This is a genomic window from Streptomyces sp. NPDC058470, from assembly GCF_042721055.1.
Classification (GTDB): domain Bacteria; phylum Actinomycetota; class Actinomycetes; order Streptomycetales; family Streptomycetaceae; genus Streptomyces.
Genome location: NZ_JBHXMF010000007.1, coordinates 153,762 through 200,257 on the forward strand (window position 1 = coordinate 153,762; position 46,496 = coordinate 200,257).

The following is a 46,496-nucleotide window of genomic DNA, read 5'->3' on the forward strand; positions in this document are numbered from 1 at the left end:
CGGTACGGCGGTGGCGGAGCGGCTGTCTGGAGGTACGGGTGGCGCAGCCAGCGCCTGGAGGTCGGCGGTGAGATAGCCGCCGGCTATCTCGGCATAGCAACGTTCGCTTTGACCTGCGGATTCGACCCCGAGGATGGTGAAGAGCACCTTCACACAACGGAGTTGAGGAGAGCCGCGACATGGCCAAGGTGCTCTGCGTTCTGTACGACGACCCGACCGACGGATACCCGAAGACGTACGCCCGGGACGATCTGCCCGTCATCGACCACTACCCGGGCGGCCAGACCACGCCCACCCCGAAGGCGACCGACTTCACCCCCGGCCATCTGCTCGGCAGCGTGACCGGCGAGCTGGGCCTGCGCCGCTTCCTGGAGGAGCGCGGGCACACCCTCGTCGTCACCTCCGACAAGGACGACAACGACGGGAGCGGCTCGGTCTTCGACCGTGAGCTGCCCGACGCGGACATCGTGATCTCGCAGCCGTTCTGGCCGGCGTATCTGACCCCCGAGCGCATCGCCGCCGCCAAGAACCTGAAGCTGGCGGTCACGGCGGGCATCGGCTCCGATCACGTCGACCTCGACTCGGCCATCGCGCGCGGCGTGACGGTCGCCGAGGTGACGTACTGCAACAGCATCAGCGTCGCCGAGCACGTGGTGATGATGACGCTCTCGCTCGTACGGAACTACCTCCCCTCGCACCAGGTGGTCCTGGACGGCGGCTGGAACATCGCCGACTGCGTGGAACGGTCGTACGACCTCGAAGGCATGCACGTCGGCACGGTCGCCGCCGGGCGGATCGGGCTCGCGGTGCTGCGCCGCCTGGCGCCCTTCGACGTGAAGCTGCACTACACCGACCGCCACCGGCTGCCGCGCGAGACCGAGGAGGAGCTGGGTCTGACCTGGCACGAGAGCTCGCAGGACATGGCCCCGCACTGCGACGTCGTCACCATCAACGCGCCGCTGCACCCGGAGACGGAAGGCCTGTTCGGGGACGAGCTGCTCGGTGCGATGAAGCGCGGCGCCTATCTGATCAACACGGCCAGGGCGAAGATCGTGGACCGGGACGCGGTCGACCGCGCCCTGCGGAGCGGTCAGCTGGCGGGCTACGCGGGTGACGTCTGGTATCCGCAGCCCGCCCCGGCGGACCACCCCTGGCGCACCATGCCGCACCACGGTATGACCCCGCACATCTCCGGTTCCTCGCTCTCCGCGCAGGCCCGTTACGCGGCGGGCACCCGGGAGATCCTGGAGTCGTTCTTCGACGGCACCCCGATCCGGGACGAGTACCTGATCGTCGACGGGGGCGCGCTGGCGGGCACGGGGGCGCACTCGTACTCGACGTCGACGACGACCTGACGACGACCTGACAGCGACCTGAAGGCGATGACGTCGATCTGACGGAGGCGTGGCCTAGGTGCGGTCGATGTGCACGCTGGTCGACTTCACCCTCGCGGTGGCCTCCATGCCGACCTCCAGGCCCAGTTCCTCGACAGCCTCCCGGGTGAGGAGGGAGACCAGCCGGTGCGGCCCGGCCTGGATCTCCACCTGGGCGGCGACGTCACCGAGTTTGACGGCGGTGACGATGCCCGCGAACGCGTTCCGGACGGAGGTGTAGGAGGAGACGTCCTCCTCGCCGCCGGTCTTCGCCAACTCCACGGAGAACGCGGCCAGATCCCGGCCGTCGATGAGCCGCCGCCCGCCGTCGTCCCGGTGGGTGGCCACCCGCCCGGCGTCCGCCCACCGCCGGGCGGTGTCCGGGCTCACGCCGAGCAGCCGGGCGGCCTGGCCGATTGTGTAGGACTGCATACGCGTCACGATACGGGGAGCCGGCTGCCCGCCTCGCGGAGCGGTCGGGCAACTTGCCGAGACGGTCCCGCAACCTTTGCCGGTTATGGTGTCGACGCGAATCGAACACCACAAAGCAGAGAGAACGTAGAACACCGCACAAAGCACAAAGCACAAAGCACGTGGCGCAAAGCACGTGGCAGGTGGCACGGAGAGAGTCGGCGGGGGCGCGTTGTGTCGGACGAGGGGCGGCTGATCGCCGGGCGGTACCGGTTGGCCGAGCAGATCGGGCGCGGTGGCATGGGCACCGTGTGGCGGGCCCAGGACGAGGTTCTCAGCCGGGACGTCGCGCTGAAGCGGCTGCATGTCCAGCGGCACCTCACCGACGACGAGCTCGCCACGCTCTACGAACGCACCCGCCGTGAGGCGCGCAGCGCCGCCCGTATCGCCCACCCCAACGTGGTCGTCGTCCATGACGTCGTCGACGACGAGGGGCTGCCCTGCATCGTCATGGAGTACGTGCCCTCGACGACTCTCGGCGCGCTGCTCAAGGGCGGCGGGACCGTCCCGCCCGGCGAGGCCGCCCGGATCGGGCTCGGCATGGTCGCCGCGCTGCGGGCCGCCCACGCGGCCGGGGTCCTGCACCGTGACGTCAAGCCCGGCAACGTACTCCTGGGCGCCGGGGGCCGTGTCGTTCTCACCGACTTCGGTATCGCCCTGGCGAGCGGCACCTCGACGCTGACGAGGACCGGCGAGATCGTCGGGTCGATCGACTACATCGCGCCCGAGCGGATGCGGGGCCAGAAGCCGGGGCCCGCCGCCGACCTCTGGGCGCTGGGAGCGACCCTGTTCCAGGCTGTCGAGGGGCGGCCGCCGTTCCGTAAGGACACGGCGGTGGAGACGGCGTACGCCGTCGTCGCCGACCCCCTTGAGCCCATGAAGCAGGCCGGACCACTGGAACCCCTCATCGAAGCGCTGCTGGCCAAGGACCCGGACGCACGGCCGTCCGCGGAGGAGACGGAACGGGCGCTGAGGGCGGTGCCGGTGGTGGCGCCGACGCCGTTCCCGGCCGGTGCGCAGGCACCGGCTCAGGCGCTGCCCGCGCCCACCCGGCGGGAGCCTTCACCGGCGCCGATCCCGGCCCCGGCCCCGGCCCCGGCGGGGAGGAAACGGCGCGCGTTGGGCTGGAGCGCGGTGGCCGTGACGGTGGCCGCCGCCGTCGTGGCGGGCGGGTTCTACGTCGTGTCGCGCCACGACGAGGACGGCGGTACGGGCGGCACCGCCCACGGCACCGGCACGGCGACCGCGTCCGCCCCTCCCCCCGTCCCCGCGGACTTCCACCTGGTCACGGAGAAGACGCTGGGCATCGCCTTTCCCGTCCCGGACAGCTGGAAGCGCGGCAAGGCGACGAGCGAAGAGGTCAACTACGCCGACACTTCAGGCCTCGCCGGTCTCACGATCGACCTCGTGGACCCCGCGGGCCCCAACCCCGTGTCGCACTTCACGAACATCGAGGCGAACACCAAGGTCAACTACCCCACGTACCGGAAACTGCGTATGCAGCGCACCACCTTCCAGGGACAGCCCGCGGCCGTATGGGAGTTCACCTTCGAGGGACGGGTCCGGGCGTTCCGTGCCATCGACTTCGGCTTCGGGCGGGAGGGCGACAGGGAGTACGACATCTATCTCTCGGCGCCCGACAAGCAGTGGGACACTTTCCGACCGGTCTTCGACAAGGTCAAGGCCGGCTTCCGCACGCTCCGTTGAGGGTTCCCCGCCGAGGACGCGCGTCCTCGGCGCCGGGCGCTCGCGTCTCCCGGCGAAGGCGTCGTCCACCGAGGTGTTCCAGCGCTCCGCCAGTACGCCCTTGACCTGTTCGACCGTGGTTCCTCGCTTCGGTATGCGTCGAGTGCACGTCCGAAGAGCCATCTCCCGGCCGGTTACCGATGGTTCGGAGGCGGAAGCTGCACACGAGGCGGCCCGCGGATGCCGACCCATGGACGCCGAGCTGTGGACGCCGGCCCGCGGATGCCGACCGCGGACGCCGAGCTGTGGACGCCCGCCCGCGGATGCCGACCGCGGACGCCGACCCGCGACGCCGACCCGCGGACGGCTGCCGTGGTCACCGACGGTTGGCCGAGCTGAACGATCCGCGTTGCCGAAACGGCAACATCACTCGTCGCGGGCCTGTCATCATCCGCATGATCGAATCGCAGACCGAAACCTCTGGAGGACTGATGCCGCACCCGGTCATGGACGTAACGCACCGGCTGGTTCCCGCCCCCGCGGGCCGGATCCACCTGGTGGAGCAGGGCACGGGCCCGCTGGTGCTGCTCGTGCACGGCTTCCCGGAGTCCTGGTACTCCTGGCGCCACCAGCTCCCGGCGCTCGCGGCGGCCGGGTACCGGGCGGTCGCCATCGACGTCCGGGGCTACGGCCGCTCCTCCAGGCCCGCCGCCACGGAGGCGTACCGCATGCGCGAACTGGTGGAGGACAACGCGGCGGTGGTGCACGCCCTCGGCGAGCCGTCCGCGGTGATCGTCGGCCACGACTGGGGGTCGCCGATCGCCGCCAACTCCGCCCTGGTCAGGCCGGACGTCTTCCGCGCGGTGGGGCTGTTGAGCGTCCCGTACGCGCCGCGTGGCGGCCCCCGGCCCACGGAGATCTTCGCGGGGATGGGCGGCGGGGACGAGGAGTTCTACGTCTCCTACTTCCAGCGGCCCGGTCGCGCCGAGGCCGAGATCGAGCCCGACGTACGCGGCTGGCTCGCGCGTTTCTACGCCGGTCTGTCCGCCGACACCATGCCCGAACCCGGCGCGCCCGACCTGCACTTCGTCGGCCCGGGCGGGGAACTGCTGGACCGGTTTCCCGTCGACGGCCGACTGCCCGGCTGGCTCGGTGAGGACGATCTCGACTTCTACGCCGGGGAGTTCGAGCGAACCGGCTTCAGCGGAGCGCTGCACCGCTACCGGAACATGGACCGTGACTGGGAGGACCTCGCCGACTTCGACGGCGCCCCGATCACCCAGCCCTCCCTGTTCATCGGCGGCGGCCTGGACGCCTCGACCACCTGGCGGGCCGACGCGATCAAGGCCTACTCCACCACCCTGCCCGGCCTGTTCTCCTCCGACATCCTCGACGGCTGCGGCCACTGGCTCCAGCAGGAACGCCCCGACGAGACCAACCGGCTCCTCATCGACTGGCTGGCCTCACTGCCCGCCGCCTGAGGTCACCAGCGGCCGGGCTCGGTCCCCACGATCGGTTCGGAGGGCCTGCCGTCCACGCCGACCGGGATGTCACCGGTGAGCATGACCCGGTGCATCACGCGCGGGAAGTCGAGATGGGCCAGGTCGTTCGGGGCCAGGTGGATGGTGGCGCGGTTGTCCCAGAAGGCCACGCTGCCCGGCTCCCACCGGAAACGGACCGTGTACTCGGGCCTGGTCGCCTGTTCGAGCAGCATCTCCAGGAGCAGCCGGCTCTCCGCGCGGGACACGCCCTGGATCTGCTCCACGTAGTAGCCGTTGACGAACAGCACCCGCTCGCGCGTCTCCGGGTGCACCCGGACCAGGGGATGGCCGGAGGCGACCTGCCGGCCCAGCAGATGACGTACGTACGCGTCGTCGCCCGGCCGCGGCTGATACCCGACGCCGAGCCGGTGCTCGGCGCGCAACCCGTCCACGAAGTCCCGCACCGGCTCCGACAGTCCCGCGTACGCGGCCGCCAGGTTGGACCACGTGGTGTCACCGCCGTACGGGGGTACGGTCTCGGCGCGCAGGATGGTCGCGGCCGGCGGGTCGATCCGGGCGCCGTGGTCGCAGTGCCAGCCCCTCAGCAGGGTGTGCCGGCGCCGCTCCAGCCACTCGGCCTGGTCCATGCCGTACCGTCCGCCCAGCTCCAGCCGGTCGGCCGTCGTCTCCACCTGGGGAAAGCCCTCCGGCGACGCGCTCCCGCGCTTGCCCGGCGTCACCGGCTCACCGAACCGCCGGGCGAACGCGATGTGTGCCGCGTGGTCCAGCGGCTGGTCCCGGAAGAACACCACCTTCCAGCGCAGCACCGCCGCCCGGATCGCCGCGACCACCGCGTCGTCCAGCGGCCCGGCCGCCAGATCGACGCCCGTGATCTCCGCGCCGATCAGCCCCGCGACCGGCTTCACCTGGACACTCTCAGCTGTTGTCATCTGCGCTCCGTCGACCGTGATTTCGACCCTGCTTCCGACCCTGATTTTGTCTGCGTCGAAAGAATCATGGACGGTCCTCGGCTCGTTGGGGCGTACGTCGTGGGTCATAGTCTCGATGAGACGAAGCGAGCGGTCAGGAGATGTCCATGGAGATCCTCAAGCAGCAGCCCACCGTCAAGGCCCCGGCGGACTGGTTCACCGGCGATGTCTGGTTCGACGTCATCTACGCGGGCCAGGAACCCTCCCGGATGCGCGCCAACATGGTGCGCTTCTCCCCCTGCGCCCGCACCGCCTGGCACGCGCACGCCGTCGGCCAGACCCTGCACATCGTCTCCGGGACCGCGCTGATCGGCACGCGCGACGGCACGGTCATCGAGGCCCACCCCGGCGACACCATCCACACCCCGGCCGGGCAGGAGCACTGGCACGGCGCCGCTCCGGACCGCTTCATGGAGCACCTCGCGCTGTGGGAGGGCCTCGGCGACGGCACCCCCGAGACCGAGTGGCTGGAGAAGGTCAGCGACGAGGTGTACACCGCCCCGCGCAGCAGCACGCGCTAAGCCGGGCGCGGCCCCGGACGAGTACGGGGGGGACGGTCCTGCCGGGATGCGCGCCGGGCCGGCAGTCGGGATGCTCGTTGAGGGCCCCTGTGCAGGTGCCCCTGCCCGCCCCGCCGCCCCGTTCCCAAGGAAGCCCCACTCATGACCACCATCGCCATCATCGGAGCGGGACCCGGACTGGGCGCCGCCGTCGCACGGCGGTTCGGCCGGGAGGGCCATGACGTCGCCCTCATCTCGCGCAGCCGTGAACGCGCCGAGGCCCTCGCCGCCGGCCTGGCCGACGCCGGCGTCACAGCGCGCGGCTTCGCCGCCGACGTACGCGATCCGGAGGCCCTCGAAGCGGCGCTGGCCGCCGCGGCCGCGACGCTGGGCCCGATCGAGGTCCTGCAGTACAGCCCGATCCCGCATCGGGACTACATGCGGCCGGTGCTGGAAACCGCCGCCGCCGATCTGGTGGGCCCGATCGAGTTCTCCCTGTACGGGGCCGCCACCGCCGTCCGTGAGGCGCTGCCCTCGATGCGGTCGTTGGGGCGCGGCACCATCCTCTTCGTGAACGGGGGTACCGCCGTCGTTCCCCACCCCGACCGGGCCGGCACCTCCATCGCCTTCGCCGCCGAGAGCGCGTACGGCCACCTGCTGCACGACACGCTCGCCGCCGACGGAATTCACGTCGCGCAGCTCGTCATCCCCGGCGCGATCATCAAGGGCCACGACCGAAAGGACCCCTCGGCGCTCGCCGACACCCTGTGGGGCATCCACCGGGAACGGCACGGGTTCCGGCACTACGCGGACGACCTCGACAGCTGATCCGTCTCCGGCGATCCGTCTCGGGCACGGCCCGCGTCCCGGCGCTCGGTCAGCTGGAACTGTCAGTCGTTTCCTTCGCGGCGCGGCGGTACTCGGCGTTGATGCGCTGAGCCTCCTCGAGCTGGTCCTCGAGGATGACGATGCGGCAGGCGGCCTCGACCGGGGTTCCCTTGTCGACCAGCTCGCGGGCGCGGGCGGCGATCCGCAGCTGGTAGCGGGAGTACCGCCGGTGGCCGCCCTCCGAGCGGAGTGGAGTGATCAGGCGGGCCTCGCCGATGGCCCGGAGGAAGCCGGGCGTGGTGCCGAGCATCTCGGCGGCCCGGCCCATCGTGTAGGCGGGGTAGTCGTCGTCGTCCAGATGGCCACTGAGCGGAGTATCTGCAGTCATTTCACCTCGATGTGCAACGCGTCGAGGGGCCCTGGCGCCGTACGGCACCAGGGCCCCGAAGGAAATTCAACACCATCGGTCGGCCTTACCGTTGCGCCGACCTTCTGTTTCCGCTGCCCGGTCTGAGACAAGGACGGGACTGCGGGGATCGCGGATGCGTGACCGGGGACCACCTTCCAATCCAGGGGTCTTGCGGTACCCGGGCCGGATACATCTCGGTCCGGGCGATCCAGATGGCGTCTGCTCCTCCGTCCTTCCTCTGGTTCGGTCTGTCCGTTCGTGCTTGCCGGGTCTCGCTCGACCGCGGCTACGAGAGAAACCTTAGCCACGGCGCGAGCCAATGTCTACTCTTGTCAGAGTAGATTTCGGCGCGCAGGGAAGGTCAATATTCTGCTCCTTCGACCGGTGGGAAGCGGTGGGGAACTCGTTGGGGACCCGTGAGGAACCCGGTGGAACGCGAAGAGGGCCCTGCCGACGCGCGTCGGCAGGGCCCTCTTGGCTGTATCGCTGTACGTACAGCTCGTTGAACTGGTGTGGCGTGTGGCGGGGCGCGGGTTCCGCTCCCGCCCGTCCTCAGACTTCCAGCGGAGCCGGGCTGCCGAGCAGCGCCGACGCGTTCTGGAGCGGAGTCAGGGGGCGCGGGGCGGGTGCGGCGGGTGCGACCGCCTCCTGGCCGCCGCGGCAAGTGAAGCCGAGGCGGGCCATGGCCCGGGTGACCTCGCCGCTGGTGAAGTCGCGGCGGTCCTGCCGGGTGATGACCTCGCCGACCTGCTTGGCGGGGTAGTGGCAGCGGCCGATGATCACGGACTCACCCGTGATCGGCTCGGGCTTGACACCCTTCATCGTTTCCAGAACCCCGCTCTTGGTGAGGTCGAACGGGAAGCGGGCGATGACACAGCGCATGATGCCTCACATGGGAGGGGGAGGAAGGGGACGAGCTGCTGACCGGGGCCAGGGCCGGGGTGGGTGGAATGGTCCACCGGCGTCGCTAGGCCGCCGGGTTGGCGGCGGGCCGCCGCTGCCCGGTGCGGCCGCGACGACCACGGGAGGACGGGGACGACGAGGAGGAACCGCCGCGTCGGCTCCGCTCCACGACCGGCGCCTTGATGACGACCGGGATGCCCGAGGGGGCCTGGGAGCCCGTGATGCGGTTCAACTCCGCCTCACCTGAACGCACTTGCGTGTTCTGCGGGGTGATGCCGGCGGCGGCCATCAGCCGGGTCATCTCGCGGCGCTGGTTGGGCGTCACCAGCGTGACGACGCTGCCGGACTCGCCGGCACGGGCCGTACGACCACCGCGGTGCAGGTAATCCTTGGGGTCGGTCGGCGGATCGACGTTGACGACGAGGTCGAGGTTGTCGACGTGGATGCCGCGCGCCGCGACGTTCGTCGCCACCAGCACCGTCACATGCCCGGTCTTGAACTGGTCCAGGGTCCGCGTGCGCTGCGGCTGGGACTTGCCGCCGTGCAGGGCGGCGGCACGGACGCCGCTGCTCAGCAGGTGCTCGGTCAGCCGGTCCACCGCGTGCTTGGTGTCCAGGAACATCAGCACCCGGCCCTCGCGCGCCGCGATCTCGGTGGTCGTCCGGTTCTTGTCCGCGCCGTGCACGTGCAGGACGTGGTGCTCCATGGTGGTGACCGCGCCCGCTGACGGGTCGACGGAGTGGACCACCGGGTCGGTCAGGTAACGCCGGACCAGCAGGTCGACGTTCCGGTCCAGGGTGGCCGAGAAGAGCATCCGCTGGCCCTCGGGACGCACCTGGTCGAGCAGCGCGGTGACCTGGGGCATGAAGCCCATGTCGGCCATCTGGTCGGCCTCGTCGAGGACGGTGATGGCGACCTGGTTCAGCCGGCAGTCGCCACGGTCGATGAGGTCCTTGAGCCGGCCCGGGGTCGCGACGACGACCTCGGCCCCGGCGCGCAGCGCACCGGCCTGCCTGCCGAGCGACATCCCGCCCACCACGGTGGTCAGTCGCAGCCGCACCGAGCGGGCGTACGGGGTGAGGGCGTCGGTGACCTGCTGGGCGAGCTCGCGGGTGGGGACGAGGACAAGAGCCAGCGGCTGGCGCGGCTCGGCACGCTGACCGGCCGTACGGGCGAGCAGCGCGAGCCCGAAGGCGAGGGTCTTGCCCGAACCGGTGCGGCCACGGCCGAGTACGTCACGACCCGCGAGGGAGTTCGGCAGGGTCGCCGCCTGGATCGGGAAGGGCACGCTCACGCCTTCGTTTCCGAGCGCGGCCAGCAGCGGCGCCGGCATGTCGAGATCGGCGAACGCCTCGACGGCGGGGAGACCAGGTGTGATCGTCTTCGGCAGTGCGAACTCGCCCTGCAGCGCGGCCGGCCGGCGTCCGTAGCTTCCCCCGCGGCTCGGAGCACCGGAGCGGCCGCCGCCGCTCCTTCCGGAACCGGAGCCACCGGAGCTACCGGAACCGGAGCCGCCGGAGCCGTATCCCCCGGAGCCGGAGCCTCCGGAGCGGGTGCGTGCGAAGCGATCATTTGTGCGGGTACGTGTGCGGTCGCGATTCAATGCGGAACCTTCCTTGATATGGCACGTATCAAGGAATTCCCGCAGCGAATGAGCAGCGCAGAGAATCGCAAGAACGAGCCGAAGACAATGCGAGACCGAAATCGGTCGGCAGTAAGTACTCACCGGATACGGCACCGAATTGAATGGCGTGATCCTGGTGGTGGGACCGGGTATTGCGTGCGGGCGGGTCCAACTGAACTCGTGGATCCCGCGGATCCGACGGATATCAATCCGGTTCGACAGCAGGTCTGGCAGGCGGATTGAAATCCGATGCCTGTCCGTCATGGTGTCCGGATGGCATCCGGAGCGGGTCCGTGTACGGAAACGCAGCGAGCTGGGGCCCGCACCCCAAGGTGCGGGCCCCAGCTGCGAAGTAAGCGTCAGCGTCAGGCGGGAACGATGTTCTCGGCCGTCGGGCCCTTCTGGCCCTGCGCGATGTCGAAGGTCACCTTCTGACCTTCCTGGAGCTCGCGGAAGCCCTGGGCGGCAATGTTCGAGTAGTGGGCGAAGACGTCGGCGCCGCCGCCGTCCTGCTCGATGAAGCCGAAGCCCTTTTCCGCGTTGAACCACTTCACGGTACCAGCAGCCATGTTGAAATCTCCTTCGGGGCGGTGCTCGGACTGCACACTGTGCGCACTCCGTGTCGCCGTGATGATTACCCTCAGGATTTTCTGGGGACCACAACTGCAACTGAGATCAACAGTAGCACGCTGCGACCGGCGATGTGTGATAGGTAAATCTGTTCCGCCGGTCGACGGAAAAACCCTCATCGTGCCTCGCGGTAAATTCTCACTTTGCTGTCACAGATATTGCCTCCCTCGGGCTCCAATGTTTCTGTCGGGGTGTGGGCCGGCGGCGGAGGCGGGGTGCCGGGCAACTTTGCGATCCCTTTACACTGGACGGGACCTACGACCACGAGTCCGACCGAGGAGCGACGGTTCCGCGATGGGTGAACCTCCCAGTACCAGCCGTGCCACATCCCGCCCGCCCGGCATGTGCAGGGGATCGGGGGTGGCACGGTGACCGAGATCCTGCTGTTGCTCCTCGCCCTGCTGCTCACGCTCACCTGCGCGCTGTTCGTGGCGGCCGAGTTCTCCCTCACCACCGTCGAGCGCGGTGATCTGGAGAGCGCCGCCGAGGCGGGTGAGCGCGGCGCGGACAGCGCGCTGAAGGCGGTGCGCCGGCTGACCCTCCAGCTGTCCGGCGCACAGCTCGGCATCACCGTCACCTCGCTGGTGATCGGCATGCTCGCCGAGCCGTCGTTCGCCACGCTGCTGCGCGGTCCGCTGGAGGCGGTCGGCCTCGGTGGCGCGGCCTCAACCGTCGCGACCCTGCTCGGCGTGGTCATCTCCACCGTCGTGCTGATGGTGGTGGGCGAGCTGGTGCCGAAGAACTGGGCGATCTCGCGTCCGCTGGCCGTCGCGAAGGTGGTCGCGGGCCCGCAGCGGGGGTTCACGGCCGCGTTCGGGCCGTTCATCCACCACCTCAACAACACGGCGAACCGTTTCGTACGCCGAATCGGTCTCGAACCCGCCGAGGAACTGGCCACCGCCCGGGGACCCGAGGAACTGGTCGCGCTCGCCCAGCACTCGGCCGCCGCGGGCGCGCTGGAGGCGGACTCCGCGGAACTCTTCGTCCGCACCCTGCACCTGAGCGAGCTGACCGCGGAGAACGTGATGACCCCGCGGGTGGACGTGCGCGCACTGGAGGCGCGCGCCACGGCCGCCGACGCCGCCAACCTCACCCACGCCACCGGACTGTCCCGCTTCCCCGTCTACGCCGACAGCCTCGACGAGGTCATCGGCACCGTCCACATCCGCGACGTCCTGGCCCTGGAGCCCGCCGAGCGGGCCGTCACGCCGGTCACCGCGCTGGCCACCGCCGCGCTCCTGGTACCCGACAGCCTGCCCGCCGACCGATTGCTCGAGCGGCTGCGCGAGAGCCGCACCATGGCCGTCGTCATCGACGAGTACGGCGGTACGGCGGGCGTGGCGACGGTGGAGGACATCGTCGAGGAGGTCGTGGGCGAGGTCCGCGACGAGCACGACCCGATCGAGGCCCCCGACCTGCTGCCCGCCACCGCCACCGAGGACGGCCGCGCGGTGTGGGAGGCGGACGGCAGCGTACGGATCGACGAGCTGACCGGCATGGGGCTGACCGCGCCCGAGGGGCCGTACGAGACCGTGGCCGGACTCATCGCCACCCGCCTGGCCCGTATCCCCGCCGAGGGAGACACCGTCGACCTCGACGGCTGGCGGCTGACCGTGCTGGACGTCGAGCACCACCGGGCCGACCGGGTCCGCATCACCGAACCGGCGGCGGCAGCGCGGCGGATCACGGAGGAAGCCCAATGACCGTCGTCCAGCTCGCCATCGGCGCCCTGACCCTGCTGACCAACGCGTTCTTCGTCGGGGCGGAGTTCGCGCTGATCTCGGTGCGCCGCGGCCAGATCGAACCCCGCGCCCAGGAGGGCGACAAGCGGGCCCGGATGACCCTGTGGGGGCTGCGGCACATCTCCGCGATGATGGCCACCGCCCAGCTCGGCATCACCGTCTCCTCGCTGGTGCTCGGTGCGGTCGCCGAGCCCGCGATCGCGCATCTGCTGGAGCCCGCATTCCGGGCGGCGCACATCCCGCACGGCCTGGTGTACCCGATCGCCTTCGTCATCGCGCTGACCGTGGCGACGTATCTGCACATGCTGATCGGCGAGATGGTGCCGAAGAACATCGCGCTCGCCGCCCCCGTGACCACGGCGCTTTACCTCGGCCCGCCCCTGGTGGCCCTCACCCGGGCCCTGAAGCCGGTGGTCTTCGGGATCAACGCCTTCGCCAACGTGCTGCTGAAGCTGTTGCGGGTGGAGCCGAAGGACGAGGTGGAGTCGGTGTTCACCGACGACCAGCTCGCCCGCATGGTCGTCGACTCCAGCGCGGCCGGACTGCTCACGGCCGCCGACGGCGAGCGGCTGCGCGACGCGCTGGAGCTGGGCACCCGCCCGGTCGGCGAGATCCTCGTGCCGGTGCCGAAGATGCGCACGGTCGACCACACGGTGACCCCGGCGCGCCTGGAACGGGCGGCCGCCGACGCGGGCTTCTCGCGCTTTCCGGTCACCGGCGAGGACGGCACCCTGCTCGGCTACCTGCACATCAAGGACACCCTGGGCGTCGCCGACCGCGACCGCCCCTTCCCGCCCGCCACCCTGCACCCCGTCACCCGGGTCCGTATCGACACCCCGCTCGACGACACCCTCACCGCCCTGCGCGCCATGGGCAGTCACCTGGCCGCCGTCACCGGCGAGAAGGGCGCGGTACTCGGCTTCGTCACGATGGAGGACGTGCTGTCGGAACTGGTCGGCCCGGCCCCGGCCACGCGCACGTGACCGGAACCGGGCCGTCAAGAACCCTTGCGGGGCGGGCTAGTTGGAGAAGTAGAGGTACTTCCAGGAGCCGTACGTCGTCGAGTTCACGGTGTCGCCGGACGAGCCGTTGATGTACGCCGACCGCATCCGCGCCCGGATGCCGGACTCGCCGGGCGCTCCGAGGCTGACCGCCGACTTGCCGTTCGTGGCGAGGGCGAAGTACTCCGAGCCGGACTTGTACCAGGAGCCCTGGTAGTAGACCTCGAGTTCGAGGCGCTGCTTGCGGCCGGGGTAGTACGACATGGTCGTCGTCAGCACCGGGTCGGTGTTCTTGTGGAACCAGTAGTACGACGTCGAGCCGATCTTGGCCGTCTTGTAGTGCTTGGAGACGGAGGTCGAGACCTTGACCCGGGCGAACGCCGTCACCTTCACGGTCCTGGGCGCGTAACGCGCGTCGCCCTTGAAGACCGCGGTGATGTCGGTGTCCCGCGTCATGTCGACCCAGGCACCGATGTCGCCCTTGGAGTTGACCTTCCCGGTCTTGAGCAGCTTGTTGGGCTTGTCGCTGCCGAAGGGGTTCGCCCAGATCTCGACCGTGCGGTTCTTGTACGTCGAGCCGAGGTGCGCGGTGAAGGCGACGTCGGTGCCGTAGTTGTAGACCTTGCCGTTCTTGTTCAGGCTCAGCGCCGGCTTCGCACGGGAGACCGTGACCTTGTCGGACGCCGTGGCCGTGATGTGCTCGGCGTCGCCCGCGTAGGTCACCTTGTATGTGACCGTGCCGCCGGCCGGCGGGGTGTCATTGAAGCTGTACGTGCCGTTCGACTTCACCGTGACGGCGGGCAGCGCCTTGCCGTTGGGGCTGTCCAGGTCGGTGCGGGTGACGGCCAGCTTGGCACCGGCCGGGAGCGGCACGGTCGCCGAGAGCTTGCCGGTGACGGTGAGCTTCTTGGCGCGGGTGGCTGTCGCGGGGGCGCTCACCGTCAGGGTGGGGTTGTTCATCGTCGGCTGGGTCAGGATCTTGACCGTGTAGCCGTTGCTGCCCAACACCAGGGCGAAGATCCGCGAGGAGTCCGGCGACCACGTCACCGTGGACGCGACCTGCGTGCCGGTGCTGTAGGTGCGGACCGGCTGGGTGGCGTTCGGCCGGTAGACCGCCACCTTGGTGCCGTTGACCTGGGCGACCAGGCCGTTCGCCGCGACATCGGCCTCCTGCCCGGACGGGTAGGAACCGGACTCGGTGAACTTCCCGCCCGCGTAGGCGTCCCGGACCGCGCCGTTGACCAGCACCTCGTCGGCGCCGGCGACGAGGTCGATGTCCCCGATGCCGTCGTTCAGCGTGTAGTCGCCGTTGTACCAGGCGGTGAGCCGCGCCGTGCCGTCCGAAACGTCGACGACGGCCATCGAGTCCGTGGAGATGCCGGTCTCGCCGATGGCCAGCACGCCGGGCCGGCCCGGGTCGGTGTCCAGCAGCGCCTGGCCCCAGATCCCGGACGAGGTTCCCTCGGTCGGGAACTGCGTCATCGTCACCGGGTCGGTCTCCCCGGCCGGGTCCACCGCCGGGTCGACCGAGCCCAGGTCGCCGTCCCACTGGTCGCCATACGTGAACCACACCTTGCCGCCGGCGAAGGCGAGCGAGCGCGGGCCGGTGTCGGTGGGGACGGTGTAGCGGGTCTCGACGTCGAGGGTGGCCGCGTCGATCGCCACGATCTCGTGGCTGTTGGGCAGGGCCGCGTAGAGGGTGGCGCCGTCGTCGGACACCGTCAGGCCGGCGACCGTACCGAGGCCGCTGACGGTGTCCAGAAGGGTGCCGGAATAGTTGGCGGCGTGGATCCTGCCGTACGTGCTGTCGGCGACGAAGACCCGCTGGAGGGGGCCGTCGGCGACCAGCGCGCCGGGCGAGGAGGTGGTGACCGGGACGGCCGCCGAGGCCGCGCCGGTCGTGGCGACGCTCAGCGCCGCCGAACTGAAGAGAACCGCGAGCGCCGTCGCGGTCGAAATGCTGCGCCTGCGCACAGTGATGTACCCCCACAAGAAAACCCGGTGGATGGCCGGGAGTTGAGAACGCCGCGCAACACCCGGACATGACCGCCGAAATGCGGTGACGCCGGGGCGCGGCTGCTGTCAGCAGCGTATGGCATGCCTGTGACAGATGAGGAGGGAGTTTCCGGTGAACAGATTCGAGCCGGGGTCGGGAGCGCCGCGACCGTCGCATTCCCGGCGATGTGCCGACGCGGCTGAACCGCACGGCCGTCTCTCCCGTCTGACAGGCCAACACGTGGGCGGCGTACGGCTGTTCACTCACCAGGCACCGCGCAACCGCTGGAGGCACCCCATGGCCATGGTCGGCCTGTTCTGGATCACCGAGGACGCCGTGTACGTGGGAGCCGAACCCGTCGGGACGGCGTCCGGGGTGCGGCTGACGGAGGGCGGGGTCGAGACTCTGGGAGAGGGCAACGGCGCGTTCTGGAGATGGGACGAGGTACAGGGGATCGCGGTAGGCGACCTCGTCGTACGGTCCGCGGGCCGGCGGCTCGTCTCCATGGCCATCGACTCGCTGGTCGTGCTGGTGACCGGCGACGGCGAGTTCCCGCCCGCCTTCACCGTGCACGTGGAGGCGGCCGACGACATCGTCGCGGTGAGCGCTCTCCCGGCTGTCTCCGGTGGGATCTACCTCCAGGTCGAGCGCGAACTCTCGGGCATCGTGCTCGACCGCCTCGCCGACGGCGGCGCGTCCGTCGGCGACCTCCTCTCCTGGCGGCGCGAGCAGGCCGACGACAGCACCCCGCGCCGCGAGGAACGCGAGGCGCTGCTGCGGAAGTGGTCGGGGGAGTAGCTCCGGCCGGAGCTTCCGTGGTCGCTCTCCAGGTGGAGCCTGAGCGGGTCCACGCCGTAGGCACCAGCGTTCGGGGCCTTGCTGAGCAGCGCGTGGCCGAGGTTCGCGCTCCTTCTCCGTGCCACCGCGGTGCGCGGATCATGTCGTACCGGGCACGAATCGGTTGCGGCCCGGACTTCCCGCCGCGGTCCCCGTCGGCAGTGCGGCAACATCACGACGTATGAGCAGAGACCGCTACGTCGACTTCCTGCGCGCGTGGGCGATCGTGCTGGTGGTGCTCGGCCACTGGCTGATCACCGCGCTGGTCCGGGAGCCCGGCGGGGAGATCGCCGCCCCGGAGCTGCTGGCGACGATTCCCTGGACCCAGTGGCTGACCCTCGGGTTCCAGGTCATGCCGCTGTTCTTCCTGGCCGGCGGCCATGCGGCGGGCGGCTCCTGGGCGCGGACCCGGGCGGCGGGCGGCACCGCCTCCGGATGGGTGGGAGGACGGGCGCTGCGGCTGCTGCTTCCGACGGCCGCCTACAGCGCGTTGGTGCTCTCGGCCGTCGGGATCTGCTCGGCGGTGGGCGTGGACCGGGACACCCTCGCGCTGGTGGGCTGGGCGATGGCGATGCAGTTCTGGTTCCTTCCGGTGTATCTGCTGCTCAGCGCCCTGACCCCGGCGCTGCACGCGGCACACCGCCGCCGGGGGCTCGCCGTCCCCGTGGCGCTGGGCGTGGTCGCGCTGGTGGCCGACGTACTGGTCGTGAAGGCCCACACGCCGTACGTCGGACTCCTCAACTACGTGCTCGTGTGGGGTGTCGCCTACCAGCTGGGCTTCTGCTGGCGGGACGGACTGCTGACGGCGGGGCGCGGGCGCACGTCGGTCGTGATGGCGGCGGGCGGTGGGCTTGCCTTCGCCGCGCTGATCACGCTCGGGCCGTTCCCGGTCAGCCTCATCCTGGTGACGGGGCAGACCCCCAGCAACACCAATCCGCCGTCGGCCGCGATGCTGGCGTGGGTGGTGGCCCAGGCCGGGCTGTGCCTGCTCGCCGCACCGGCCCTGCGTCGGCTCCTTGTCCGCGAGCGGGTCTGGCGGTCGGTGCGGCCCGTGGGCGGCGCCAGCATGACGCTGTACCTGTGGCACATGCTGCCGGTGCTGGTCGCGGCCGCCGCCTTCTACCTGACGGGGCTCGCACCCCGGCCCGAGTTCGGCTCGGTGGCCTGGTGGGGGCTGCGGGTGCCATGGCTGCTGGTGCTCGGCGTGATCCTGGCCGGTGTGGTGACGGCACTGCGGCCGCTGGAGCGCGGGCTGACACTCCTGTACGAGCGGACCAGGCCGGACGCCGGCCCGCACCGCCCCTGGCCGCTGTGGCTCGGCCTGGCGGCGAGCATCGCCGCGCTGACCCGCTTCGCCGTGCGGGGGTTCGCGTACGACGGCCGGTTCCCCGTCCTGCCCGCGCTCGGCCTGGCACTCGGCACGGCGCTGGTGATGGCCTCCGGACGGGCGGCGGTGCGCCGAAGCCCGGGCAGGCCCAGGAGCCCCGAGGACGTGCTGGAAGAAGCCGCCTGACGTCGGGCCGCCGGTCACCGACCGCCGAGGCCCGGCTCCTTTCGGGCACCCAGGAGTACGGTTGAGTCGCGAGGACCGTTCGTATGCCGGTGCTCAGGCCGGTGTCGGCCTCGCGGTTCTCCCGCATCGACCACCCGGGGTGCTTCGCGCTCGGGGCAGCTTCCGCCCTGCGACCACCGAAGCCCTTCCCTTCCCCGACCGGCGTGGCTCCGCCGGCTCTTCGCCTGTGACGAAGGCCCGGCCCTCAGCCACCCGGCCGCCGCACATCACCTGTCGTTTCACCGGAGCAGCCCGTGACCCCGGCCGCACCACTTCCACCGAGGTCAAGGAGTTCCGATGTCGCTCAGTTCCACCACGTCGAACACGCCCCAGCCTGTCCAGGAACAGGAACCGGGTCAGGAACACGAACAGCAATTCGCGTACGACGGGCACGTCCCCTTCCCCGACGATGTTCCGGCGCCGCCCCGCGACAGGGGTGCGCGGATGTACGTCAGCGTGACCGCGGCGATCGTCGTCCTGCCGTTCGTGGTGCTCGGCCTGGCCGGCTGGCTGCTGTGGGGCAGGCTCATCCACCCCGTCGACATCGTCGTCGCGGTGGTCTTCTACACGGTCACATGTCTCGGCGTCACGGTCGGCTTCCACCGTGGCCTCACCCATGGCGGCTACCGGGCCGTCCGCCCCCTGCGCATAGCGCTCGCGATAGCCGGTTCGATGAGCTTCCAGGGTGACGTCATCGGCTGGGTCGCCACCCACCGTCGCCACCACGCCTTCACCGACCGGCCCGGCGACCCGCACTCCCCGTACCGCTACGGCACCCATCTCTCCGGCCAGCTGCGCGGACTGCTGCACGCGCATGTCGGCTGGCTGTTCCGCAACGACGTGACACCCGCCGAGCGGTACGCCCCCGACCTGCTGGCCGACCGCGACATCCAGGCCGTCTCCCGCGCCTTCCCGCTGCTGTGCCTTCTCACCCTCGCCCTGCCGTTCGGCCTTGGCTGGGCCATCGGCGGCAGTTGGCTGTACGGCGTAACGGCCTTGCTGTGGGCGGGACTTGTCCGCATCGCGGTGCTCCACCACGTCACCTGGAGCGTCAACTCGCTATGCCACATGATCGGCGAGCGCCCGTTCAAGACCCGGCGCCACGACCGGGCCACCAACCTGTGGCCGCTCGCTCTGCTCTCGTTCGGTGAGAGCTGGCACAACCTCCACCACGCCGACCCCACCAGCGCACGGCACGGCGTCGACCGCGGCCAGATCGATCTCTCGGCCGAGGTCATCCGCCTCTTCGAACGTCTCGGCTGGGTGAGCGAGGTGCGCTGGCCGGCGCCGGAACGCGTGGCCGCCCGCCGGGCGTGATCACCCGGGCCCACCGATTGTCGTACGGCAGTCCGTCGCCGTACGGAAGCCCATAGCCGTACGGCAGTTCGTGGCCGTACGGATTCCGTAGCCGTACGGGCAGTTCGTCGCCGTACGGCAGGCACCAGGAGCCCTCATGGCCATCGCACTGCAGGACCCGCTCCCCCCGCACCCCCTCCTCCGCCTGCGACTCGCGCCCCGTGGTGGCCTGCCGCATCCCATCGACGGTGCCTGGTGGCCTCGCTCGTACGACCTGCTCGCTGAACTCCCGAGGCTGCTCGCCGGGTTGCCGCGCGCCTGGGGTCACATCGGCAGCGTCACGGTCAACGGGGCGACCTGGGCCGCGACGCCCGGCCGGATGCTGGTCCTGGACCGGGTGGTGCGGCTACACAGATCCACCGCCGTGTCCGCCCCGCACACGGTCTGTCTGCTCGCCCCCGGCCGGGGGCGCTGGGACCTGCTGGTCGTACCGCCCGACACTGCGCCGGACACCGCCGAGCCGCTCATGGCAGCAGCCGCGGGATCTGCTGGGCGCTGAGGGCCACGGCGGCGGCCGGGTGGGGCGAGGGTCCGTCCTCGTCCTCCGAGATCTCGTCGGTCCCCTCGGATTCATGGCTCCGGTCGGCCTCGGGGCTGCCGTGGAGGGCCAGTTCGGCCGCCATGAGCGCGCTCGCGGTCGTCGCGGGGCCGGTGCCCGTGCTCGCGGCGGCCATCAGGCGTGCCGCTGCCGGGGCACCGGTCTCCGGCGGGACCACCAGCAGGTCCCAGGAGCCGGCGGTGTAGGACAGCAGCAGGATCTTGTGCGGGTCCAGCTCCCGGGTGAACCAACCGATCTTCACCGCATGGCCGTTGACGGGCACCATGCGCGGGATGACCGGCCAGTGGGTCGGGTTGACGGCGATCCGGGTGATCCGCCCCCACAGGGGGTCCAACACCTCGGCCAGAGTGGAGAGTTCGGCTGTCAGGTCCCGCGAGCGGGGCCACCAGGCGCCGTCCAGCAGTCCTTGGGACGCGCCCACGGGCTTCAGCGCGAGGCGGGCGGCCGGAACCCTGAAGGGCACGATCCGCAGCGGGGGATGGTCGGTGGTCGCGGACATCGCGCGAACCTGTCTCCCGGCCGGCGCTCATGGGCAGCGGCCCGGTGTTGTCACTCGCCGAGAACGACACCGGCGTGGCGGCCGGTGCGCGGCATACTCTCGATGCGCCCACGCTACTCTCCCGGGCCGCCGAAAGGACGCCGGCGGGAGACGGGTTCCGAACCGTCCTTCTTCGGTCGCCGGGACCGGTCAGCGCAGGGGGCGCCGCCGGGCGCGCCGGGACAGTCGCACGGTGGCGAAGGACACGTCGGCCACGAGTACCAGGATGCCGATGATCAGCAGATAGCCCAGACCGTCGGCCGCCGCGCCGATGATTCCCAGCACGACGGCCACGAGCGCGAGGAGCAGGAAGAGCACCAACTCGAACACCTCCCTTGGGCCGGACGGGCGATCAGCGGCGCGCGAGCTGCCGCTCGCCGCCCGCGCCGGGCTGATAGGCCAGGCCGTAGTACTCGAAGATCCCGGGTTCCTGCTCGGCGGGCAGGACGTCGTCCGTGCCGATCGAGGGAGCCTTGCGCACCTGGTTCCGGTCGTAGGAGACCTTGACGTAGCCCGGCCCGAGGAGTGCCTTGTCGAGGGGGACGAAGACCAGCCGCCGTCGGGTCGGCAGCCCGGTCAGGACGGTGACCACGGACGGTTCGTCGGTGGCGGTGTCCACGTAGACCGCTTCGAGCACGCCGATCTTGTGCCCCTTCGGGTCGACGACGTCATGGGTGCGCCACTCGCGGATGTCGGCTGCCTGGATCATGCCGTCTCCCTCCTGCCGAGCCCACGGCTGCGGCAACGACTCCGGCGCGGACACGCCGGAGTCGGCCTTCCGGGCGGCCGCACGTGAGAGTGCGCCGACCCGCTGTCCATTTTACTGCGCATAGCGCTTCTTGGTATATTTATCTGTTTCTTCCCATTTACCGGAATTGATGCAATCGGTGGGTGGGAATGCCGGAACCGGAATTCTCCGTACGGCTACGGCTCGAATGCCGGCCGCCTAAATGCGCAGCAGCCGCTGTGTGATCTCCCGGTACTGCCTCAGCGCGAGCCGGAGCTCGGTAGCCCGCGCCTCCGGGTCCTGACTCCGGTCCTGACCTTCGCTCTGACCTTCGCCCTCTTCGTGTTCCCGCTCCTGCTCCTGCCATGCGGCGTGCAGGTCGCGTCGCCGTTCGGCGAGGGTGGTCACGAGCTGGGCGGTGGCTTCGTCGAAGGCGGCCTCGGCCTCTTCCAGGGCCCGGGTCGGGTTGTCGGCGAAGGTGTTCAGGGCCTTCTGGAGGCGCAGGGTGAGCTGGTTGCGTTCGTCCGAGGGGAGGAGTGGTTCGGGGCCCGGGGTGCGGCGCTCGGCGCGGCCGGGGAGGTTGCTGGCGGGCTGCTGGGCGCGTGTCTGGTCGTACATCGTCGTGTGCCACTTCCCTGTGCTTCGTGCCGGCGAGTGCCCACGAGGTGTGGTCGCGGCCGGGGTACGGGCGGCTGGTGGACGGCGGGCACGCCGACACTACGCCTGAAGGCCGGCCGGACGAGCCGGGCGAAGCGGCCGGTGCGGTCCTGCGGGGCCGGCTCCCGTCGGCTATTCGGGCCGTTGCGTCCGGGCATTGTGGGCCAGGCCGTCGGGATGGGCGGGCGAGCGCTCCCCGAGGGGGAGGACCAGGACGCGCAGGACCGCGGGACCGGGCGTGGCCGGCCGGTGGATCCGGCCCACCTCCTGCCAGCCCCAGGTCTCGAAGGCGGCGCGCGCCGGACGGTCGGACGGGTCCGCGAGGGTGGCGCCGAGGGACGCCTGGTGGTCGTCGAGCAGTCGCTCCTGGAGCCGGCGGGCGAGCCCGCGGGTGTGTTCGTGCGGGTGGACGAGGGTTTCGAGGATCGCGAAGACGTGCCCGGAGGCGGTCAGCTGTTCCAGGTTCCGCGGAAGGGGTCCGTCGAACCCCTCCCACCAGGAGCCGTCGCGCGGCACCGGGTATCCCAAGACACAGCCGGTCAGGGCCCGCGCCTCGGCCACCAGCATGTCGAATCCCGGCAGTTGTACGCCGTCCGCCAGGCGTTGCAGGAAGTCCTCACGGCCGCGGAACCCGTCGCCTGGCCGGGTCTCGGAGGACTCCACGTACAGATCCGCCAGGTCCTCCCGCATTCCCTCGGCCTGCCAGCGGTTCAACCGGCGCAGGCGCACGACGTCCATGGGGGAGAGCGCTGAGCTTTCGGGGGTGTTGTCCGGTTGCCGGGAAGTGCGCATGGGCGCCTCGGTTCAGGAGACGTACGGGACAGCCATCAAGGCCGACTGACGTGGTGGCGCCGGGGTCCGGGACGTCCACTTACCAGCGTACTCCCGGACGGGCGCCGCGCCGGGGCCAGTTGGGCCGGTGGACTTCGGGACGCCTGTCAGGGCACCAGGCCGGGGAGGGGCTCGGAGTTGTCGATGAAGGCGCGGGCCACGTCGGACAGCCGGCGGTTGTGGGAGCGGGCGTAACTGCGCAGTGCGGTGAAGGCGCGTTCCATGTCGATGCCTTGGCGTTCGGCGAGCTTTCCCTTGGCCTGCTCGATCAGTACGCGGCTGTTCAGGGCCGACTGCAACTGCTCGTTGAGGACGGTGTTGCGGTGTGCGGAGCGCTGTTGCAGCAGGCTGATGGTGGCGACGTCGGCGAGGGCCTGGGCGAGGGGTGCGGCGGCCGGGTCGAAGGGGCCGGGGGAGGCGCGGAAGAGGTTCAGGGCACCCACGACCTCGTCCCGCAGGCGCATCGGAAGGGCCTGCACCGCCCCGAACCCACTGAGCCCGGCCTGGACGGCGAAGCGCGGCCAACGCGCGGTCTCCGCGGCGAGGTCGGTGACGATCACCGGTGCGCCGGTGCGGAAGCAGTCGAGGCAGGGGCCGTCGTCGTTCTGGAGCTGGAAGAGCTCCAGCAGGCGTACCTCCTCGTCGGAGGCGGCCATCACCCTCAGTTCGCCGTCCCGGTCGGCGAGCAGCACCCCGGCGGCGCTCACGTCGAGCAGACCCACGCAGCGGTCGGTCAACAGGCGCAGAAAGTCGATCAGGTCGAAGTCGGCGACCAGGTTGTCCGCCAGTTCGACGAAGGTCCTGGCAAGGAGCTGCTGATTCATTCTGGGCACCCTCAGTCGGGACTGTTCCCGCCGGGACGGGGCGGGAGGTGCGGCGCGTTCGTCGGTGGCACCGGTGCGTCAGGGTTCCTCGTCGGTCCGGTCCGCCACCGGCCCGGTCGCCGTTTCGGCCTCGGTCCCAGTCTCGGCCTTGTGTTTGGTTCTGTCTCCTGATTCCGGCGCCGTCCCTATCTCTATCCCTATCTCTGTCCCTCTTACTGTCCCCGTCTCGTGGGAGAAGAGGAGCCGGCGTGCCACCACGTCGGCGGCCACGTCAGCGAGGCGGCGTTCGTGGGCGTAGGCATGGGCGCGGAGCCGGACGAAGGCTTCTTCGATGCCGACGCCGAGTTGGACGGTGAGCATGCCGGTGGCCTGGTCGATCTCCGCCCGGTACGCGCCCAGGTCCTCGATGGGGCCGAGCGGCCCGCCCGTGGCGTCGATCCGCGCGTCGAGCAGCACGAGGGTCGCAAGATCGGCGAACGCGAGCGCGTCGGCGAGTTCCTCCGCGTTCAGCCGTACCGGGTCGTGGGCGTACAGGTCCAGAACTCCGGGGCTGATCGCCCCCACGAGCAGGGGGAGCGCGAAGACGGCGGCCGCGCCGGCTGCCAGGGCCGCTTCGACGAACACGGGCCAGCGGCCCTGCAGTTCCGCGGCGCGCAGATCGGACGTCAGGACGGCCGAGCCGCGGTTGAAGGCGTCCACGCAGGGGCCCTCACCCAGAGTCAGCTGCAGCTCCTCCAGCTGCTCGCTGATGGCGTCGGTGCTCCACAGAGGATGGCTCGCCGCGGTCCTGGACATCGCCGACACCCCGGCGCCGCCGACCGGCAGTGCGATCACGGCAGCGGTGCACACGTCCACCACGCCGACCCGCCCGCCCCGCAGGGCCGCCTGTTCGGCGACGAGCGACTGGATACGGGCCGACCGGCTGTCCGGCATCACCCGGGCCACCAGGTCCAGGCATGGTCGGCCGGTTCGTCCGGCCGTGCGTCCGTCCGTTCCCCGACGGGACCGGGTTGGGGCCGGGCGGTCACAGCACGCCCCGGGCGGCGGAGATGACCGTGACGAGTCGGCGCAGGCCCTGGAAGGAGAGCAGGGTGGGTGAGGCGGCGGGGGTGGTCGGGTGGGAAGACGCTTTCGGCGTGGACGGAGGGCGCACGAGCAGGAAACCCGTGTCGGTGACGTCCACGATCACCAGCAGTGTGTACGGCGGGTGATGCAGTCGGAGGGAGCCGCCGGCCTCGACGGTGTGCTGCCACGCCTCGATGAAGACGTTCAGTCCGCTGCAGTCGCAGAAGGTGAGGGAGGCGAGGTCGACATCGATCGTGCGGACGCCGTCACGCAGGCATTCCTCCAGCGTCTCGCGTACCCGGGAGGCCGTTCCCAGGTCGATCTCACCGGCCAGGGTGATCAGAGACCGTTTCTTCCTGTCGTGCCGATGGACGTTCAACTGGGATAGGGGCATGACGCCTCGGTTCGGATGACCGCCCGGACGGCGAACGCGGTGGCGGCGCCGGACTCCCGGCACCTGGCGTGCTCCGGAACGGTCGGGTGTACGTTCGGCGGAGAAGGGTCGGCGGTCGGTCCGGCAGTCTCTGCACCGGACGTGTGAACGGCCCGCCTGCCTCCAGGGCGATACGCCGGGCGACCGGGCCAAGGGCTCGTCCCCCACAGCGATCTGTGCTCAGCAACAACACGCCGCCGAGGTCTGGAACGTCTGCGCTCACCATAGCTCTCCCCCATGCCCGGGTGGCCGTCTGTGGAGGACGGATACATGCCGGCTCCCGAACGACGGTGCCCGACGGCGAGGGGGACAGCGTCGGGCACTGGTCCTCGGGCCGGAAGGGATCCGAAGTTGCCCGAAGTTCCCTACTGCACCGTGGCCTTGAGGGTCACCTCGAGGTTCCCCCGGGTGGCGTTGGAGTACGGGGGTACGGGCACACCTCGTCAGGAGGAGGGCCGGTGCCGCGTGCAGACCGGCACCTGGGCGGGCGCCCTCGCCGATGTCGGCGCCCGGACCGGGTGACGGGCGGGGCACGCCATGGCCACAGGTCCAGCGCGGGCGCGGTGGACAGCCCGCGCCGGACCGCCTGGCGGAGGCTGTCAGTCCTCCGGCTCGGAGGCGCGTTGGAGGTCGGCCCGGCCCTCGGCGGCGCGGATGAAGCGGGTCATGCCGAACTGGCTCGTCCCGGGGGTGTCCTGGGGGGTGTTGACGGCGGACTCGGTGGAGCGGGGTGCGGTCGGCAGGACGTAGGGGCGGCGGAGCACCTCGTCGAGGATGATCACGGTCTCGGTGGCGCGGACCGCGGGGATGGTGGACAGCCGGTCGGTGACCAGGCGGTGGACGGCAGAGACGTCGGCCACCCGGATCTGGATCATGGCGTCGTGCTGGCCGGTGGTGACGGCGCAGTACTCCACCTCCGGCATCTGGGCGAGCGCGGTGCGGAACTGCTTCCACAGCTCCTGGCGGACCGTGACGAAGATCAGGGCGCAGATTTCGAGACCGACCCGGTTGTGGTCGACGCGGGCGCTGAAGCCGTTGATCACGCCGTCGGCGCGGAGGGCTTCGAGGCGGGTGTAGGCGTTCGCGCGGGAGACGCCGACCCGATCCGCGAGGGCGGCGACGGAGATCCGGCCCTGCGCACGGAGGACGTCAAGGATCTTGAAATGCACCGAATCCAGGGCAAGACCGATGCCGATCCGTCCAGTGCGCCGTTCATCCGGGGGCTCCAGAGTGGACTGATCTTCCATGTTCGCGCCTCTCCGTTGATTTTCGTCTCGCGCTGGTCCCGTCGGCCGAGAGTCCTGGTTAGTTTCAGGCCACCCTACTGGCGAATCGTCCAGGTCCCCGCCCGGCGCCCGCCTGCTCTCGCCCGGCCTTCTTCCGCTCGGCCCTGCTCACGGAGGCACGCATGCCCAGAATCAGTGCCGGGTCGTACCCGGCGGCCCTCTCCCTCGTCGCGGTCGCGGCGCTCGCCCTGAGCGCCTGCTCCGCCGGTACGAGTGCCTCCGGCTCCGCGGGTGGAAAGACCCTGGTCGTCGACACCTCGTTCAACCTGAAGACCGCCGACCCGGGTCGCGAGTTCGAGCCGACCGGGCAGATCGTGGACAAGGCGCTCTACGAGACGCTGCTGACCTTCAAGGGCTCCGACGTCACCAAGCCGGTGCCCGGCCTCGCGTCCTCGTACGAGCAGTCCACGGACGGCAGGACGCTCACCCTGCACCTGAGGGCGGGCGCGAAGTTCGCGGACGGCAGCGCGGTCACCGCCGACGACGTGGTGTTCTCGCTGAACCGGGTGATCGCGCTCAAGGGCAACCCGTCGTTCCTGCTCGACGGTGTCACGGTCACCAAGTCGGACGCGTCCACCGTCACCCTGGTGTCCAAGAAGGCGAACCCGGCGCTGCCCTTCATCCTCCCCAACCCCGCGCTCGGCATCCTCAGCGCGAAGACGGTCCAGGCCCACGGCGGGACGGCGACCTCGGCGGACGCGGCGGAGAAGTACCTCAACACCACGTCGGCCGGCTCCGGCCCGTACACGCTCACCTCGTTCAACACGAACACCCAGGTCGTCCTGGCGAAGAACCCCAACTACACGGGCTCGGACAAGCCGACCTACGACAAGATCGTCCTCCGCAACGTCCAGGCGCCCACCCAGAAGCTGAACGTGCAGCGCGGCGACAGTCAGATCGCCCTAGACCTCACCTCCGACCAGGTCAGCGGGCTCGGCGGTGGGCTCACGGTGGACAGCGGCGCGTCCTCGGACGTGATCTTCCTGCTGCTCAACCAGGACACCAAGGTCAGCAGTACGACGGCCAACGCGAAGTTCGCCGAGGCGGTACGCAAGGGCATCGACTACAAGAGCCTGCTCTCGCTCGCCGGTACCGGCTCCGTCCAGCCCGCCGGAATCATCCCCTCGACCTTCCTCGGCGCGCTGCCCGCCTCGGAAGCCGCGGGCCGCGACCTGGCCGGGGCGAAGGCGGCCCTGACGGCGAGCGGGATCAGCAAGCCGTCCGTGACGCTCGGCTACGCCAGCGACCTGACCGTCGACGGCCTGTCCCTGCAGACCCTCGCGGAACGGGTCCAGGCACAGCTGAAGGAGGTCGGCATCACCGTCACGCTCGCCCCCGCGCCGACCACCACGGAACTGGACAACTACCGCAACGGCAAGGAGCAGTTGGGCCTCTGGTACTGGGGCCCGGACTATCCGGACCCCAGCGACTACCTGGCCTTCCTGCCCGGCAACCTGGTCGGCCTGCGGGCGGGCTGGAAGGCCGGCGCCGACCCCAGCCTCACCGCGCTCGGCGACAAGGCGGCCACCACGATCGGCGACGACGCCCGCAAGACGCTGTACGAGCAGATCCAGACCCAGCTGAACGCCGATGGTCCCTTCATCCCGCTGATGCAGCCGAGCCGGAACACCGTCTCCGCCGCGTCCGTCACCGGCGTCGCCTACAACCCCGTATGGACGATCGATGTCGCCGCGCTGGGTTCCAAGTAAGCGGGTGAGCGGCGAGGGCGAGGGCGAGGCAGGAGGAGAGGGCGCGAGTACGGTCGCCGGTACGGGCGCGGGTGGCGGTGACGGCCATCGCCTCCTCCCTGGCCGCCTCCTGCCCGGCCGCCGCCGTCTGCTCGCCCACCACCCCCTCGCCCGATTCCTGCTCCGCCGCACCGCCACCGCCGTCCTGCTCGCCCTCGGCGTGACCCTGGTGACGTTCGTCCTCACCAACCTGGTGCCGGGCGACCCGGCGGCGGCCAACCTGGGCCAGCGGGCGATCGGCGACCCGGCGATCGTCGCCCAGTGGCGGCACCAGAACGGCCTCGACAAGCCACTGCCCGTCCAGTACGTCACCTACCTCGGCAACCTCCTCCAGGGCGACCTCGGCGAGTCCCAGCAGAGCCACCAGGCGGTCCTCACCGACCTGTCCACCGCCGTCCCCGCCACCCTGGAACTCGCCGGGGCCGCGATCGTGGTCTCGCTGGTCCTGGGCGTGGCGTTCGGTGTCATCGCGGCGTTGCGCCGGGATCGCTTCACCGACCAACTCCTGCGTGTGGTCAGCCTGTTGGGGGTGTCGGTGCCGACCTTCTGGCTGGCGCTGCTCGCTTTCTACGTCTTCTTCTACCGGCTCGGCTGGGCGCCGGGCAGCGGCCGTCTCGACCCCGGCATGACCGCCCCACCGCACGTCACGGGCCTGTACACGGTCGACGCGGCACTCGCCGGACAGTGGCCGGTGTTCTGGAGCGCGGTGGGCCACCTCGCCCTGCCCGCACTGGTGTTGACGGCATACACCGTCGGCCTCCTCACCCGCTTCACCCGCTCCGCCGTCCTGGAAGTGCTGAACCAGGACTACGTCAGGGCGGCCCGCGCCAAGGGTCTGCCCGGCCGGACGGTCCTCTTCCAGTACGTGCTCCGCGCGGCCCTCGTGCCCGTCATCACCGTCGCCGGACTGGCCTTCGGGGCCCTGCTGTCGGGCACCGTCCTCGTGGAGTCGATCTTCGCCTGGCCGGGCCTGGGCGCGTACGCCTACCGCAGTGCGACCACCCTCGACCTGCCCGCCGTGATGGGCGTCGGACTGGTCGTCGGCATCGTGTACCTGACCGTCAACCTCGCCGTGGACGTGCTGTACGGCGTGATCGACCCGAGGGTGAGGGTGCAGTGAAACGCAGTCTTGAGGGTGCGGCGAATTCGAGTCTTGAGGGAGCGGTGGAATCCGGTCATCAGGGTGCAGCGAGGTTCAGCCTGCTGAAACGGCTGCCGCCCGCCTGGCGCCGCCCGCTCGCCGTCACCGGCGGCCTGGTCGCGGTGTTCTGGCTGGTCATCGTGATCGCCGCTCCCCTGCTCGCCCCGCACGACCCCCTCGCACAGGACCTGCCCCGGCTGGCCGCCCCCGGCGCCGGGCACTGGTTCGGCACGGACGAACTCGGCCGGGACGTGCTCAGCCGCGTCCTGTACGGCGCCCGGGTCTCCATCCCGCTCGCGCTCCTGCTGGTGGTCATGTCACTGCTGGTCGGCGGGGTGCTCGGGGCCTGCGCCGGGTTCTTCGGGCGGTGGGTGGACGAGACCGTGATGCGCATCGCGGACCTGGTGTTCGCCTTCCCCACCGTCATCCTGGCGATGGTGGTCGCCGCCGCGCTCGGCGCCAGCCTGCAGAACGCGGTGCTCGCCGTCCTGGTCGTCTCCTGGCCGTCGTACGCCCGCGTCACCCGGGGCCTGGTCATGGGGCTGCGGAATCGCGAATTCGTGCTCAGCGGGCGGCTGTTGGGCTTCTCCGCCTGGCGGTCCCTGCGCGTCGACATCCTGCCCAACGTGCTCGGCCCGCTGCTGGTCCTTGCCACCCTCGACATCGGCACCGCGACACTTCTGCTCTCCGGGCTGTCCTTCCTCGGGCTCGGTGCCAAACCGCCGACCGCCGAGTGGGGCGCGATGGTGGCGGACGGCACCCAGCAGTTCGACAAGTGGTGGATCGGGGTCTTCCCCGGCCTGGCCATCCTCACCGTCGTCCTCGCCTTCAACTTCCTCGGCGACACGCTCCGGGACGCCCTCGACCCCGGCACGGCCCGCACGATCGGTGCGGAGAAGGAGCGGGTCGCATGACCGACGGCAACGTGCTGGAGATCAGCGGTCTCACCCTCGACCTCGGCGGCCGTCGCATCCTCGGCGGCGTCGACCTCGCGGTGCGGCCCGGACAGGTGCACGGGCTCGCGGGCGAGAGCGGATCGGGCAAGACCATGACCGGTCTGGCGGCGCTCGGACTGCTGCCGCCGGGCGCCCGGACCGGCGGCCGGATCGAGCTGGAGGGTAGGGACCTGCTGACCCTGCCACCCCGTCAACTGGCCGCGCTGCGCGGGCGATCGGTGAGCATGGTGTTCCAGGACCCGTCCACCAGCCTGCACCCCATGCTCAGCATCGGACACCAGCTCACCGACCACCTGCGCCACCACCTGAAGCTGAACCGCAAGGCCGCGAAGGCGCGGGCCGCCGAGCTGCTCACGCAGGTCCGCATCCCCAACCCCCTTGAGTCGCTGGGGCGTTACCCGCACCAGTTCTCCGGCGGGATGCGCCAGCGCATCGCGATCGCCATCGCGCTGGCCTGCGAGCCGAAGGTGCTGATCGCCGACGAGCCGACCACCGCCCTCGACGTGACCGTGCAGGCCGGCGTACTGCGGCTGCTGCGCGGCCTCTGCGACGACCTCGGTCTCGCCGTCCTGCTGGTCACCCACGACCTGGGCGTGATGTCCGCGATCGCCGACGAGGTGAGCGTGATGCGCCACGGCCTGGTCGTCGAGACCGGACCACGCGGCCGGGTCCTCACCGACCCCCAGCACGCGTACACCCGTCAGCTCCTGGACGCGCTCCCCGGAAGGAGCACCGTATGACGACCCCTGTGACCCCCCACCCGACGGCCCCCCTCCTCTCGGTGGACGACCTCGTCGTCCAGTACCACCGGCCGGGCGCGCCGCCCACCCGTGCCGTCGCCGGGGTCAGCCTCCAGGTGCGGGCGGGTGAAGTCGTCGGGCTGGTGGGCGAGTCGGGCTGCGGCAAGTCGACCCTGGCCCGCGCGGTCTGCGGTCTCACCCCGCCCTCGGAGGGCCGGATCAGCTACGACGGCACACCGGTACGCCCGCTGCGGGTGCGCCGCCGCGACCCCGCCCTCACCGGCGTCCAGATGGTCTTCCAGGACCCGTACGGCTCCCTCAACCCCCGGCGCCGGGTGGGCGCGCAGATCGCGGACGGCATCCGTACGGCCGCCGTACGCGGTGAGGCACCCTCGGACACCACCCCGGAGGATCTCCTGACCCGGGTCGGGCTGTCGGCGAGTGCGGCACAGGGCTACCCGCAGGAGTTCTCCGGCGGGCAGCGGCAGCGCATCGCCATCGCCCGCGCGCTCGCCGCCCGCCCCCGGCTGCTCGTCGGCGACGAACCGATCTCCGCCCTCGACGCCTCCGCCCAGCTCCAAGTGGCCACCCTGATGCGGTCGTTGGCCGTCGAGTCGGGCGCCGGGCTGCTGTTCATCAGCCACGACCTGTCCGTCGTACGGCTGATCGCCGACCGGATCGCCGTGATGTACCTCGGGCGGATCGTGGAGACCGGCCCCACCGCCGAGGTCTGGGCCGACCCACGGCACCCCTACACCCGGGCACTGCTGGCCGCCGTACCGCAGCCCGACGGGGCGGGAGTACTGCCCGCCGAACTCCCCGGCGACGTACCCGACCCCGCCGACCCGCCGAGCGGCTGTCGTTTCCATCCCCGCTGCCCGCAGGTCTTCGACGGCTGCGACCGCGAGGAGCCGCAGCTGATCGCCGGGGGCGTGGCGTGCCGGTTGTACGCGGCCTGACCTGGGCCGATCCGGGCTGCGCCGACTGGCCGGGGGGCGTTCCACGGCGCCGCCCGGTGTCGGTCGCCCCTCAACTCAACGCCCCCATGCCGTGATCGCGGCACCTCCCGTGGGTGTCCCATGCTTCGAGGAGACCTGATGTCCGACGACCCGACGCCCGACGACGACCGTCCCGGTCCCGTCGAACCGGCCGCGGCTCTGTACCCGGCCGACCGCCTCGACGAGGCCAGAAGAGCCACGGCCCGAGCCGGTCTTGACGCCCTGCTGATCTCGCCCGGTGCGGACCTGCGCTATCTGACCGGCTACGACGCCCTGCCGCTGGAGCGGCTGACCTGCCTGGTCCTGCCGGCCGAGGGCGACCCCTTCCTGCTCGTACCGGCCCTGGAGGAACCGGCCGCCCAGGCGTCCCCGGCCGGTGACCTGGGCATCGAGATCACCGGCTGGCACGAGACCGACGACCCCTACGCCCTCGTCGCGGCCCGGCTGCCCGCCCGGACGGCCCGCCTCGGCGTCGACAACCGCATGTGGGCGGAGAAGACCATCGCCTTCCGTGCCGTACTGCCGGGCGCCGAACAGGAGTTGGCCGGGAGCGTGCTGAACGGGCTGCGGATGCGCAAGACCCCGCAGGAGGCCGCAGCCCTGCGCCGGGCCGGCGCGGCCATCGACCGGGTGCACGCCCGCATGGGCGAGTGGCTGCGGGCCGGACGCACCGAACGCGAGGTCGGCCGGGACATCGCGGACGCGATCATCGCCGAGGGGCACGTCCGCGCCGACTTCGTCATCGTCGGCTCCGGACCGCACAGCGCCAGCCCGCACCACGAGGTGTCCGACCGTACGATCCGGCCCGGCGACCCCGTGGTGGTCGACATCGGCGGCACGACCCGGGACGGCTACTGCTCCGACTCCACCCGGGTGTACGCGGTGGGCGAGCCGCCCGCCGACTTCCGTCGGCTCCACGACGTACTGCTGCGCGCCCAACGTGCCCAGACCGACGCGGTACGGCCCGGCATCACCGCCGAGCGGCTGGACTCCATCGGCCGGGACACCATCTCCGACGCCGGATACGGGCCGTACTTCATTCACCGCACCGGACACGGCATCGGCCTGGAGAGCCACGAGGAGCCCTACATCGTGGCCGGCAACCAACTTCCGCTGGAGCCCGGCATGGCCTTCTCCGTCGAGCCCGGCATCTACCTGCCCGGCCGGTACGGAGCGCGGATCGAGGACATCGTGATCTGCACGGAGGACGGCGGGGAGCGCCTCAACCGCAGGCCCCGGGACCTCGTCGTACTCCCTTGACCCGAGCCGTGACCCAAGGAGACGACGCGAGCCGCCCCTCGCTCCACCACTCACCCAAGGACCCCGTCATGCCCGCTTCGCCGTCCCGTTCCGCCCGTCCCGCACCCGACGGCGGCGCCCGCCCGGGTGCCGCACCCGCCGACCTGGCCGAGGTGTGGGCGGTGATCACGGGCATGTACGAGGGCTACACCGCGGGCGACCGCGAGCGCATCGACTCCTTCCTCGACCCCGAGGCCACCGTCTGGGACTCGGCGACCCCCGAACTCCTCTGCGGAAAAACCGAGTTGGACCGCGTCCGGGAGAGCCGCCCCACGACCGACGGCGCCCCCGCCGAGACCGGCCTCACGGCATACGACCAGGTCGTCGACGTCTTCGGAGACCTCGCCGTGGCCCGCTACTGGCTACGGGTCGACTTCCGCACCGCCCCACCCCAACTGGCCCGCAACACCGCGGTCCTGCGACGCGCACACCCCGACGGCCACTGGCTCGTCGTACACCTTCACGAGGACATCCAGATTCACGAGGAGCCGGTGCGGGGCCGCGAGCGGAAGGTTCGGCGGTAGGTGTCCGGAGGCACGCCGATCGTGCGGTTGAAGTGTCGGCGCAGTGTGGTGGCGGTGCCCATGCCGGTGGCTGTCGCGACGGCGTCGACCATGTCGTCGGTGGTCTCCAGCAACTCCTGTGCGTGGCGGATCCGTTGGGTCAGCAGCCATTGCAGCGGAGTGGTGCCGGTCACCGCCCTGAAGTGGCGGCCCAGCTGGCGCGAGCTCATCCCTGCCCGGCGTGCCAGGTCCTCCACGGTAAGCGGTTGGTCGAGGCGTTCGATCACCCAGGGAAACAGCGCGGCGAGCGGGTGGTCGTCCCGGCTGGGCACCGGGGCGGCCACGAACTGCGCCTGGCCGCCCGCCCGGTGGGGCGGCACGACCAGTCGGCGGGCGACGGCGTTGGCGACGGACGAACCGTGGTCGAGGCGGACGAGGTGCAGGCACAGATCCATCGCGGCGGCCTTGCCCGCGGAGGTGAGCACGCTGCCGTTGTCCACGTAGAGCACGTCCGGGTCGACCTCCACCCGTGGGTAGCGGGCGGCCAGGACGTCGGTGTGCGCCCAGTGTGTGGTCGCGCGCTTGCCGTCCAGCAGTCCGGCGGCGGCCAGTACGAACGCGCCCGTGCACAGCGAGGCCACGCGCGCCCCTGCCTCGTGGGCCGCCCGCACCGCGTCGACGAGATCGGCGGGCGGCTCCTCGTCGAGGTCCGCCCAGCCGGGGACGATCACGGTGTCGGCAGTCCGGAGCCGGTCGAGCCCCTGGTCCGGCTCCAGCCGGAACCGGCCCACCCGCACGGCGTCCGACCCGCAGACCTGGACGTCGTACCAGGAGACGCCCACGCCGACCGGAGCGGAGCCGAACACCTCGTACGCCATGGACAGTTCGAAGTGCAGCATTCCCTCGGTGACGGCCAGCGCGACGATACCCATGTCCGAAACTGTACGGGGTACGTCGTTCCGGACACTCACGGTGGGCTGCCTGCTCTCGCGAGGATGTTCTCAGCGAAGCAAGCAGATCATTCGACTAGTTCGATTAGTGCGGGGGAGTACCCATGGGATCGGTGTCGGAATCGGTATCGGAATCGGTATCGGGGCAGATGGTGACGGTGTTCGGCGCGTACGGACACACCGGGCGCTTCGTGGTGGCAGAGCTGCGGGCGCGCGGGTTCGTCCCGGTTCTCTCCGGCCGGGATGCCGGCAAGCTGCGGGAGTTGGCGGCATCCGCGCCCGGACTTGAGGTCCGCCCGGCGTCGGTCGACGATCCCGCCTCGCTCGACCGTGCCCTGGACGGGGTGGACGCGGTGATCAACTGCGCCGGACCCTTTGCCGTCACCGCCGCTCCCGTGATCGAGGCGGCCTTGCGCGCCGGGATTCCGTACGTCGATGTGGCGGCCGAGATCGAGGCCAACCTCGACACGTTCACGCACTTCGCGGACCGCGCCCGCGCGGCGGGAGCGGTGATCGTCCCCGCGATGGCCTTCTACGGCGGCCTCGGTGACCTGCTGGCCACGGCCGCGATGGGGGACTGGACGGCGGCCGACGAAGCGGACATCGCGTACGGACTGAGCAGTTGGCACCCCACTCCGGGGACGCGCACCGCGGGCACGGTCTCGCGGGAGCGGCGCGGCGGCCGGCGCGTCCGCTTCACGGACGGGCGGTTGGACTACCACGACGACGAGCCGACGCTCCTGAAGTGGCCCTTCCCCGACCCGATGGGCACCAGGGCGGTCGTCGGGGAGTTCACGATGGCCGACGTGGTCACCATCCCCAGCCACCTCTCCATCCCCGAGGTGCGCACCCACATGACGACCGAAGCGGCCGGAGACCTCTCGGCCCCCGACACCCCGGCGCCGACCGCGGCCGACGACAACGGGCGCTCCGACCAGACCTTCCTCGTCGACGCCGTCGTACGCTCCGGCGGTACCGAACGGCGCGCTGCGGCAAGCGGCCGGGACATCTACGCCGTCACCGCACCGCTCGCGGTGGAGGCGGTCCAGCGCATCCTCACCGGCCGGACCCGCACCGTCGGCGTCGTCTCCGCCGGCGAGATCTTCGACGCACCCGACTTCCTCCGCGCGCTGTCCCCGCACATCTCCTACGAGTACTACGGGACGGGTGGCGTCTCCGTGCTCTGAGCACGGGGGCCCGTGTCCTTGGAGAGTTCCGCGGCGAACTGCGCTCCGGTGAGCAGCGCCAGGTTCGACAGCCACAGCCAGATGAGGAAGACGACGATGCCGGAGAGCGAGCCGTACAGCCTGCTGTAGGCGCCGAGTGTCGAGGCGTACGACGAGAAGCCCGCGGAGACGGCCAGCCACAGGGCGGCGGCCAGCGCGCCGCCGGACAGGCTGTGCCCGCGTCGGCGCGCGACGGCCGGGCCTGTGTGGAAGACGACCACGACCAGGAGAGCGACCAGGCACAGCAGCACCGGCCAGCGCAGCAGGCTCCACGCCCAGGCCGCGGTGGCGTCCACGCCGAGGGTCCGGCCGACGGCCTCCGCGAGCGGGCCGGTCAGCAGCAGGGTGAGCGAGCCGACGAGCAGCAGGCCGAGGAGTACGAGCGCGGTGAGCACGATGCGGTGCGCCTTGCGCCAGGTCGAGCGCTGGTCCTCGACACGGTGCATACGGTGCAGGGCGCGGCGGAAGACGGCGAGATAACTGGTGGCCGACCACAGGGCGCTGGCCGCACCTGTCACGAGCAGCGGCCAGACCGTCCCGTCCGCGTCCAGCGCGTGGGACAGGACGGTGTGGAGTTCGGCGCCCGACTGGGCCGGGGCGTAGGCGGTGACGTGGCTGATGAACTCCTCGGCCGTGTCCGGGCTGATCAGACCGAACCCCAGGACCGTCGCCAGCATGGCGGGGAGCACCGCCAGGATCGCGTAGTACGTCAGCGCCGCCGCGTAGTCCGTGATGTCGTCGTTCCACAGCGACACGGGCGTGCGCCGTAGCGCGCACCGCCAGCTCGCGGCCCGCCGTGGCCAGCGGGGCCGACGTGCCCGGCCGGCCTCGCGGGGCACCTCGACGTACGGCTCAGCGGACACGGGGCAGGCGGTGCGAGGCCGCACTCGGGCGGAGGCGGGTGTGTAGCACGGCGTTCGGGGGAGGGTCCGGTTCCAGCCGGAGACGCAGGTCCACTTCCAGCCGTCGGCCGTGCCGGGGCAGTACCCGGGTGTGTTCAACCACATGCCGCTGAACGTCCCGTTCGGAGAGGGTGATGCAGCCCGGCTGCACGGCGGCGTTCATCGACGGTTCCGCTCGGAAGCGTCCCGCATGCCCTGTATCCCTCGCGTCTCGGAAGCTGTCGGCGAACGCCAGGGCCATGCCCGCGATCATCCCTGGGAACGGTGTGCTCGTGCTCATGCCCAACCACCTCTCACCCGCATCCCCTTCTGCCCCTGCCCGGACGTGCTACTCCCGGCGCGCCTCGGATGCGCTCGCGGACTCCTGGTGCGGAGGCGGCTTGGAGCCACCGGACGGAACCTGGCCCGGTGGCCCTTCCGCCCCGTGGTGTGGGTGGGACAGCGGGCCCAGGGCCGGGGTGGTACTGCTGTTCCTACCCCCGAGGCTGGCGGCTGCCGTGTCCTGTGGAGGATGATCAGGCACGCGAAGGTTCCGGCGAGTTCGGTGACCGCGTTCGTCGGACCTTCATGACGTGGGATGGCGGCGCCGCCCTGCTTGTGGCCGGGCCTCGTAGGTCCTGTCGTCACCTTCCCGTCGTCGCCCGGAGGGCGGCCTCGCGGCGTCAGGGCCTAGCGCCGCACACCCCGAACCGGAGACAGTCGGAAGCCGTTGTCCAAGCGAATCCGGGCCCTGACTGATCCCACACAGACCCCCCCAATGGCGGCCGCACTCCTCATGGAACCGACCAACAGTCCTGGAGCCGCCCTGCGCCCTGCGTGCGGCACTCGGGCCCGGCGCGCCTTGGACAGGGGCCGCTTCCGGGCCCGACCGCGGGCCGATGACGCCGATCCCGGCGCCGGACGGCGCACCGCTTCAGCCGTGCAGCTACAGCCGCGCTCCGCGCTCTCGGTATCCACCCGGGCTCCGGGGACTCGCCGCTCTCCTCGTAGGTCCCTTTCGATGAACGGCACCGATGGGCGACATGAGGGATATCGATGCGGGGGCGTCACCTGGCCAAAGCATGATCGCTCCCTTCGGGCGATGACAGGCCACTCCTCAACACGCCGTACCCGAGGGGTCGTTGGTCGTATGGTCGGTCGGCGGAGCCCTGTGGCGCCGTCGGCCCGATCGGTCCTGAAGCAGTGGAAAGGAACCCCACGGTGTCCGACACAGGACGGCTGATCGCCGGCCGCTACCGTGTCCTCGGCCGGATCGGCCGAGGCGGTATGGCCACCGTGTGGCGCGCCCACGACGATCTCCTCGGCCGCGAGGTCGCCGTCAAGAAGCTCCACCTCCAGCCGCATCTGGACGCCGACGAACTCGCCACCCTCTTCGAGCGCGCTCGCCGCGAGGCCCGCAGCGCCGCCAGGATCAGTCACACCAATGTCGTTGTCGTCCACGACGTCGTGGAGGACGAGGGTCTGCCCATCATCGTGATGGAGTACGTGCCCTCGATCACCCTTGCCGACCTGATCAAGGCACATGGCCCGGTCCCGCCCGAAGAGGCCGCCAGGGTCGGCCGCGGCGTGCTCGCCGCGTTACGGGCGGCGCACCGGGCCGGGGTCCTGCACCGGGACGTCAAGCCGGCGAACGTACTGCTCGCCGAGGACGGCCGGGTGGTCCTCACCGACTTCGGCATCGCCCAGGCGGCCGAGACCTCGGCTCTCACCCGCACCGGCCAGTTGGTCGGGTCGGTCGACTTCATGGCCCCCGAGCGCCTTGTCGGCGGGCCGCCGGGCCCGGAGGCCGACCTGTGGGCGCTGGGCGCCACGCTGTTCCAGGCGGTGGACGGGCGTTCACCGTTCCTCCGGGACACCGTGACGGAGACGATGTACGCCATCGCCATGGAACCGGCTCCCGAGGTAAGGGCCGCCGGGCCGCTCACCTCACTGATCCAGGGTCTGCTCACGAGCAAACCGGCCGAGCGGCTGTCCGCCGAGGACGCCGAGCGCCTCCTGCGGGCGGTGGATGCCGACCCGCGACGAATACGGCGAGTGGGCTCCTCAAGCACTCCGCCCGCCGCCCGTGCGTCGGCGGCGGCGGCCGCCGCCGCTCCGGCTCCGGCTCCGGCGGCTGTGAAGCAGCAGTCGAGCTCGCAGCCGGGACCGGACTTGAAGCCGGAACCGAACTCGAAGCCATCACCGGCCTCAAACTCATCACCGGCCTCGGAACCATCACCGTACTCACCGCGCAGACCACGCAAGGCGTCTGCCGCCGACCGGGGAGCCCTGGCAGCGGAACGCCCGAAGCCGGCCCCGACCGACCCGCAGACGCCGCGTCCCTCCAGCGGCCGAACGGTCCGTTCGAAGAAGCTGCTCGTGCTCGCCGCAGTGGTCGCCACGGCGGCAATGATCACGACCGCGTTGCTGATCAACACGACGACGGAGAAGGACACCAGCGACGTCACGGCGTCCGGCACGCTCCCGACCGACGGCACCACGCCGTCGCAGTCCGCGGACACGCCGACAGCCTCTTCTCTTTCCTCCTCACCGTCGAGCTCCACGAGTTCCGGCGTCACGTCGTCGACGGCGCACCCCTCGTCGCAGCAGTCGGCGCCCAAGGCCGGACAGGAGGATTCCGCCCCTGGCCCCGGAGACGAGAACCCGACCACCGACAGCGGATCCGACTCATCGGACGCCCCCGCCACCGGCCAGACCCTGGTGGTCCCCGCCACGGAGAAGTGCCTGAGCGGCGGCGCCGGGACCGAGGGGATACAGCTCATCCAGGCCACGTGCGACGGCTCCGCGACGCAGCGATGGCAGATCGGATCGGACGGGAGCTTCCGGTCATCGGGGAAATGCATGACCGTGGCCGGAGGGGCGAGCGATGACCGGACCGAGATCCAACTGACCGGGTGCAGCGGCGACGCCAGCCAGCAATTCCACTTCTCCGGTGCGGAACTGCTGGGTGATCAGTCAAAGAAATGCGTCACCATTTTCGGGGGCACGAGCGGAACGGTGGTGGTCCTCTGGGAATGCAGCGGCTGGGACAACCAGACCTGGACGATTCGATGACCATGACCATGACCATGACCATGACCATGACCATGACCAACGTCACCTCGGCCCGACCCGACCCGCTGCACCGGCGGAGTACCGGCCGGACGGGGAGGCGCTTGCCACGGGCCGGCGATCTCCGAAGCCGCCGACATGCAGGACGGCCCACGCGCAACGCTGCTGGACGCCGCCGCACGGTCGGCGGGCCGCGCCACCGAGCACGACGTCCACGTCGAATTACAGGTCTCGCCTCAAGTCCCGCACGTTTTAAGGGCGTTAGTCGCGCTTTCGGCGAGACCACCGCCGCGTGGCGGGCCGTCACCTTCACCTTCACCCGGGGGCACTGGGAGGCCATGCCCGACGCGTCCGGCGACGCTCTGTCGGGCGGCGTGCCGTAACCCGACATCGATGGCCAGAGCTCGACTCTATGTAACGAATCCGTTGTGCGGCCAAAGAAGCTTCGTGTCGTCCGCGGCACCTGGACGACGATGACCCGCATGGCAACGATGAATCACTTCGGCATGGCTCTGCGCGGCTGGCGTGAGCGTATGTCACCGCTGGACAGCGGGCTGGAGGCAGGCGGGGAGCGGCGCATCCCTGGACTGCGCCGCGAAGAACTGGCCAGTTTGGCAGGCATATCGGTCGACTACCTGGTGCGGCTGGAACAGGGCCGTGCTCGCAACCCCTCGGTCCAGGTGGTCACCGCCCTGGCCAGAGCGCTGCGTCTGGACCCGTCCGAGCGTGACCACCTGTTTCGCTGCGCCTACCTTGCACCGCCCTCCGCCGGGAACGTCTCCAGGCGCATACCCATGAGTGTGCAGCGACTGGTACACGCGTTAGGAGGGATTCCCGCCGGGGTCTTCGCCGCTGACTGGACCATCATCGGCTGGAACAAGATGTGGACGGCCGTAGTCGGCGATCCCAGTGCGTACGGCTGGGCCGAGCGCAATCTCGTCGCCGGGATGTTCCGGGCGGGAGCCGGCCGAGACCGGGACCCCATTGCGGCATGGCCCGTTCGGTCGTGGAAGGGCAGCGAAGCGCAGGAGGAGGACCTCGTCGCCGACTTGCGTGTGACAGCGGCCGCCCATCCCCATGATGTACGTCTTTCCGCACTCGTCGAAGGCTTGCTTCGAAGCAACCCGCGCTTCGCCCGTCTGTGGTTCAACGGCACCGCTGGTCCTTATGTCGGCGACCGCAAGACCATCGAGCATCCAGTGGTGGGTGACATCGCCCTCGACGTCGATGTCCTGATGCCTGCCGGTACCGGCCTCAGGATCATCACGTATGCGACTGCGGCCGAGACCACCGACGTAGAGAAGATGGATGCTCTACGTGCGGCCTGTCATCTGCCGCGAAACGGTCCGTCCCGTCCCGATTCAGAGATCTCCAGCCTCGACTGAGGACGGTGCCCCGGGCTGCCGACCGGCCTCACCTGTCCCTGCTCCTCAGCCCAGACAGGGATCAGCCGGAGTTCCCCGCACTGTTCAGGCGCCGCATCCCGTATACGAGCTCGTCCAGGTGTCGTGCGACCGCGCCATCACCTAAGCGCTGCGGGCATCCGCCGGCACCCCGCAGGCGGCCGTCGGCCTACGTTGCGGCGCTCCGGATACCCAGGGGGGCGAGGACGGCTGCTGTGGCCTTGGAGGCGATGTACTTGACGCGGTAACTCCGCAGCGCGGGTGAAGCGCGTTGGGCCCGAGCCGCCATCGACTTTCTCAGCGGCTCGCACCGCATGCACTTGCGCTCCTGCACCGCGCCCCGTTGCGTGCGCTATTTCGTCAAGAGTCACGGGCGCCAGCAGTGGTGTCGGCTCCTGCATCCTCGGCTTCGACCGTTCCCGCGCAAGCCATCATGCGGAAACCGCGCCCGAGCAGCTCGCCACTACACGCGTCACCGCACGGCAGTCGATGGCGGTTCTGCCCCGTCCTGATCGCTCCGGGCAACCCCAGGGCCGTACCTGCGCGGCCGCGCCATGGATTCCTCTGCAACGTCGCACATCGGGGGCAACGACCGTGCGCTCGAAGGCCTCGCGCCCCTGTGCGATGAGATGCCGTCGGCTGGGTGGCCGGCGGACAGGACACATCGGCGACAGCGGAGCCAGGACTCCCCTGAGCTTCCTGTCTCAGTCGACGGGAGCCCTTCGGCCCCGAAGGCCCTCGGGATGGGGCTTCGCCTCGACTTGGGCCACGCGCCCGGGCCCCAGCCGAAACCGCGCCGCCCCGCCCCGCCTTCGACCACCCGCAGTCCGACAACTCCCTGCCATGTGCCACAGCTACACGCCAGGGCAAGGGTGCTGCAAGACGTATGCAAGGAAAGCGCTGCGCGCACGGGGAATCCCTGCCGTCTGTTGTACGCAGCGACGACGACGGGGGATCGCATGTCTGTCAGAACGACGAAATCAGCACTGATCGAGCAGGGGCACTGGCTGACGGTACGAGACTGCAAGAGGGTCCTGGTGGTCGTGCACACAGTGACCTTCGCCCAACGACTGCGCGAGGTCTTCGAGCTGCTGGAGACCGACCTGCGCATTCAACTGGTCTTCACGGTCGCACCCCATGCCTTCGGCAACGGAGCCACCGAGTTCCTGCAGAGCCTGGGCATCACCACGGTGCCCTGGGAAGAGGCCCTGCGAGCCGAGTTCGACCTCGCGCTCGCGGCGGGCTCCCGCGGAGTGCACGAACTGCGCACTCCGGTCGTACGCATTTCGCACGGGGCAGGGCAGATCAAACTGCTCACCGACGTCACCACACTGGCACCGGGAGAGCGGAGGTCGCCCGGGATGCTGAGCCGCCAGCACCTGCTGCACGAGGGGCGGCTGGTCCCGGCGGCGATCGTCTACGCCCATGACCGGGATCGGGAGGAGCTCGCCTGGTCCTGCCCGGAGGCGCTGCCGGTGGCCCACGTGGTGGGCGATCCGTGCGTCGACCGGATCACGGCAGGCAGGCCCAGGCGCGAGTCCTACCGCCGTGCGCTGGGCATCGAGGACGGGCAGCGGCTCGTGATTGTCACGTCGACCTGGGGACCGGCTTCGACGTTCGGACGGCTCGACTCCCTGCTGCCGCAGCTGCTGAGCCAGTTGCCGGGTGACGGTTACCGCGTCGCGATGCTGGTCCATCCCAACGTGTTCGCGGGGCACGGCACCCGACAGGTGCACGGCTGGCTGTCCTGCTGCCAGAGCCGGGGAATCGCGGTGATCCCCCCGGAAGCCGACTGGCAGGCGCTGCTCATCGCGGCCGACTGGATTGTCGGCGACCACGGATCGCTCTCTGTATACGCGACGCTCACGGACGCGACGGTGCTGCTGACGGCCGGATCCCGGCGCGAGGTGTCGGCCTTCTCCCCGGCGGCTCTGCTGTCCGCCGTCGCGCCCGTGGTCTCCCCGGGGTACCCACTGGTGGAGCAACTGGAGTACGCGGCACAGCTGCACCGTCCGGGGCAGTACGACCATGTCGCCGCCTCGCTGTCGTCGGCGCCGGGCCAGTTCCACCGACGGATGCGTTCGGTCGTCTACCGCATGCTCGGGCTGGGAGAACCCGCCCGTCCGCCGTTCGTCGCGCCGCCCCCGCCGCCGCCGCCACTGACGCCGTGGGAGACCTCCGCCGGCAGCCGAGCGGCACTGTGAGCGGCCGACTCGCGCCCCCGGAGCAGGATGCCGCGTGGGCCACGGTGTGCTTCCGTGTGGCACGGACCGGCGAGGTATCCCGTGGTGACGGTTTGGACGACCGGTCGTCCTTCGTCGTCTGGCGTTCGGATGCGGCACACGGTCCGGCTCTCGTCCGATCCGACCTGCTGATCCCGTCCCCGACGCAGCACACGTTCCCGCACCCGTACCCGTACCCGTGCCCTTGCCCGCACGCCCCCGGCCCGCCTTCCTGCGATGTGCACCTGTGGGTGGACGCGGACAGCCCTGAACTGACAGAGCTCATGGGACACGCCGATGTACTCGTGAGCCGTGTGCCGCTGCCGCCTTCGTCGGCTCACCGCCGGGTGCACGACCTGCTGGCGGGCCATCCTGGCTGCCTTGCCGCCGCCGTACCCGATACGGCCGCAAGGTGTGTCATCGCGGTACGGGACAGGACGGGTGCCGTGTCGTTCGTACGGCCGGAGCGGGGCGAGTCCGATGCTCCGCTCCCACTCCATGTGGTTGCCTCGGTCGTCCACGCCTGGGTGGTGTCCGGGAGATCACCGCGCGCACTGCGTTCCGTCGCCCCGATGCCACGTCGCTGACCCTCGGAACGGCCGGCCGCGGCGGCGATCACTACTGCCGCAGCCGGTCGTCCAGGCGTTGTGCGTCCTCGGGGCTCAGGCGTCGGAAGAGATCTCGGGCGGCCTCGTATTGGCGTATCGATTCCGCATGATCACCACGTGACTCGGCGGCTTGGCCGAGCCATTCCAGGCAGCGGGCCTCCCAGTGCTCGGACCGGGCGTCGCCCTCCCGGAAGCACGCGAGCGCCTCCAGCAATCGCCGGACGCCTCCGTCGCGGTCCCCTCCGCAGTCCAGGACATGGCCGAGAAGGGCCAGGACGCGGGTCGCCTCGTACGTCTCTCCCAGCGCCTCCAGTTCGGTGCCGGCCCGGCGCAGCTGCTCGGCGGCCATGGCCAGGTCACCGGCGGCCAGAGCGGTTTCGCCGAGGCGTCGCCGGGAGAGGGCGGCTCCCCGCCGGTAGCCGATCGACTCCCTCAGCCGCAAGGCGTGCTCGAAGTGGTCGCGTGCCTCATCGAGCCGGTGGGTCAGGAGACCTACGTGTCCCAATCCGCTCAGGGCCTGCGCCTGTTGGCGTATGTCGTTGTCGGCCGTGGCCATCTCCAGCGCCTGTCGGTACCAGTCCGCCGCCTCCGGGTACCGGCCGGCGTTGCGCAAGCCGATCGCGCCGGAGGTGAGTATGCGGCCCTCACCCTGCCTCGATCCGCTTCGGCGTGCCGCTTCGAGACCGAGGCGGTGTGCCTCGATCCACATCTCGGACGGGCGTAATCGGAGGAAAAGGGGCCACATGAGGTCCGTCAGACGCCAGCAGGAGGAGTGCCAGCTGAGCCGGGCCGAGTTCCGTACCGCGCCCATCAGACCGTTGCGGTGCGTGTCCAGCCAGGCGAGTGCCTCCTCGGGACCGTCGAGTGGGGTCGGGGGCACTGTTTCCGCCGGGCGGTCGTGCTCCGGCAGTCGGTGGCTGGGGGTGAGGATGCTCTCTGCCGAAGCCGCGGTGGACAGGCACCAGTCGACGAAGCAGCGAAGCGTGCGCTCCCGCCTACCCGCGTCCTCCAGCTCCTCGCCGAGCCGACGGGCGTGCGGTTGGACGAGGTCATGGAATCGATACGTGCCCGGACCCGTCTCTTCCAGGAGATTCGCCTCCACGAGCGCGCTGACGGCGGTGTCGGCGGTGTCGGCGGCGTGCCCGGTGTCACGCGATCCCTCCTCCTCGCTCGCGAAGGCGGTCAGCAACGAGAGGTCGTGGCGATCCGCTGGCAGCAGTCCCATCCGGCGGTACAGCGCGCGGCCCTCGTCCGGCAGGACGTCGTACGACATGTCGAGCGCCGTACGCATCACGGCCTCCCCGTCGACGCGCAGCGCGTCGACGGCACCCTGACCACGGGACAGGCTGTCGGCCAGGGCGGACACGGAACGGTGGGGGCGCAGTGCGAGCTGGGCGGAGGCCAGGGTCACGGCCAGCGGCAGGCGGCCGCACAGTCTGACCACTTCACGCGCGGCGGTCGGCTCCCGCGCCACGCGCGTGCCACCGCCCACGGCGAGAAGCTCGACGGCCGACTCGGCGGGAAGCCCGTCCAGCCGGTGCACGGACGCGCCGTCGAGGCGCAGTCCGGTGAGGTTGCTTCTGCTGGTCACCACCGTGAGGCCGGTCGGCGCACCGAGCAGGAGTGGGCGTACCTGAGCAGCCGTGAACGCGCTGTCCAGGAGGACGGCCAGCCGCAGCCCCGAGGTCATCGAACGCCACAGTGCGCTCCGTTGCGCGATCCCGGCCGGCACGGAGGACGCGCCGAGTGCGACCAGGAAGGCTTCCAGAACGTTGGCAGGGGAGACGGGCCCGCTCTCCCCGTCGGTGGTCTGTCCGCCCAGGTCGGCGTAGAGCTGGCCGTCGGGAAAACTGCCGACGTGCTCGCACAGCCAGTGGGTGGCGAAGGTGGTCTTCCCGACACCCGCGAGCCCGCTGACCACCAGGACCTGCGGCGCGTGCGCCGACCGCTGGGCGCGCAGCGCGTTCAGGGCCCGCCGGTCGGCTTCCCGGCCGATGAACCGCGCGGTCACCGGAGGCAGTTGACGGGGCATGGGGAGGCGAGGTGGGGGTGCAGGGGAGGGTGGATGGAAGTGGATGCCCCCGTGGATGTCCCGGGCCTGCACGCTCGGGCCGTGGACCACGGAACTACCGCTGATGACATTGGTGGTCGCCGCGGATGTGGGAGCGGGTGGTGTGCGGGCAGGGCCAGGATGGTGGTGCAACCACTCGATCAGCGCCTGTTGTGTCGCCGTATCGCGCGAGGCCAACTCGTGCAGTTCCCGGGCTAGTTCCTGTCGGAGTGCCGCCTCGGCCGACTGTTCCCCCGTGGTGCACGGGGGCCAGAGTCGGGTCACCGATGGGTCCGCGCGGGCCGCGGTGTTCACCACCTGGGCCAGATCGCGCCATGCAAGGGACTCAGGGTCGGGGGTGGGTTGGGGGCAGGCGGGGCGCCAGGCCCGCCCGGCCGGAG

Annotated in this window: 41 protein-coding genes and 1 pseudogene; 23 read left to right on the forward strand and 19 right to left on the reverse strand. The window is 70.8% G+C overall.

Annotated features, from left to right (window positions below):
* The first annotated feature begins 179 nt into the window (after window positions 1-179).
* Window positions 180-1,355 carry an NAD-dependent formate dehydrogenase gene (locus ACFWP7_RS07645; RefSeq protein ID WP_384377580.1) on the forward strand — a complete coding sequence of 392 codons (1,176 nt, stop codon included), beginning with the start codon at window positions 180-182 and terminating at the stop codon, window positions 1,353-1,355.
* Between the two features lie 54 nt (window positions 1,356-1,409).
* Here ACFWP7_RS07645 and ACFWP7_RS07650 read toward each other — a convergent pair whose 3' ends face one another.
* Complete coding sequence (locus ACFWP7_RS07650; protein ID WP_384377582.1) at window positions 1,410-1,805, reverse strand: molybdopterin-binding protein; 396 nt, start codon at window positions 1,803-1,805, stop codon at window positions 1,410-1,412.
* A gap of 213 nt (window positions 1,806-2,018) precedes the next feature.
* Between ACFWP7_RS07650 and ACFWP7_RS07655 the strand changes: the two genes are divergently transcribed.
* Window positions 2,019-3,551, forward strand: coding sequence for a serine/threonine-protein kinase (locus ACFWP7_RS07655; RefSeq protein ID WP_384377585.1), 1,533 nt, complete (start codon window positions 2,019-2,021; stop codon window positions 3,549-3,551).
* Between the two features lie 434 nt (window positions 3,552-3,985).
* Window positions 3,986-5,011, forward strand: coding sequence for an alpha/beta fold hydrolase (locus ACFWP7_RS07660; RefSeq protein WP_384377588.1), 1,026 nt, complete (start codon window positions 3,986-3,988; stop codon window positions 5,009-5,011).
* A 2-nt stretch (window positions 5,012-5,013) separates the two neighbouring features.
* On the opposite strand, the gene ACFWP7_RS07665 is transcribed toward ACFWP7_RS07660, so the two are convergent.
* Entirely contained in the window at window positions 5,014-5,961 is a 948-nt protein-coding gene (locus tag ACFWP7_RS07665; protein WP_384377591.1) for a TauD/TfdA dioxygenase family protein, read from the reverse strand.
* Window positions 5,962-6,107: 146 nt separating this feature from the next.
* Here ACFWP7_RS07665 and ACFWP7_RS07670 point away from each other — a divergent pair, with 146 nt between their 5' ends.
* Both ACFWP7_RS07670 and ACFWP7_RS07675 read left to right on the forward strand, forming a co-directional pair.
* Window positions 6,108-6,521: a cupin domain-containing protein gene (locus tag ACFWP7_RS07670; RefSeq protein ID WP_384377594.1), complete on the forward strand. Its 414-nt coding sequence runs from the start codon at window positions 6,108-6,110 to the stop codon at window positions 6,519-6,521.
* Window positions 6,522-6,662: 141 nt separating this feature from the next.
* Entirely contained in the window at window positions 6,663-7,328 is a 666-nt protein-coding gene (locus ACFWP7_RS07675) for an SDR family NAD(P)-dependent oxidoreductase (protein ID WP_384377597.1), read from the forward strand.
* A gap of 49 nt (window positions 7,329-7,377) precedes the next feature.
* On the opposite strand, the gene ACFWP7_RS07680 is transcribed toward ACFWP7_RS07675, so the two are convergent.
* The 4 genes from ACFWP7_RS07680 to ACFWP7_RS07695 form a co-directional block, all read right to left on the reverse strand.
* Window positions 7,378-7,716: a MerR family transcriptional regulator gene (locus ACFWP7_RS07680; RefSeq protein WP_384377600.1), complete on the reverse strand. Its 339-nt coding sequence runs from the start codon at window positions 7,714-7,716 to the stop codon at window positions 7,378-7,380.
* Between the two features lie 573 nt (window positions 7,717-8,289).
* Entirely contained in the window at window positions 8,290-8,619 is a 330-nt protein-coding gene (locus ACFWP7_RS07685; protein WP_365430183.1) for an SCO5918 family protein, read from the reverse strand.
* Window positions 8,620-8,704: 85 nt separating this feature from the next.
* Entirely contained in the window at window positions 8,705-10,243 is a 1,539-nt protein-coding gene (locus ACFWP7_RS07690) for a DEAD/DEAH box helicase (RefSeq protein ID WP_384377603.1), read from the reverse strand.
* Window positions 10,244-10,629: 386 nt separating this feature from the next.
* A complete protein-coding gene (locus tag ACFWP7_RS07695; RefSeq protein ID WP_055611897.1) occupies window positions 10,630-10,833 on the reverse strand; it encodes a cold-shock protein in 204 nt (67 codons plus the stop codon).
* A 429-nt stretch (window positions 10,834-11,262) separates the two neighbouring features.
* On the opposite strand from ACFWP7_RS07695, the gene ACFWP7_RS07700 reads away from it, so the two are divergent.
* Window positions 11,263-12,597 (forward strand): hemolysin family protein, encoded by a 1,335-nt coding sequence (locus ACFWP7_RS07700; protein ID WP_384377606.1) that lies wholly within the window; start codon window positions 11,263-11,265, stop codon window positions 12,595-12,597.
* The gene (locus ACFWP7_RS07705; protein WP_384377609.1) at window positions 12,594-13,619 is read left to right on the forward strand and encodes a hemolysin family protein; all 1,026 of its coding nucleotides are present in this window, start codon (window positions 12,594-12,596) and stop codon (window positions 13,617-13,619) included. The genes ACFWP7_RS07700 and ACFWP7_RS07705 overlap by 4 nt, the downstream gene beginning before the upstream one ends.
* A gap of 36 nt (window positions 13,620-13,655) precedes the next feature.
* On the opposite strand, the gene ACFWP7_RS07710 is transcribed toward ACFWP7_RS07705, so the two are convergent.
* Complete coding sequence (locus tag ACFWP7_RS07710) at window positions 13,656-15,611, reverse strand: Ig-like domain repeat protein (protein WP_384377612.1); 1,956 nt, start codon at window positions 15,609-15,611, stop codon at window positions 13,656-13,658.
* Between the two features lie 319 nt (window positions 15,612-15,930).
* Between ACFWP7_RS07710 and ACFWP7_RS07715 the strand changes: the two genes are divergently transcribed.
* From ACFWP7_RS07715 to ACFWP7_RS07730, 4 genes are all read left to right on the forward strand, one after another.
* On the forward strand, window positions 15,931-16,431 hold the full coding sequence (locus tag ACFWP7_RS07715; RefSeq protein ID WP_384377615.1) for a hypothetical protein: 501 nt from the start codon (window positions 15,931-15,933) through the stop codon (window positions 16,429-16,431).
* Between the two features lie 220 nt (window positions 16,432-16,651).
* Complete coding sequence (locus ACFWP7_RS07720; protein ID WP_384377618.1) at window positions 16,652-17,983, forward strand: acyltransferase; 1,332 nt, start codon at window positions 16,652-16,654, stop codon at window positions 17,981-17,983.
* Between the two features lie 336 nt (window positions 17,984-18,319).
* Window positions 18,320-19,339 carry an acyl-CoA desaturase gene (locus ACFWP7_RS07725; RefSeq protein ID WP_384377621.1) on the forward strand — a complete coding sequence of 340 codons (1,020 nt, stop codon included), beginning with the start codon at window positions 18,320-18,322 and terminating at the stop codon, window positions 19,337-19,339.
* 136 nt (window positions 19,340-19,475) lie between these two features.
* Window positions 19,476-19,877 (forward strand): DUF5994 family protein, encoded by a 402-nt coding sequence (locus tag ACFWP7_RS07730; protein ID WP_384377624.1) that lies wholly within the window; start codon window positions 19,476-19,478, stop codon window positions 19,875-19,877.
* Here ACFWP7_RS07730 and ACFWP7_RS07735 read toward each other — a convergent pair.
* The 9 genes from ACFWP7_RS07735 to ACFWP7_RS07775 all read right to left on the reverse strand — a co-directional run bounded on the left by ACFWP7_RS07735 (window position 19,843) and on the right by ACFWP7_RS07775 (window position 26,259).
* Window positions 19,843-20,436: a DUF5994 family protein gene (locus tag ACFWP7_RS07735; protein WP_384377627.1), complete on the reverse strand. Its 594-nt coding sequence runs from the start codon at window positions 20,434-20,436 to the stop codon at window positions 19,843-19,845. The genes ACFWP7_RS07730 and ACFWP7_RS07735 overlap by 35 nt on opposite strands.
* A gap of 189 nt (window positions 20,437-20,625) precedes the next feature.
* Complete coding sequence (locus ACFWP7_RS07740) at window positions 20,626-20,805, reverse strand: hypothetical protein (protein WP_384377717.1); 180 nt, start codon at window positions 20,803-20,805, stop codon at window positions 20,626-20,628.
* A 22-nt stretch (window positions 20,806-20,827) separates the two neighbouring features.
* Window positions 20,828-21,184: a PRC-barrel domain-containing protein gene (locus ACFWP7_RS07745; RefSeq protein WP_384377630.1), complete on the reverse strand. Its 357-nt coding sequence runs from the start codon at window positions 21,182-21,184 to the stop codon at window positions 20,828-20,830.
* A gap of 237 nt (window positions 21,185-21,421) precedes the next feature.
* Window positions 21,422-21,820, reverse strand: a complete 399-nt coding sequence (locus ACFWP7_RS07750; RefSeq protein WP_384377633.1) for a hypothetical protein — start codon at window positions 21,818-21,820, stop codon at window positions 21,422-21,424.
* Between the two features lie 171 nt (window positions 21,821-21,991).
* Window positions 21,992-22,597: a hypothetical protein gene (locus ACFWP7_RS07755; protein ID WP_384377636.1), complete on the reverse strand. Its 606-nt coding sequence runs from the start codon at window positions 22,595-22,597 to the stop codon at window positions 21,992-21,994.
* A gap of 200 nt (window positions 22,598-22,797) precedes the next feature.
* On the reverse strand, window positions 22,798-23,514 hold the full coding sequence (locus ACFWP7_RS07760; protein ID WP_384377639.1) for a GAF and ANTAR domain-containing protein: 717 nt from the start codon (window positions 23,512-23,514) through the stop codon (window positions 22,798-22,800).
* Between the two features lie 78 nt (window positions 23,515-23,592).
* On the reverse strand, window positions 23,593-24,447 hold the full coding sequence (locus ACFWP7_RS07765; RefSeq protein ID WP_384377642.1) for an ANTAR domain-containing protein: 855 nt from the start codon (window positions 24,445-24,447) through the stop codon (window positions 23,593-23,595).
* Between the two features lie 91 nt (window positions 24,448-24,538).
* Entirely contained in the window at window positions 24,539-24,973 is a 435-nt protein-coding gene (locus ACFWP7_RS07770; protein WP_384377645.1) for an STAS domain-containing protein, read from the reverse strand.
* A 638-nt stretch (window positions 24,974-25,611) separates the two neighbouring features.
* Entirely contained in the window at window positions 25,612-26,259 is a 648-nt protein-coding gene (locus ACFWP7_RS07775) for an Lrp/AsnC family transcriptional regulator (protein WP_384377648.1), read from the reverse strand.
* A 161-nt stretch (window positions 26,260-26,420) separates the two neighbouring features.
* On the opposite strand from ACFWP7_RS07775, the gene ACFWP7_RS07780 reads away from it, so the two are divergent.
* The 7 genes from ACFWP7_RS07780 to ACFWP7_RS07810 all read left to right on the forward strand — a co-directional run bounded on the left by ACFWP7_RS07780 (window position 26,421) and on the right by ACFWP7_RS07810 (window position 33,704).
* Window positions 26,421-28,007, forward strand: coding sequence for an ABC transporter substrate-binding protein (locus tag ACFWP7_RS07780; RefSeq protein ID WP_384377651.1), 1,587 nt, complete (start codon window positions 26,421-26,423; stop codon window positions 28,005-28,007).
* 4 nt (window positions 28,008-28,011) lie between these two features.
* Window positions 28,012-29,166 carry an ABC transporter permease gene (locus ACFWP7_RS07785; RefSeq protein ID WP_384377654.1) on the forward strand — a complete coding sequence of 385 codons (1,155 nt, stop codon included), beginning with the start codon at window positions 28,012-28,014 and terminating at the stop codon, window positions 29,164-29,166.
* A gap of 44 nt (window positions 29,167-29,210) precedes the next feature.
* Window positions 29,211-30,101 carry an ABC transporter permease gene (locus ACFWP7_RS07790; protein WP_384377657.1) on the forward strand — a complete coding sequence of 297 codons (891 nt, stop codon included), beginning with the start codon at window positions 29,211-29,213 and terminating at the stop codon, window positions 30,099-30,101.
* Window positions 30,098-30,883 (forward strand): ABC transporter ATP-binding protein, encoded by a 786-nt coding sequence (locus ACFWP7_RS07795; protein WP_384377660.1) that lies wholly within the window; start codon window positions 30,098-30,100, stop codon window positions 30,881-30,883. Before ACFWP7_RS07790 ends, ACFWP7_RS07795 begins: the two co-directional genes overlap by 4 nt.
* Window positions 30,880-31,842, forward strand: a complete 963-nt coding sequence (locus ACFWP7_RS07800) for an oligopeptide/dipeptide ABC transporter ATP-binding protein (RefSeq protein WP_384377663.1) — start codon at window positions 30,880-30,882, stop codon at window positions 31,840-31,842. The genes ACFWP7_RS07795 and ACFWP7_RS07800 overlap by 4 nt, the downstream gene beginning before the upstream one ends.
* Window positions 31,843-31,980: 138 nt before the next feature.
* A complete protein-coding gene (locus ACFWP7_RS07805; protein WP_384377666.1) occupies window positions 31,981-33,141 on the forward strand; it encodes a M24 family metallopeptidase in 1,161 nt (386 codons plus the stop codon).
* A gap of 68 nt (window positions 33,142-33,209) precedes the next feature.
* Complete coding sequence (locus ACFWP7_RS07810) at window positions 33,210-33,704, forward strand: YybH family protein (protein WP_384377668.1); 495 nt, start codon at window positions 33,210-33,212, stop codon at window positions 33,702-33,704.
* On the opposite strand, the gene ACFWP7_RS07815 is transcribed toward ACFWP7_RS07810, so the two are convergent.
* Entirely contained in the window at window positions 33,659-34,615 is a 957-nt protein-coding gene (locus ACFWP7_RS07815; protein WP_384377671.1) for a helix-turn-helix domain-containing protein, read from the reverse strand. The two genes, ACFWP7_RS07810 and ACFWP7_RS07815, sit on opposite strands and share 46 nt — an antisense overlap.
* Window positions 34,616-34,737: 122 nt before the next feature.
* On the opposite strand from ACFWP7_RS07815, the gene ACFWP7_RS07820 reads away from it, so the two are divergent.
* Window positions 34,738-35,820, forward strand: coding sequence for a saccharopine dehydrogenase family protein (locus tag ACFWP7_RS07820; protein ID WP_384377674.1), 1,083 nt, complete (start codon window positions 34,738-34,740; stop codon window positions 35,818-35,820).
* Here ACFWP7_RS07820 and ACFWP7_RS07825 read toward each other — a convergent pair.
* The gene (locus ACFWP7_RS07825; protein WP_384377676.1) at window positions 35,790-36,722 is read right to left on the reverse strand and encodes a YihY/virulence factor BrkB family protein; all 933 of its coding nucleotides are present in this window, start codon (window positions 36,720-36,722) and stop codon (window positions 35,790-35,792) included. The genes ACFWP7_RS07820 and ACFWP7_RS07825 overlap by 31 nt on opposite strands.
* A gap of 1,239 nt (window positions 36,723-37,961) precedes the next feature.
* Between ACFWP7_RS07825 and ACFWP7_RS07830 the strand changes: the two genes are divergently transcribed.
* From ACFWP7_RS07830 to ACFWP7_RS07845, 4 genes and pseudogenes are all read left to right on the forward strand, one after another.
* Window positions 37,962-39,815, forward strand: coding sequence for a serine/threonine protein kinase (locus tag ACFWP7_RS07830; RefSeq protein WP_384377679.1), 1,854 nt, complete (start codon window positions 37,962-37,964; stop codon window positions 39,813-39,815).
* A gap of 479 nt (window positions 39,816-40,294) precedes the next feature.
* On the forward strand, window positions 40,295-41,197 hold the full coding sequence (locus ACFWP7_RS07835; RefSeq protein ID WP_384377682.1) for a helix-turn-helix transcriptional regulator: 903 nt from the start codon (window positions 40,295-40,297) through the stop codon (window positions 41,195-41,197).
* 284 nt (window positions 41,198-41,481) lie between these two features.
* Window positions 41,482-41,727, forward strand: a pseudogene (locus tag ACFWP7_RS07840) (CGNR zinc finger domain-containing protein); the annotation flags it as partial.
* A 447-nt stretch (window positions 41,728-42,174) separates the two neighbouring features.
* A complete protein-coding gene (locus ACFWP7_RS07845) occupies window positions 42,175-43,419 on the forward strand; it encodes a hypothetical protein (protein WP_384377685.1) in 1,245 nt (414 codons plus the stop codon).
* Window positions 43,420-44,055: 636 nt separating this feature from the next.
* Here ACFWP7_RS07845 and ACFWP7_RS07850 read toward each other — a convergent pair.
* The gene (locus tag ACFWP7_RS07850; protein ID WP_384377688.1) at window positions 44,056-46,056 is read right to left on the reverse strand and encodes a tetratricopeptide repeat protein; all 2,001 of its coding nucleotides are present in this window, start codon (window positions 46,054-46,056) and stop codon (window positions 44,056-44,058) included.
* Between the last annotated feature and the right edge of the window lie 440 nt (window positions 46,057-46,496).

Bases quoted from the DNA above. Each gene is read 5' to 3' on its own strand.
- ACFWP7_RS07645 (WP_384377580.1), top strand. From the start codon at position 180: ATGGCCAAGGTGCTCTGCGTTCTGTACGACGACCCGACCGACGGATAC.
- ACFWP7_RS07650 (WP_384377582.1), bottom strand. From the start codon at position 1,805: ATGCAGTCCTACACAATCGGCCAGGCCGCCCGGCTGCTCGGCGTGAGC.
- ACFWP7_RS07660 (WP_384377588.1), top strand. From the start codon at position 3,986: ATGATCGAATCGCAGACCGAAACCTCTGGAGGACTGATGCCGCACCCG.
- ACFWP7_RS07665 (WP_384377591.1), bottom strand. From the start codon at position 5,961: ATGACAACAGCTGAGAGTGTCCAGGTGAAGCCGGTCGCGGGGCTGATC.
- ACFWP7_RS07670 (WP_384377594.1), top strand. From the start codon at position 6,108: ATGGAGATCCTCAAGCAGCAGCCCACCGTCAAGGCCCCGGCGGACTGG.
- ACFWP7_RS07675 (WP_384377597.1), top strand. From the start codon at position 6,663: ATGACCACCATCGCCATCATCGGAGCGGGACCCGGACTGGGCGCCGCC.
- ACFWP7_RS07680 (WP_384377600.1), bottom strand. From the start codon at position 7,716: ATGACTGCAGATACTCCGCTCAGTGGCCATCTGGACGACGACGACTAC.
- ACFWP7_RS07685 (WP_365430183.1), bottom strand. From the start codon at position 8,619: ATGCGCTGTGTCATCGCCCGCTTCCCGTTCGACCTCACCAAGAGCGGG.
- ACFWP7_RS07695 (WP_055611897.1), bottom strand. From the start codon at position 10,833: ATGGCTGCTGGTACCGTGAAGTGGTTCAACGCGGAAAAGGGCTTCGGC.
- ACFWP7_RS07705 (WP_384377609.1), top strand. From the start codon at position 12,594: ATGACCGTCGTCCAGCTCGCCATCGGCGCCCTGACCCTGCTGACCAAC.
- ACFWP7_RS07715 (WP_384377615.1), top strand. From the start codon at position 15,931: ATGGCCATGGTCGGCCTGTTCTGGATCACCGAGGACGCCGTGTACGTG.
- ACFWP7_RS07720 (WP_384377618.1), top strand. From the start codon at position 16,652: ATGAGCAGAGACCGCTACGTCGACTTCCTGCGCGCGTGGGCGATCGTG.
- ACFWP7_RS07725 (WP_384377621.1), top strand. From the start codon at position 18,320: ATGTCGCTCAGTTCCACCACGTCGAACACGCCCCAGCCTGTCCAGGAA.
- ACFWP7_RS07730 (WP_384377624.1), top strand. From the start codon at position 19,476: ATGGCCATCGCACTGCAGGACCCGCTCCCCCCGCACCCCCTCCTCCGC.
- ACFWP7_RS07735 (WP_384377627.1), bottom strand. From the start codon at position 20,436: ATGTCCGCGACCACCGACCATCCCCCGCTGCGGATCGTGCCCTTCAGG.
- ACFWP7_RS07745 (WP_384377630.1), bottom strand. From the start codon at position 21,184: ATGATCCAGGCAGCCGACATCCGCGAGTGGCGCACCCATGACGTCGTC.
- ACFWP7_RS07750 (WP_384377633.1), bottom strand. From the start codon at position 21,820: ATGTACGACCAGACACGCGCCCAGCAGCCCGCCAGCAACCTCCCCGGC.
- ACFWP7_RS07755 (WP_384377636.1), bottom strand. From the start codon at position 22,597: ATGGACGTCGTGCGCCTGCGCCGGTTGAACCGCTGGCAGGCCGAGGGA.
- ACFWP7_RS07760 (WP_384377639.1), bottom strand. From the start codon at position 23,514: ATGAATCAGCAGCTCCTTGCCAGGACCTTCGTCGAACTGGCGGACAAC.
- ACFWP7_RS07765 (WP_384377642.1), bottom strand. From the start codon at position 24,447: ATGCCGGACAGCCGGTCGGCCCGTATCCAGTCGCTCGTCGCCGAACAG.
- ACFWP7_RS07770 (WP_384377645.1), bottom strand. From the start codon at position 24,973: ATGCCCCTATCCCAGTTGAACGTCCATCGGCACGACAGGAAGAAACGG.
- ACFWP7_RS07775 (WP_384377648.1), bottom strand. From the start codon at position 26,259: ATGGAAGATCAGTCCACTCTGGAGCCCCCGGATGAACGGCGCACTGGA.
- ACFWP7_RS07780 (WP_384377651.1), top strand. From the start codon at position 26,421: ATGCCCAGAATCAGTGCCGGGTCGTACCCGGCGGCCCTCTCCCTCGTC.
- ACFWP7_RS07795 (WP_384377660.1), top strand. From the start codon at position 30,098: ATGACCGACGGCAACGTGCTGGAGATCAGCGGTCTCACCCTCGACCTC.
- ACFWP7_RS07800 (WP_384377663.1), top strand. From the start codon at position 30,880: ATGACGACCCCTGTGACCCCCCACCCGACGGCCCCCCTCCTCTCGGTG.
- ACFWP7_RS07805 (WP_384377666.1), top strand. From the start codon at position 31,981: ATGTCCGACGACCCGACGCCCGACGACGACCGTCCCGGTCCCGTCGAA.
- ACFWP7_RS07810 (WP_384377668.1), top strand. From the start codon at position 33,210: ATGCCCGCTTCGCCGTCCCGTTCCGCCCGTCCCGCACCCGACGGCGGC.
- ACFWP7_RS07815 (WP_384377671.1), bottom strand. From the start codon at position 34,615: ATGGGTATCGTCGCGCTGGCCGTCACCGAGGGAATGCTGCACTTCGAA.
- ACFWP7_RS07820 (WP_384377674.1), top strand. From the start codon at position 34,738: ATGGGATCGGTGTCGGAATCGGTATCGGAATCGGTATCGGGGCAGATG.
- ACFWP7_RS07835 (WP_384377682.1), top strand. From the start codon at position 40,295: ATGGCAACGATGAATCACTTCGGCATGGCTCTGCGCGGCTGGCGTGAG.
- ACFWP7_RS07845 (WP_384377685.1), top strand. From the start codon at position 42,175: ATGTCTGTCAGAACGACGAAATCAGCACTGATCGAGCAGGGGCACTGG.